Genomic DNA, 44,632 nt, shown 5'->3' with positions numbered 1-44,632 from the left:
CCCTTTAGATACTATGGTAAAAACCTAATGAATTTGTCGTTATCTTGATTTTATTTTACTTTTACCATCCTACAAAGAAGACTTTTTTCCAATTGTGGATTTGAAGTCTATCTAGCGCGGAGTGTAATGCTCCGCTTTTTTTATTTTATGGACTAATTACCTCCATTGATAATCTTTATCGTATTCTTGCTCTTTTTTCCAAAGGGTATAAGCAAGAATCAATAATTTACGCATTCCTGCCACAATCCCTTTACGTTTTATTGCTGGATTTCTTTCGCAAACTCTTTCATATAAATTTCTAATCGATTCATTAACTCTTGTCGCTGTCATAGAAGGCATATATAAAGTCTGTCGTATTCTCGAATTGCCGTGTTTTGATATTCGGGATTTCCCTTTGTATTTTCCGGATTCATGTAATGTAACATCAAGTCCTGCATAGCTTATTAACTGGCGAATGTTTTGGATTAATGCAAACCCATTAGTTTCAGCGATTAAAATTACAATGGTTTCAAAACCCAAACCAGGAGCTGTCTCTACTTTCTCAATTTTTTTCTTTAATTCCTTATCCTGGTCCACCGTGTTTTTGATTTCTTTTTTGATGGTTTGAATAGCTTTTTCATAAAATTCCATTTGTTCGATCTTTAACCCTATAATGCTTTCGAGCTTCTCATGCGACTTATACATGGCGTGTAATTGGCACTTCGATCGTTGAAGCTCTTTTTTAAAGGAGAGTAACTCCCTGCAAAGGTCTCTTAACTTTTTATACATGGGAGACATGGGGTGCCAACGATCTAATACTCTTTCTATTCCATATCCGGCTATATGTTTGGAATCCATGGAGTCTGTTTTTGTCTTTATATGAAGACTTTTTATATAGTTCTTTATTTTATTGGCCAATACAACAGATACTTCCTGATCCTTTTTATAAAGGAAATAGGCTAAGTCTTCATAATAAACACCGGTTGCTTCCATGACAAACCTTATGGGGCAACTATGGCCAGGTCCCTTTGTTTTTAAAACCCATTCCAAGAACTCTTCATGTCCTTTCCTGTTATTTTTAAAAGATCGCGTCCCTTTAATTTTCACAGAACCATCTTCTAATCGGATTTTTATACATCCATGAAAATCATCCATGGAGATATCGATTCCAGCACATATTTTTCTCATAGTTATTTAAATCAATAAAGGACTTCTTCTCTTTGTCTTTCCTCGTTTTTATACGGAATACAGGCAATATGGCCAATTTCCTAGATACTATTCAGACTATAAGAAGAAAAGAAACAGGTGCAAGATCTAAAGGGCGATATACTTATAAAAGTTATCTGGGCAGGGATGCTATTACCTGTTTCTTCCTTGTATTTAAGTTTTCAAATAACCATAAATCTCATATTTTTTAAAACCTATTCTATAAAAATATTTAAGAACAAACATACGAGGCCGGGGTAACGGAATTTCGGGCTGGTAGTGTCTGCCCCTCCGTCCTTGGCCCCGGCCCTCATTGGAGTTGGGGGCTTTGGGGTTATTTGGTTACTGAGTTATTAGGTTATTTAGGCAACACTCATAAACTCAGTAACCCAATTCCACTCCCTTTAGTCCCGGTGTCAAAATGATTTTCTGCTTAAAGGATCTTTAAAACGCCGCGATTTACTTCCTGGCGGAATCTTTAAGTTTTTTTAAAGGTAAAAAAGCAGAAAAGCCTTATTTTTAAGATGAAGAACTTATTTTACCGATTTTTCAACAAGCTAAAAAATACCCCTTATGCTAAAATTCTTAAAAACATTTTTTATACTTCTAAAAAAGTCATTTGTCCGGTGGAACAGGAATGATCCTTTTCCCAAAGGGGCGACCATAGCGTATTACACCCTTTTCTCACTGCCTTCATTATTGATCATTGTTATGACCATAGCCAGTTCGTTTTTTGAGCGGGAGGCGGTGCAGGGCAGGATCACCGCACAGATAGGTGACTTCATAGGGCGCGATTCCGCAAAGGCGGTGGAGAGCATGATCGTCAATGTTTCTTCTTCTGATGGTTCTGTACTGGCCATCCTCATCAGTATCGGCATGGTACTTTTTGCGGCTACCGGGGTATTTTTCCAGTTGAAAAAAACCATGAATACCATTTGGAGCGTGACTGCGAAAAGGACAAATTTCTGGAAAATGATCATAGACCGGCTGATCTCCTTTGGCATGGTACTGGTCATCGGTTTTTTGTTGCTTATTTCTTTGGTTATTTCTGCTTTGCTCAATGTATTAAAGGAACATATCGAACAAATTTCAAAAAGTCTTACCACAACCCTGGTAGATATGTTGAATTTCGGCATTTCCTTCCTGATCATCACCATTCTTTTTGCTGCCTTGTTCAAACTTCTGCCGGATATCAGGGTCCGGTGGAAAACGACATTCACCGGTGCGGTACTTACCACGGTTCTATTTTTAATCGGTGAATTCCTGATCGGTTTTTATTTCGGACAGAGCGAACCGGCTTCGGTATACGGAGCGGCAGGTTCTGTGGTGATTATCCTGCTCTGGGTGAATTATATCTGCCTTATCCTGTTCTTCGGGGCGGAATTCACCGTACAATATGCCGAATATAAAAACGAACATGTCGTACCCACCAAATTTGCCGAACCCGCCATTTACAGGGAAATTAAAAAATTGAGTTCCCGCCACCTGACCCCCGAAGAAGAAGAAAGAATACTGGAAAGATTGCGTTCTAACCTGGGAATTACGGAGGAGTGAAAGTCGGTGGCTTCGATACACCCCGGCGGAGCCGGGGCACTCAGCCATCTCTGTCCTGGCTATGAATGGGAGGGTTTTGAAAGCCTGGGCCATGAGACTAACCCGTACATTTACCTATATACTCCAAAGCTCACGCCCAGTGGGACACCAAAAAAACGCCCGCTTTACAAAGTATACGCTGAAGGCGCTAAGTCACAAATTACACTTTCCCCTTCGGGTGAAGTTTAGTTTGTTTTAGTCTAACCCTTAATTCGCATTAAAAATAATTAAAGCTAAATCTTGAAATTTTTAACCAAAACTTACCATCAACTTACCCGTTCCACTAAGTGTACGCCGAAGGCACTGCAAATATCTCCGGATTCGCAGCCCGTTACACGTCCATGCCGTAGTAGCTAAAAATTTTTGAATAATTGCTGGTTGAAAACACCTCATCAGCCAGATGGAAAAGTTTGTACCGGAAATATCAACGAACTAAGAATAACCCTTTAGCATAAGGTTGAAAAAATTAACTACCTTGCATTTACGACACAAAAGGAAAGATATATAGCTAAGTTGACTCGGTTTTTTGCCGATTTATTAACCGATGACGGCAAGTCCGGAGGTTAGGGAGTAGCAATAAAATTGCTCTTTAGTTACTGGTTATTAGTATATTAAGTTATTGAATTATACACATAGATGCTATTTGTATTAATCTCATAAACAAAGAGTTAAATATTTGTATGCTTATAAAATGAATAGACATTTCAAAAAAACCTGACTTTGTGGGCTTTGTGAAAAACTTTGAGCCCTTTGTGGTTTTCCCTGTCACGGGTCTTATTTTATCACAGAGATTTCACAAAGTAGGCAAAGACCTGCCTGCCGGCATAGGCAGGGTTGCACAAAGTATTGTAGAGAAATTCAATGTATAACTCAATTAAGTTATTCAGGCATCACGCATAAACTTAATAATTGAATAAAGTAAAAGTTTAATTCAGGTTCTCTATAATAGAAATTGCTAAAAATCGACTAGTATGCTGGCTTAAGCCAGTGTAAAAGATGCGGAAAAAAATAACCGGATTGATTCCTAAATACTTATACCTACTTATGGAAAAAAAATGTAATGAAAATATCGGCAGCAGCGATCGGCAAAATACCCAAACGCAACTGCGGCCAGAACGATTGCCAAACGAACAACAGCACGATAACGCAACGGAAACCATCTCCGGGCTGATCGCACAGAAAGCACAGGCGTACCCGGAGCGAACGGCGATTATCGATGGAAAACTCACGGTAAACTTCAGGCACCTGACGGACCGGGCGAACGCCATCGCCGGAGAACTGATGGCACGCAACGTCCCGGCAGGATCGCTCGTCGGTGTATGTATGCACCGCAACTGGGAACTGGTTGCGACTTTGCTGGGTGTATTACGGGCGGGCTGCGCCTATGTGCCGCTCGATCCCGCCTATCCACGGGAACGGGTACGCTACATGCTGGAACATTCCCGTGCGATGGCTGCTATTGTGGACGATGAGAACTGCGCGGAACTTTGTAAAGGCGTACAGGAGCTGATATGGCTTAATAAGGTGAAGCCACAAACAGCAGCCCAACCGGCCGGGCCGGCCGCGAACGATCTCGCTTATGTAATCTATACCTCCGGCTCCACAGGACTACCAAAAGGAGTCGCTGTCGAGCATCGGAATGTGGTTGCCATGACCCAGGCAATGAGTAATTTATTAGATGCCAAAGATCTGGAGGGCATGCTGGCCGCCACCTCCGTCTGTTTTGACCCCTCGGTCATGGAAATCCTGGGAACTTTAGCACTGGGAGGAACCGTGGTGCTTGCAAAAAACATGCTCGACTTGCCGGCCTTATCTTCGGCGAACCTGGTAAAAAGTTGTGTTGTAGTTCCATCTGCAATACAGGCGTTACTGTCTTCCGGATGGATACCTCACGGCATCCGCTCCATCGTTTTTGGCAGTGAAGCGCTTAAGCAACCACTGGTAGAAAAACTGTTTGCCCTGAACACAGGGGCCCGGGTGTTCAACGCATATGGCCCCACCGAAGATACCGTTTTCTCGACGGCGGTTGAGATCTTTAACGACACGCAAAACATTCCTATCGGGAAATCTGTGGAAAACTCCCGTTCTTATATACTAGACGATGATAGGAACCCGGTGCCCGATGGTATGGAGGGCGAACTGTTTCTGGCAGGAAACAAGCTTGCACGTGGGTACTTGTATGACGAAGCGCGTACCGCAGAGCGATTTATAACGATGAAACCTACCAGCGCTATCCCCGAGGTGCGGCTGTATAGAACAGGTGATCTTTGCCGAAGAAATGAAAACGGAGAAATCGAATTTTTAGGCCGCGTAGACCAACAGGTCAAGGTCAGGGGCTTCCGGATCGAATTAGAAGAGATTGAAGCGGCACTGGAATCCATGCCCGGGATTACCACTGCAGCGGCGGCTGCCGTAGATGGTGGTATAGGACAGAAAATGCTTGTAGCATATATAGTGAGTCCGCATGAAGCCGTAACAGCTGAGAACGCAAAGGCATATTTAGCACAAAGGATGCCAAAGTATATGGTTCCTCAAGTCGTGATACCCCTTAAGGAACTGCCTCTTTTACCCAACGGAAAGCTCGACCGCAATAAGCTAAAGTCCCTGAAAGGGCCCGGTCAGTCCGAACAGGAAAAACAGGCGACTGATGTAAACTCCGGGTCTGAGCTTCACACTAACGGACAGGCACAAAACCCGGCAGGTCACGGCACCGGCCGGCAGGTAGCCATACTGTCGGTAATTCAGAAAGAGGTTTTTGCTCTTCTGAATCTTAATGATTCCGAACAAATACTGCCGGACGATTCATTCGATAACCTGGGGCTTGACTCACTGTCCAGCCTGGAGCTGAGTGTGCGGCTTTCAAAAATATTTGGGCTAAGGCTTTCCGGAACCGTTGCTATGGAGTATTCCACTCCTGTAGCGCTGACCAATCATATTCTGGAACTGACAGACAGTGGCACAGGTAATACGCCAGGGGAAAATGCATGTAAAGTAGCATCGGATACGCTCGGGACTTTTCAGGAACGTATCCGTTCCAGCCACCCTACGTTTCAGGCTGCAAAAGCACCCTCCTGGTCCGCTAATGACAAGAGTAAACTTGTGCAGGAAGTGCTGCGTATGGTGAACAGCCTTGATAGAAATCCGTACAGTAAGGTACTCCGTACAGGGAGCGCTACCAAAGGTACCGTAACCGACGTGTACCATGATGAAGAACAGGAAGCCATTATATGGACGACCAACCTGTACCTCGGTTTGAACCGTGATAAAGAAGTGATCGAGGAAGCCTCTAAAGCCTTGCAACAATTCGGGAGCGGAATGGGAACCTCTGCAGCGGCTTCCGGGATGACGGACCTCCATGTAGAATTCGAAAAAGAGTTTGCCGAATTGGTAGGAAAGCCCGGTGCCTGCCTGTTCCCTACGGGTTATACTGCCAATGTTGGCGCTGTAGCGGGACTTCTGGGTAAAAATGATGTAGTCGTTATTGACCAGCTCTGCCACGCATCCATCGTTGACGGTGCCCGTCTGTGTGGTGCTACGATCAGAACATTTCAACACAACAGCTCCTCCGACCTGGAAGCAGTTCTGAAATCGGAAGTATCTCCTTACCGTACCGTACTGGTTGTTCTTGAAGGTGTTTACAGTATGGGGGAGGGTGCCGCACCGGTTGCGGAAATTGTGCGTACCGCAAAAGCATATGATGCGCTTGTGCTGGTGGACGAGGCCCATTCATTCGGTTTTTACGGGGACCGTGGCGCAGGTATTTGCGCTGCCCAGGGTATCACTGAAGAGGTAGATTTCATTATGACCACACTCAGTAAAGCACTCGGTAGCCTTGGAGGCGTGGTTGCTGCACGGGAGGAACATATAGATCTTTTGAAATCATCTTCGAGAGCCTATATTTTTCAGGCTTCCGTTAGCCCCGCAGATATGGCCGCAGCACTTACTGCTTTGCGCCGGTTACGTTCAGACGACAAACTGCGGGAGCGACTTTGGGATACGACCAGGTATATGCGACGGCGATTCATCGAAGCAGGTTATGACCTGGGTACGGGGGACGGTCCCATCATTACACCCCATTTTAGCGATAAGGATAAGCTATACGCCATAGTGCAGGGCATGTACAAGCGTGGCGTTCAAACATCAGCGGTGACCTACCCTATTGTGGAGAGCGGAAGAGGGCGTCTCCGGCTTATATGCTCATCTGCTCATACACGGGAAGATGTCGATAAGACGCTCGATGCGCTTATCGCAGCAGAACGTGAAGTAGATGAGGGTCAGCAGTTGGCAAGTTCCCGGACTGCTGACTCCGGAGAGCTGACTGCCATGCAGTCCGACGTGGAGAAGTGGAGGAATGACTTCGCCGCTTACCTGAAAGCTTCAATAGCCGAAAAAGCCGCTCACCAGGCTCCGAACCTTGTTGTGGCTATCCGTATTCCTGAGCATGAAAAGCCGGTAACCATAGTAATCCATGAACGAGATATTACACCAGGCACCGAAGAGATACCCGATCTTCCAATGTGTTCCCTGCTTCTTAAAAATAACCGGGCGGTCGCTGCCTTGCAGACATCAAACGTCCAGGAACTGCTTCATTGTATTAGCGAGGGCACTTGCGTGTTAAACGGTCAGGTAGAGCCATTTATCTGGCTCATCGCCCGAATGGTTGAAAAACAACAAGCCGTTGCGGAGAAACGTGATTAAACGGATTAAGTAAACTACCTCGATGCAAGCATACAAGGCATTAAAATAATTCCCGCGCTACAAAGTGTACGCTGAAGGCTCCGCAAAGTCCGGAACATTTGCAGCGCTGGTATTTTTTGCTTTTTATGGAGCGCTGTGGTGTTACAGGATTTCATATACAAAATGAGGAATACTATATAAAATGAAGCGTGTACTAAAAACCATATAACCAACTATAAATATGACAACTACACTTTATTCACGCCTTTTGATAACAAAAAAGAGGAATTGTGTATATTTATGTTTTAGCAGCAACTTTAACAACACCGCTCAACCGACAAAACTACTTGACTTTTACAATTACTTTCCCTTTGGCACGACCACTTGAAACGTAGGACATTGCTTCGTTCATTTGTTCAAACGAAAACACTTTATCAACTACAGGACGAATGACACCTGTTTCAATAAGCTTTCCGATTTCAGACAACTGCTTTCCGTTGGCTTGCATATAAAGAAACGAATAATCAACACCGAGTTTTTTTGCTTGACTTCTTACTTTCCTACTCAGAAAGAAAATCGCTGTTTTCATAAACCACGACAACCCTACTTCTTTTGCGAAAGCAGGATCGGGCGGACTTGAAATAGAAACGACTTTTCCGCCTGACTTCAATATTTTCATGGATTTCTCAAGCGTTTTTTCGTCCTGATTGTTAAGCACCAAGTCGTAATCTTTTAGTATCGTTTCAAAATCTTGTGTTTTGTAATCAATCACAATATCGGCACCAAGACTTTTCACCAAATCAAAATTACCGGCACTTGCCGTTGTGGCAACAGTCGCACCCAAATGTTTTGCCAACTGAATAGCAATCGTTCCGACACCGCCTGAACCTGCCTGTATAAATACTTTTTGATCTTTTTTGAGTTTTGCTTTTTCAACGAAAGCTTGCCAAACCGTTAAAGCAACCAATGGAATGGAAGCCGCCTGTTCCATTGAAATGTTTTTTGGTTTCAAGGCTGCATCGTTTTCATTGATAGTGATGTATTCCGCAAACGCACCGATTTTGAAATCGGCAGGACGGGCAAAAATTTCATCTCCAACTTTGAAACGACTAACTTTTGAACCCACTTTTGTAATGATTCCTGCGACATCGTGTCCTAAAATCAACGGAAATTTATATGGAAGTAACAACTTATATTCACCACTTTTCAGTTTGACATCTAACGGATTGATACTTGCTGAATGGACTTGAACCAACAGCTCATTTTCCTTAACAACTGGTTCGGCAACTTCAACCAATTGAAGTTTATCCGCTTTGCTGTATCTGTTTATTATAAATGCTTTCATTTCTTATTTTTTAAATTTATTTATATTTTTTATGATGGAATTTTCAAAGGTTTTAAATGAAAAATATTGTATAGCAGGGAATAACGAAGACCCCTTGCCTACGGGATTATTAAATTTGGGACTTTCATTTTCAACCAATTTCAATAGCGTTTCAACAACGGCAGTTGGTTCTTCGGATTTTGAAAATAAATCTTTTGTATAATCTTCAAGTGTTGTTCGATATTCATCATAATCACTTATTTTATTTTCTGCAACTTTCGAGTTAGTGACTATATTGGTTTTAGACCACATTGGTTCTACCATACTTACTTTTATATTAAATTCATTCAGTTCAAAACGAAGGGCTTTGAAATAACCTTCTAAAGCGTGCTTGGATGCAGCATAATACGCCCCGCCCGGAAGACTGATTAAACCCATAATTGAACCTACTGTAACTATCTTACCAAAACGCTGGTTTCTAAAATAAGGTAACAACTCATTGGTTAGCATAACAGTTCCCCAAAAGTTGGTTTCAAATTGTTGTTTGCCTTGAGTTATGGTAGTTTCTTCGGCAAGTCCAGACAAATAAAATCCTGCATTATTTATCAAAACATCTAATTGTTTTATTTCGGTGAAAAGTTGTTTTCCAAAAGATTTGATTGATTTATCATCAGTAATATCCAATGCTAACATTTTGAACGGCAATGAAGACTGATTTTTATCAGGGTTGCGGCTTGTGCCAATTACATTGTAACCCCTTTTATGTAGCTCTTTTGCGAGTAACAAACCAAAGCCCGAAGATGCTCCTGTTACTAAAATATTCTTTTTCATTTTTACTTACTTCGTTTTTTATTTGTAAATTCGCTTGCAAATTACAAGTGCAAATATACAAACAACTTTCGTAATGCAAGTTGTTTTCTAATTTATTTTATGAAAACAAGTAAAAAAAGGTCAGACTGCCCATTAAGTTGCTCACTTGACGTATTTGGCGACAAGTGGTCATTACTCATTATCAGAGACTTAATATTCGGAAATAAGTGTACCTACAACGACTTTTTAAAATCAGCAGAAGGTATTGCAACCAATATTTTAGCAACAAGACTAAAAGACCTTGAAGAAAATGGCATCATTGAAAAATCTGCACACCCAGACAGCAAGGCAAAAAAATTGTACCGATTGACACCAAAAGGAATAGATTTATTGCCTATACTTATGGAAGTGTACATTTGGTCGGAAAAATATTTCACTATTCCAGCTGACATTAAAGCAACAATCAAAGAAGCCAAGAAGGACAAAGACAAATTTGTAAAACAAGTAACGAAAGAACTGAAATCAAAATGACGAGAAAAAAAGCAGCAGCTACAAGAAATTGGCGGTTCGGTGGTTAAATGAAGCTTTGTGCTTCGTATCAAGCTCGGTGGTGGCAGGCAATTTTGTGCTTCGAAATCGCCAACTTCTTGTAGCCAAAAACCGTTGTGCATTATTATCACCCAACAAAGCTCAATCCATCTAATGAAAGCCTTTGTATTCGAAAAATATGGTTTACCCGATGTACTTCAACTTAAAGAGGTGGTTAATCCGATTCCTAAAGGCAATGAAGTTTTAGTAAGGGTTCACTCCGCATCCATAAATGACTGGGATTGGGGATTGGTCAGGGGTAAACCATTCGTTATCCGAATATTGTACGGCTTAAAAAAACCTAAAATCAAAATTCCCGGAGTCGATATATCAGGAAAGATTGAAGCTGTGGGAGAAAATGTAAAAAAGTTAAATCCTGGCGATGAAGTTTATGCAGACTTATCGGAGTCCGGGTTTGGCGGATTTGCCGAATATGTTTGTGTTCCTGAACATAGCTTATCGAAAAAACCTTCAAATCTATCTTTTAACGAAGCAGCGGCTCTACCACACGCTGCATTGTTATCCTTGCAAGGACTTATGGATATGGGGAAAATCAAATCCGGACAGAAAATCTTAATTAATGGTGCTGGCGGTGGAGTGGGAACTCTTGGAATTCAAATCGCCAAATTATACGATACAAAAGTGAGCGGTGTTGATAGTAAGGAGAAATTGACGACAATGCGCTCATTGGGGTATGACACGGTTATAGATTATAAAAAAGAGGACTTCACAAAAAACGGCGATAAGTATGACCTCATACTTGATACTAAAACCAACAGGTCAACAATCAAATATGCCAGATCCCTGCAAAAAAATGGCATTTACATCACGGTAGGGGGTACTATGTACCGACTTTTTCAAATATTTTTATTAGGCTCTCTTATTTCCATTTTTAGTAATAAGAAGTTAAAAGTTCTCAATCTTAAACCAAATAAGAATTTAGCCTATATCACTCAGCTTGCTGAAAACGGTAAAATTAAGCCATTAATTGATGGACCCTATGGCTTTGAAGAAATACCCAAACTTATTCAACATTTTGGAGAGGGCAAGCATCGGGGAAAAATTGTCGTTGAAATAATAAAATAACGAACGCCCTACATTTTATAGTCTGAACGTTATGTGTAACTTAAAACATCAAAAACGCATATACAGAAACTTTACGGAATAGAATATTATTAACAAATACAACTATGGCAAAAAGTAAATTACTGCAAATGCATAATGTCGGAATCGTTGTAGAATCCCTTGACAACGCCATTTCGTTTTTCACAGCACTAGGTTTGCAACTCGAAGGACGAGCCACTGTCGAAGGAGAATGGTCCGGTCGGGTTACCGGACTGGATTCCCAACAAGTAGAAATCGCTATGATGGCTACGCCCGATGGACATAATCGGCTTGAACTTACAAGATTTTTAAATCCAGCAACAATTTCAGATCACAGAAACGCACCTGTTAACTCCCTCGGTTATTTACGAATAATGTTCACCGTTGAAGATATTGATGAAATGGTATCTAAACTAACCAAACAAGGTGCCCAACTCGTTGGAGATGTGGTTGAGTATGAGAATACGTACCGACTCTGTTACATTCGTGGGGTCGAAGGGCTTCTCATTGGACTGGCAGAAGAAATTGGTAATGAATGAATAAAAAGCAATACATAACAGCGGTCAGGCAGACAAAAGGCAGACCTGGGAATAACCCCGGACACGGCTAAGGTTTGTTCCCTTTTTGCTGATTTTTATTGTCGAAAACCCTGCACTACCCAGTGTTTTAAGGCGAATGCCTCTGGATTAACGATCTCTATAAGGATAATTGTAAGGGAAATCCCATTTTATTCCCTGCATAAATGGTATGAGTTCCATTTCTACCGTATCTTTGGCGAGTACGCCGTACATAGGGTTTAAACCACTTTCTTATGAAAAATTCACTTCTGACAGCCCTTTTAATAGGAGTCATAGGCATTTGTTATACACAACCAATCCGGACCGATAGTATAGACTATAAAATGGTTTACGGAATGGGGTTAAAGGCCGATGTGGCTCCTATAATAGCCTGCTTTGATACTCTCCACCCGGTTGCAGAAGAGGATATTGCCTTTAAAAACCGGTTTTTATCCCGTTTTAAATATAAAACCGAAAGGGTTGCGTTTTCCGAAGATACGGATAACAACATTGTATTACTCTACAGGATTTTTGAAACTTACTGGAGGGAAAGCATGCTACGGCCAGAGATAAGCCGTGATAGTATTTTTAAAACCGACCTCACCGATTTTTTTAAATCGCTAAACCAAGAACAACCTTTTGTTAAAGAACCCGTGACCAGGGATAACCTTGAGGATACTTTTAAAAAATTTATTGATTCTAAAGGACTCCATGCTACGGGCTTTGGAAAAACCGGCAAATTCTACGACCTGTTGTTATGGAATACGGAAGTTCCGGAAGAATATCCCGTTGAACTTATGGATACCTCCATGACCGTTACAGTTCACTTCATGGACGACTTTGTTTCCCTGGGCTGGCTGGAATATGTAAGAATGGGCAATTATTATCCCGGTGGCTGGGCAACAGAAGAAGGCTTGTATTGTGTAACCAAGGGATACGATCTGACCTCGGAGAAATTTTTGGTCCACTTTCTGAAACACGAAGCTCAGCACTTTGCAGACAGGGCAAGGTTTAAAAATTTACAAGCACATCAACTGGAATACAGGGCAAAACTCCTTGAACTGTATTTCGGTAACGAAACATTGTATGAAACACTGGAAAAGTTTGTCCGGACCGCCAAGAACGATCCTTCCAATGCGCATCCTTATGCCAATTATAATATAATCCGCAACCTATCTAAAAAGATATTTGAGGAAGACCTTGTCAAAGACCTTTCCAGGTGGAAAGGAATTTCCGCACAGGATATCCGGAAAGCTGCCTGGTTCCTGTATACGGAAGATACTGATCGGTTAAAAAGCTAATCTCACCCTGGTTCGGACACAGGAGAAGCGTGGGGGCTGTTATAACAAGCATGTGTAACCCGCCCTGCTTTGCAAAGTGTGTGCTGAAAGTGCTACGAATGTCTGCCACTCCGCAGCCTGGGAAATAGAAAATCATATCTTTATCAGACAAACGATCCCAGAAGTTTTTATGTAGTTAATTATAATTATCTATATTCATGAACCGACAATCAAAACCGATTTATTATGAAAACAAAAATCAAATTCCTCTTGCTCATCTTACCTTTTATAGCTTTAATAAGCTGCGGAACGAATGAAGTTAAACATGCTACCAACCCGGAAATCGGAACCTATAAAGTAGCCATTCTATATCCGGATGGAGAGAACAAAACATTCGACATGGATTATTACGAAAAGAAGCACATGCCTATGATGGCCCGACTTTTAGGTGATAATTTAAAGTTTTATGAAATTGACAAGGGCATAGCGGGCAGGACAGATGGTGATAAAGTCAGTTTTGTCACTATGGGTTATTTTTACATCCACGATGTGGATGAATACCATAAAGTGATTGCCCAAAATATGGATACCATTCGCAGCGATATCCCGAAATACACAAATATTCAGCCGATAATACAAATAAGTGAAATCAAACAATGGAAGGCCGGTCATATAAAATAAGGCCCCTCCCGAAAAGTATAAGTTTGAAAATCCTGCTCTACGAGGTATCGCATGCGCTGCGAATGTCTCCGAATTTGCAGTCTATGTTTCTATGTTAGATCAAAAACAGACCAATACGTAACGCCCCTCGCTGAGGGGTTTGCAACATGGTATTTCGCAGCCTTAAAGCCGTGACGGCTGGTAGTACTATTGCGATAATCGGGTTATGTGCACCGCTATCGGAAGAAAACACGTAAAGCATGGGCACATCTCGGAGAGGCATTCAAGGATTCTTTATGGGATAGAAGTGCCCCATTGATCCCTGTTTGAGCCTGGCGGAAATACTATCAAAGATTCAAATAATAACGGGTACTCTTTCGCGCTCCGGTTCTTGTAAAAGCCCCGATACGAACCATCTTCTGCAAGTCACGGGTCGCTGTTGAGGCTGTTGTGCCGGTTATCTTTATATAGTTATCTGCACTCAGCCCACCCTGGAAACCTTCAATGCCTTCCCGAAAAATTCTGTTAACCACCTTACGTTGGCGATCATTAAGTTCCTTGTCGAACTTTTGAAAGTATTTGGTTTTGCCTATCAGGAAATCTATCATTTTTTGCGTATACTCCTGGGCCCGGAGTACCATTTCGCAAAAATATTCAAGCCATTCCGTAATTTCCAATGCACTACTGCTCTGATGTAAGGCGTTATAATACATTTTTTTATTGCTCTCGATAGTATGGGAAATAGCAATTAGCGTTGGTCTCTCCAGGTATTGCGATAAAACCTTCTCGGATAGTGCACGACCAATCCTTCCGTTTCCATCTTCAAAGGGGTGTATGCTTTCAAAATATAAATGAGCAATGCCCGCTTTTTTCAAGGGTTCCGGTTCTTCTTTTGCTTTGGTCTCATTAAACCAGGCAATAAACCGGCTCATTTCCTTTTCCACCATACTTGAAGGAGGTGCTTCAAAATGTACCAAAGGACGGTTCATCGGTCCGGACACTATTTGCATCGGGTCTTCATGAGTTCTGTAACTCCCTATATCCAACAGGTCACGACGACCATTCATCAACATTTTATGCCATGTAAATAATTGCTCATGTGTTAAAGGAGTTTTATAGTTTTTATATAGGTCTATCATCATTTCCGACACCCCCTGTTCGGCTGGTGAAATTTTATGCCTGTCATTCTGCAGGCCGAAATGATTTCGAATAGAAGATTGTAACGAATCCCTGTCCAGCAGTTCTCCTTCTATTTGAGAGGTTTTATAAGCCTCGTCACTTAATAATATGACTTTTAATTCATCCTGGTTTTCATCGCTTATATGCTTTAAGCTCCCGGACAATACTCCGGCTTTATGTAAAAACTCCTTTTCATAAACATGCAATGCTTCCGATGAATACTCGAATGCGGGCCAATTTTTAAACTGCCAATTCCATGCCATGGGCTATAAAGATAAATTTATAGCTCAATATAATACAAATAAATGAGCTATAAAAATAAATTTATAGCCCACATGATACTATCGTGCCCTCCGGCTGACCTTCGTTTGAGCCTGGCAGAAACGAAGGTCTATCGTAAAAAACGTTTGTAACGCGCTACAAAAGAGGTCTTACAAAAACGCAGGGGTAATAAACAAGTTTCGAAAAAGCAAGAAAACAAACGTTCGTCTGTTATCACTTTCCGCAAAAAACCGTATTTTTAAAAACCAATTGGAAATCAAAGTGTCTTATCTCGTTATTTCTTACAAACAGTTAACTCCACCACCTGATGAAAGAACGTTATTCCATATTCCGGAAATTCTCTACCCTGGAACAAGCCAGGGAGTTGGAATCCCAACTCAACGGAAACGGTATCGATACGGTGCTGGCCGACAATGTGCCCCCGGTAGACATAACATTCTCCGGGAACACCCTGCAAATGAAAAGAATATCACACCTGCGCCTCGGCACTCCTGTATGGATATACGCCATATCCAGGGCTTTGGAACGCGCTTCCTTCTATGGGATCCGGGCATTGCTCGTATTATATATGCTGAGTGAAACCATAAACATGCCGCAACAGCAGGCCCTGACCATATACGGATGGCTGGCATTTTGTATCCTTATTTCACAGGTACTGGGGGCTGTCTTCGGGGATTTGGTTCTCGGTAATAAAAACACGCTTATTGCAGGTGGGGCCATCCATGCCCTGGGTGCTTTTTGTTTATGTATTCCGTCTGTTTTAGGTTTATATACAGGTATTGCTCTTATAGTACTGGGTAGTGGTTTTTATACGCCTAACCTCTTAGCTCATCTCGGGAAACAATACCAGGCAAAATCAAAACTGCTGGATGCTGCATTTACCATCTTATATGCCGGCATAAACATCGGTGCTGCTTTGGGAGTGTTTTGGATAAGCTACCTGGGGAATATAAACTATAGTTATGGCTTTGCTGCTGCCGGCATCTTAATGCTTTGTTCGGTTGCCCTTCCATTGCTCATCCCGGAAACACCACCTGGAAATACCGAAGATAACAACATGGAAACATCTACGGGTAAAAGCGTGTTATATGTGCTTGTGGCTTTTCTCCTTATCGCATTGTTCTGGGGTGTGTACGAAATAGCTAATACCCGTCTCTTTGACATACAATATGAAATTGGCCGGACGGCAACCTCGCCTTTTTCACAGTACTTCCTGTCCTCCCTTAATTCTGCTTTTCTCGTATTCCTCAGTATTGTTGCCGCCATTACCTGGTCTTTCTTTTATGCAAATCGTTTTCTCAAACTGACTGCCGGATTCCTCGTAGTTGCCCTGTCTTTTATACCACTTTTTTTTATCCCGGCAGTTGCTACGGAACAACATATTGTATTACTGGTTGCTACCGTATTTTTGTGGGGCGTAGCGGAAATACTCATTTCCCCGGTTATTTACTCGGTTTTGACCCGGTATACCAATCCCCGTTACCTAGCCATGGTAATGAGTGCATCGTTTATATTGTCAAGGATATTTATCTTCCTGGTCTCGATCTTTGCAGAATATCTGCGTGAAGTCCCTTGGTTGGTCGTGGTAACAGGAGGTAGTATTACGATCGGGGCTACGGTGGTAGCCGCATCGCTGTTTTTGGTGGGCAGGAGAACGTGAATACGACACAGGTTTTCCGGTTAAGGCATATTTTTTTTATCAATAGTCCATCCTTTTGATCGGGAAAGTCCGCTTGGGCTACCGGTAAATAGTTTGCCCGCTTTACGATCGTCCTTTAGTTGCCATTTGTACCAGTGGGTCGCCACCCTGGCAAATTCGCCACCGTGCGGATCGCTATACGTGCCGCCATGCCCCACATCCAGGTTTCCTATAAAAACAGGAACATGGTTAATTTGCCTGAAATCGTCCATTCCGTTTTCATAAGCGATATCCGATTTACCCCCTAAAAGATAAAGTGTTGGGGTGTGTATTTTTTGGAGTTGCTCTTTATGCACCGAGGGCATCCCCGGCATACCATCCCCCCGATTTTTTAATACCCCGCTATTAAATACGCCTATTGCAGTAATTCTGGGATCAGCTGCGACCTCCAGGGTTTGCAAACCACCGCAGGACATACCGCTTACGGCAATTTTTGTTATGTCTATTTTATTATAATAAGGACTTTTACTGTCATTGTTTTGTGCAATGGCCCAGTCCATAGCGTTGAGCAGTTGTTCTGATTTTGACTTGTCTTTTACCTGTTCTCCATTTTCTTTGGGCATAGTGCCAATGGCAACAACCAGGAATCCGTGAGAAGCAATCTCATTCAGGAAATTAACATGCTCCCAGGGCGAATTATAGCAGGCTCCATTGCCCCAGGCTATAATGGGGAGTTTGTTGTCTTTGCCAAAAACACCGATATCATCGGGCCTGAAAATGGTGTGAGTGGGCAATGAAGGTTCTGTCATCATTATGGCAGAATATTCCCCGGTGCCCCCGTCTTCAATAATCCTGGATTCTTTTCCCCCTTCAAAAACCAGGTGCTCGGAGAAGAAAGGCAGTACCTTTGTTCTTATACGCTCGGCGATACGATTCAGATGATCGCCTTCATAGCTTTCATATTCGTGCGATATCTGATAGGTTTCCAGTAATTCATGCAACTTTTTCGTAGATGCACTGATGCCCTGGTCCTGCAACCCGGCATCCATACCAATAGCCTCCAGTTTTCGTAAATTGGGGATGTATTGCTCAATGGTGTAAAGTGTTCGGTTAGCAGTTATTTTATTGGCGATGTCCTCACGGACCTCACCATCGGCAAAAGGCAGGTCGAGATAAAATGGTGGGTTACCGGGATTGGGGGCAAAAGCGGCAGAAGTGGCCAGGGTAGCTATTTCAAAGAAGGAAGCGTCTTTCAACTGATCTAACGTCGTGAAGGATTCCATTTTATCCGCAAACTCTTTATTCGTGTTCACTTCCCCTTCCATGCAGCATGGGCTCAACAGGTAAACGGATGAAAAAACATCCGGATATCTCATCCCGAGGCGAATAGTTCCGTATCCGCCCATCGAATGCCCTGCCAATCCACGGCTTTTTACATCCGCCAATGTCCGGTAGTGGGTGTCAATATACTCCACCAGCTCTTTCGTTACAAAGGTTTCCCAGTCACCAACGGTCGCGGAATTAGCATACATACTCCCCTTAAAGCGGTTATAGGCATTCGGCATCACTACGATCATCTCTTTGGCAAGCCCTTCCGCGAGCGATTGGTCGATCACTTCCTTCAGGTTGATCCAGTGATCTTCCCACCCGAACCATTGCGCATAGTTGTCGGTAAATCCATGGAGCATATATAGTACCGGAAAGCGACCGTCGGGAGTTGACTGATAGGACGGGGGCAAATAAATAGCTATATCACGCTCGGCAGGATCACCGATGAGATTGCCTTCAATGGCGGTGCTATATATTTTGAAACGTTCTTTGGTTCCTTTTTGGGCCCGGGCAAACGGAACACCCAGGAAGACAATGATCAGGAGTAGAAGAGATTTTTTCATAGCAATAAATATACAAACTGGGAATGAGATTTATGCATTAGCTTGCCGAATAAATACTTTCGTCCGCCTCACGTATGGTTATTGTTATGGACAAAAGGTTTTAGGAAATCAGTGCTGTACACCCCGGGGCTTCGATACATTCCGGGCTATTGCCCGGAACACTCAGCCACCTCGCTTTGTGCTCAAACTTCTCAACCTCGAACTGTAACACGGTTACCGCTTACGGATTACCAATTAGCGCTCCTCTCCTATATAATGCGTTTGCTCTGTATTACCAGGCATAACGCTTGCATATTTGATCTGTTTTCTGTATACTTACGAAAGTAAAATACTACCCCAATGAATAAAAAAGATATTACTACCGCATTTCGGAGCGTAGATACAGCTTCCGATATAGACTTTATCCTTCAATTCCTGGACACCGTAAACCAAAACCCCACTGTAAAAGAAGGGAAGCGCCTTGTCGAAGAACAGATGCAGATTCGCCCGGGAGACCAAATACTGGACGTAGGGTGCGGAACCGGTGATGATACCAGGCGCATGGCAGAACTCACGGGTAAAGCCGGAAAAGTTACCGGTGTGGACATCAGTGAAAATATGGTAGCCATGGCCCGTACCCGTCATGGCGGTACAGGTCTTCCTGTAGAATATGTTACGGCTTCTGCCGATAAAATGCCGTTTAAAGATGCATCTTTTAACAGTTGCCGTATGGAAAGGGTGCTGATACATGTAGAAAACCCAGGAAAGGTTATCGACGAAATCATTCGGGTTACCAAACCAGGCGGGCGGGTGACGATCCTCGATATGGAAACGGATGCTATTGCCATATACCACCCCGACAGGGAACTCAACCGGAAGGTGCTGCGTTATATAAGTGATAATATCCGTAACGGCTGGATAGGGTCTCATTTGGGCTTTATGCTGAAATCCAGGCAACTCGAGGATATTAAGGTAATACCCCATCTTTTTACCACGGATTATAAGTTTCTGAAACTCTTCTTTAGCCCGCTCCTGGCCACATCAATAGAGAAAGGGGCATTAAAACAACAAGAGGTCGATCGCTGGTGGAGCGCCCTGGAAGAAGCCGACAAACAAGGATTTTTCTTACCCACCTTCCAGGTATTTATCGCATCCGGACGCAAAGCGTAGGGACAAATATGTTGTATACCACATTTCCTCCGCTCCATCCGGTCTCCATAAAAGGAACATAAGCCGGGATAAAATGGAATTTCTATCGATACATGGATCAAAATCAATTTTGACAGGTATAATAATTTTAAATCAAAACCATGAAAAAGATACTTACGCTGACCTTAATTGTACTTCTTATTTGGAGTTGTTCCGGTAACGATGAGGATTCAAATTCCATAGTAGGAAACTGGAAGCTCACAGAGGCTGAATTTTATAGCCCTGAAGGAGGTGGTTCTTCCGAAAGTTCCATAGATTATTCCAACGAAAACATTCTGTACAATTTCCGGTTCAACGGAACTTTAGTTGTTTCCGGTGGTGAAAATGCCGGTTATGCCAACGGAGAATATGAATATACTTTCGAAAAAGACTATCTCGGCGGATTGCCGGAAGGTACTAAAGTCTGGTTGGTAAAAATCAACTCCACCAAATGGGCTTATAATGTATCGGATGGCGTTATGACCATAAGTACTTCTTATGTGGACGGGCCTACTCTAAAATTTGAACGGAAATAGAAAATTTCTCACCCGGTTCCGGTTTGAATATAGTGGAAATGAGGTTCTGTCATAAAAAGCGTTGCGGTCAAAAATAAAAAATAACGGTATCTTTAAAAACATGAAAAGAGCCTTATTCATTTTATTGTTATCTATAGCCGGGAGTTTTCCAGCATCTGCACAAAGCATAAAAGAACTCTCTGAAACAGATAGACTATTCGTAACCGCAAAGGTCTGGGGATTTTTAAAATATTACCATCCCAATGTGGCCGGAGGGGCGTTGGATTGGGACCAGCAATTGTTCGGCCTCCTGCCCCGGGTAAGAAAAGCGATGACCAAAGATGAGCTTTCCGAAGTAATGTTCCGTTGGATAAACGAACTCGGGGAAATCCGGGAATGTAAACGTTGCAAAGCAACCGAGGAAGACGTGTTCGACAAGAATTTTGACCTGTCCTGGATACGGGACCCCCGGTATTTTAACGAGGAGGTATCTGGCAAGCTGGAATTTATACGAAATAACAGGTTTCAGGGAGATCATCATTACGTCGCCATCGGGCAAAGAAACACTATTGAAATACAAAATGAACCGGAATACAAGGATTTTGATTATACAGAGGAACAATACAAGCTACTGGTATTGTTTCGATACTGGAATATTATAGAATACTTTTACCCGTATAAATACCTCACCGATCAGCATTGGGATGATGTGCTGCTGGAAATGATCCCCAAATTCCGGAACGTGTCAAACCAAGCATCATACCGCCTGGCCGTTCAGGAACTCTTGGCCAGGATGGATGACACCCACGCCCGGGTAATGTTTGATGGTGTAACCCGCAATTATTTACCTGTGAAAATTAAAGAAATCGAGGGGAAAGCAGTGGTTTCCGGTTTTTTTAACGATTCGATCGGTAAAGCCAGCGGATTTAAACCGGGGGATATTATTTTACGGGTAAATGGTATGGACGTAGAAAAGAAAATGCCCGAAGCATTGCCATATACTTCCGGTTCCAATACAAACGTTAAACGAAGAAATGCCTACTACCGTATTTTAAAAGGAAAAGACAGTATTGCGGATATAACCATCTTGCGAAAGAGGGATACCATACGCTTACGGGCCAAAAGATATGCCTATAAAGATTTTTATAAGAACCTTAATCTTCCGGATACTGCAAAATGGAAAGAGATTAACAGCTCCATCGGTTATATGAATATGGCCCATGTAAACGGGGATGAAGCATCCGAGATCATGGAGAGATTTATGGATAAGAAAGCTATAATCATTGATCTGAGGAATTATCCCCAATTTATCTACCATGTCGTATCGAGATATCTGAACGAAAGAAAAAAGGATTTCGCCAGGATATACATTCCGCAGATCTCCTGTCCGGGCAAATTTAAATTCGTTAAAAATGAACGTGCCGGGATAAAAAACAGAAATTATTTCAAGGGCAAGGTGTTACTTTTGGTAGATGATGAATCCCTTAGCCGGTCTGAATTTACGGTGATGGCATTTCAAACGGCTAATAACGTCATTACTGTGGGGAGCCAAACAGCGGGAGCGGACGGAAATGTGACTACTATTAAATTAGCCGATGGCACCAAAACATATACTACAGGTGCAGGAGTGCTGTACCCGGACGGAACGCCCACCCAACGCACAGGAATTAAAATTGATGTGGAAGTAACACCTACTATAAAAGGCCTGCAAAAAGGACGTGATGAGGTTTTGGAGAGAGCAGTCGAACTGGTTGAGGAATAAAGAAAAAGGATTAAATCCAACACGACATAACTATGCTTCGGGCATATCCCCCACTCCAACCGGTTCCGGTTTGAGCATAACGGAAAAGAGAGACTATCGTAAAAAAGCATCTGTTATATTCCATAGAAGGAATCTTCCAAAGAAGCAGGTATAGTTAACGAGCTTCAAAAACACAAGAAGATAAATACCCCCAAATGTTCACCTCCATCGCCTTCCATAAAAAAACCGTATTTTTAAAAAGCAATACAACCCGTTTTCAAAAAGCAATATGAAATCAAAGCTCCTTATCCTGCTGTGTTCCTGTTTTTTCCTGGTACATTGCACAAAAAATAAACCCGGTATTACCGCCCCGGTAAAAGAAGTATCGGAAACTCTATACGGTATGGAGATCACGGACCCTTACCGCTATATGGAAAACCCGGAGGATAGTACGGTGATACAGTGGTATAAAGCCCAGGAAACCCACACACGGGATATCCTCGGAACTATCCCGGGAAATACGGCTCTGCGGGAAAAGATCAACGACGCCGCAACGCCAGGTTCATTTACCGTATCTGATTTGAAGGTAACAGATAACGACCACTATTTTTACCTGAAAAAAACACCGGCAACCAAAGTAGCTCGGCTGTATTACCGCAAAGGGTTTGACGGCAGCGAAACCGAATTATTTGACCCTTCGGAATACAAGTCCGAAACGGGAGGCACCTATCTGATAAATTATATCAAACCGAATTGGGACGGTTCCAGGATCGTTATCAGCCTAACCCGGAACGACGAAGAGTTTGCCGACCTGTTGGCTTTGGAGGTTCGATCGGGGAGAAAGATATGTGAAGTACATGGCCATAATTCTCCCACCAATTTCGGAGGGGTACAGTGGCTTCCCGACAGTTCAGGTTTTATATATACCTATGTTCCCGTCACCGATACCAAATCTGACAATTACCTGTTAAATACCGGGGCGGTAGTCTACAGACCCGGGCAGGACCCCGCAGACCTGCAATACATTCTTTCGGCAAAACACCATCCGGCCCTGAATATTGACGCCGCAGACTTTCCCATGGTTTATTATACTAACCCGAAGAACAAGTATGCTTTGGGAATTATAGGCGGGGGCGGAAAATACCGGGATCTGTATTATACCGAAGTTGCCCGTTTCTCCGGGAAGGATAAAGTGACGTGGACTCCTTTGTTTCATGAAAAAGATAAGACACGAAAGTATCTCCTGGAAGGCAACGAGTTGTATTTTTTATCCTTTAAAAATACCCCGCATGGCAAAATCTGTAAAACTACCTTGGACGATACGAATGCCGGGGATACAGAAACCCTGGTCAAAGCTGATACCACGGCTATTATAACGGATTATGCCGTAACCAAAAACGGGCTGTTCTACGTAAAAACCAAAAACGGTGTAGAAGCTCGCCTATACCGGGCAAAAGAAGGTTCGGACGAAGAAATTGTCCTCCCGAAACCCTCGGGCAGTATTGACCTGGAATCCAAAGGAGCGGCATACGATGAACTGTGGATAGAAGTCGAAGGCTGGACCAACAACAAGACACGCTACCGTTACAACAATACCGACGGTACATTTACAACGGAAAACCTCGCCCCGGTGGTGACTTACCCCGAGCTGGAAGATGTAGTGGTCGAGGAAATCGAAATTCCTTCACATGACGGGGTAATGGTACCCTTATCCATAATCTATAAAAAAGACCTGGTAAAAAACGGTAAAAACAAAATGCTCATTAACGGGTATGGTGCGTTCCGGTGGTCCAATTCACCCTATTTATATCCGTATTTGTTGCATTGGGTAAGCGAAGGAGGGGTATACGCCGTAGCCCATATCCGGGGCGGTGGTGAAAAAGGCGATGCCTGGCATAAAGCTGGCTTTAAAGCCACAAAACCCAACACCTGGAAAGACTTTATCGCCTGCACGGCATACCTGATCGACGAAGGCTATACCTCCCGCGAACAAACAGCGGCCTGGGGGGCCAGCGGCGGCGGGATCAACATAGCCCGGGCCATTACGGAGCGTCCTGACTTATACGCAGCTGCAGTGATAAGAGTAGGCGTCATCAACACCCTGCGTTCGGAATTTGCCCCCAACGGTCCCAATATTGCCAGGGAACTGGGAACGGTTAAGGATTCTGCAGAGTTTAAGGCCCTCCTGGAAATGGATGCCTGTCACCACGTAAAGCATGGTGTAAAATATCCGGCCGTATTGCTGACCGCCGGCATGAACGACGCTCGTGTCCCCGCATGGCACTCGGGCAAATTTGCCGCACACCTGCTAGCCGCAACTGCCTCGGACAGACCAATATTGCTTTCAATAGATTTTGAAGGAGGGCATGGTTTTGATGCCAGTAAAGACAAAAAAAATGCAGAACTGGCCGATATACTTTCCTTTTTATTCTGGCAAACAGGGAATGAGGATTATAAGAAAGAATGACCCAGTCGCTACCGATGGTTACCTGAATAAAAAACATCAAAAATATAAACACATTTATACATTCCCAAAGACAATCTATTTTCAAAAGCAATATGAAATCAAAACTCCTTATCCTGCTGTGTTCCTGTTTTTTCCTGGTACATTGCACAAAAAACAAACCCATTATTACCGCCCCGGTAAAAGAAGTATCGGAAACCCTATACGGTATGGAGATCACAGACCCCTACCGCTATATGGAAAACCCGGAGGATAGTACGGTGATACAGTGGTATAAAGCCCAGGACAAACACACTGCGGCAATGGTACACAAGATTCCGGGAAGAGCCCGTTTACTGGATACCATAACCAAAATTTCAGGTGCCATGCCTTATGCTGTATCCCGGTTAAGCATAACCGACCAGGACAACTATTATTACCTGAAGAAGAACTCCGGAGAAAATACGGCCCGGCTCTATACACGTCACGGCTTTGATGGCAGGGAGAAGTTATTGTTTGACCCTGCAACACAGGCCCCGGGAAAGGAAAAACTCATTAATTATATCCGGCCCAGCTGGGATGAATCCAGGATCGTTATCGGCCTTACCGAAGAGGATAAGGAGTTTTCCTCGCTGGTCATCCTGGATATATCCACCAAAACCCTGCTGCCCGACCGGCTGGGGAATTGCTGGCCTTATGCCCTGGGCGGCGTAGCATGGTTGCCGGACAATTCGGGCTTCCTCTACACTTATGTCCCGGATATTGATTCGAAATCGGAAAACTATTTGTTTAACTCCCGGGTAGTAGTCCATAAAATCGGTAATGCTCCCGAAACTTTGCAAGAGGTATTTTCGATGCGTCACAACCCCGGGATCGGCTTTAAGAAGGAAGATTTTCCTCTGGTATCTATATCCAATCCGGAAAACCGGTTTGCTTTGGGGGCTGTGGCAGGAGTGTCCCGGTACAGGGACACCTACTATACTACGGTAGACGGGCTTTCCAATAGAAAAGCAACATGGAAGCCTTTGTTTAAAAAGAGCGATATGATCCCGCGGTATTATTTGCAGGGAGATAATCTTTATTTCCTGTCAGCAAAAAACAGCTCCAATTTTAAAATTTGCAGAACCTCCCTAACCAATCCCGATTTTAAAACACCGGAAGTCCTGGTAGAAGAAGACACCACGGCAGTGATCACGGATTTCACGTTAACGCGGGAAGGGCTGTTTTATGTAAAAACCGCCAACGGGGTCAATGCCAGGCTTTACAAGCTGCAAGAGGGAAAAATCACGAATATTCCCCTGCCCAAACCTTCCGGTTATATCAATGTCAGCTCCAAAGGCCCAAAGCACAACGATCTGTGGGTAGAGATCGAGGGGTGGGCCAACAACAGGGAACGCTATCGCTATGTAAACAATAGGTTTACTACAGAAAACCTCTCCCCGGTAATAACCTACCCGGAGTTGGAAGATGTAGTCGTTAGGGAAATCGAAATTCCTTCGCACGACGGAGTTATGGTGCCCTTATCTGTTATTTATAAAAAAGGCATGGAGAAAAACGGTAAAAACCGGGTATTATTAAATGGTTACGGGGCGTATAAATGGTCTAACTCCCCTTATTTATATCCGTATTTACTACACTGGATCAGGGCCGGGGGCATCTATGCCGTAGCCCATGTTCGGGGTGGCGGTGAGAAGGGCGACACATGGCATAAGGCGGGTTTTAAAACCACAAAACCCAACAGCTGGAAAGACTTTATCGCCTGTACGGAATACCTCATCAATGAAGAATATACCACGAATGAACGCATGACTGCCTGGAGTGCCAGTGCCGGGGGAATTACCATAGGCCGGGCCATTACCGCACGCCCCGACCTGTATGCCGCGGCATTTATCCGGGTGGGTGTGTTAAACACGCTACGCGCGGAATTTGCCCCCAACGGACTGAACAACACTAAAGAGTTCGGTACAGTAAAAGACTCGATAGAGTTTATGGCCCTCCTGGAGATGGACGCTTTTCACCACATAAAAAAGGACGTAAAATACCCGGCGGTATATCTGACCGCCGGCCTGAACGACGCCCGTGTAGCCGCCTGGCAACCCGGAAAATTCGCCGCCCGCCTGCAAGCCGCTACAACTTCGGACAAACCGGTACTTCTCGATGTGGATTTTAAAGGCGGACACGGGTTTGAAGCCAATGAGACCCGAAAAAACGAAGAATTGGCCGATATTATGGCTTTTATGTTGTGGCAAACAGGACATGAGGATTATCAGAAATAATGATAGTTCCCATTCCTCCCGGTCCTCGTTTGAACACAGTGGAACCAGAACCTGTCGTAAAAACCCTTTTTAACGCTTTTGATTTCCGGTTTCAGACATTTTGAATTACATTTAACCGTAGCAAAATACGGGACCATGAAAAAATTATACTTAATCCTATTTTCCTTACTGATGTTAACCCATATAAGCAATGCACAAAACCTCAATCCCGTTTCCTATAAAGACGGGGATCAGCGATTAAACGGACTGGTAACCTCCAACACCGGTAGAGACTTACCCGGCGTTTTAATTCTCCCGGCCTGGAAAGGTATTGACGACGAAGCCAGAACAGCAGCCCAGGAACTGGAAGCAGAAGGCTATATTGCTTTTATAGCCGACATTTACGGCGAAGGGAATATCCCTGCGGACAATACCTCGGCATCGAAGGCATCCGGCTATTACAAGACCAATTACAAAGCCTACCAGCACCGCATATCCCTGGCCCTGGACCAGTTGAAAAAAGCCGGGGCCGATGCCGGGAAGATCGCGGTGATCGGCTATTGCTTCGGCGGAACCGGAGCCCTGGAAGTGATGAGAGCCGGACTTCCCGTAGAAGGCGTCGTGAGCATTCACGGGGGATTGGGCAAGGATGAAAGCCGGCCCAACGGGAAGATCAAAACCAGGGTGCTTATCGAAAATCCGGCAGAAGACAAAGGGGTAACCCCCGAAATATACGATGCCCTGGTCCGGGAATTAAAAGACGGCAAAGCCGACTGGCAGATCATTACCTATGCCAACAGCGGCCATACCTTTACCAACCCGCAATCTCCCGAATACAACGAGGTCATGGCCAAAAGAGCATGGAACCATACCCTGATGTTCCTGGAGGAAATCCTGAAGTAATCACTGATACGGGAATACACTTGCAACCATCCGGCACTTGTATCGCCTGTTTCCGGTGTTTCCTACTTACAGACCCATAACGGAAAATGCAGATCTTCGTTGAACAACTCTTCGGTAACACTTCCTACCAAAAGAGAAGAAAAGGTATTTCCTCCTTTATCCGATACAAAAAACAGGTCGGTCTTTTGCTTTTTGCCGTATTGGATAAGTGTTTCCGAAATACTGGAACTCCTTCCCGGAACGATTTCCAGCGGAATATCTTCTGCACCGGGAACCTTTTTCATAAACTTGCGCCCCTTTTCGGCCGTGTGTTTTTCCACTACAGGCATCAGGGTTTCCTTGGGTAAATAAGGCGCGAATTGAAGCGGTACATTATAAATATGTACAGCCTTTACTGCTGCCGATACCGCTTTTCCCACCACCTGTGCCATGGAAAAACTGCGCCTGGAGGCACTGGAAAAATCTGTTCCTACCCGGATGTATTCGATTTTGGTCCTGGTTTCCCGGGGAATGCTCAGGATGTGACAACGGAGCATTCTCAGAAGTTTTCCGCTAACGACCCCGGTACCCTTCACCCGGTTCTTACTGCCCACCAGGGTGAGGTGAATAGCATATTTGTTTACAATATAAGCAATTAAAGACTCGGTGTAGGAGTCATTGGATATAAGCACTTCCCATGCTGCTTTTCCTTTAAAGCTTGTCGCCACCTTTTCATTCAGCTCCTCTCCTATGCTTTCCTCAATATTGATATCGCCCAGCTCGTCTTCAAAAAGTTCGTTGATCTCATACTTTTTGATGTTGTGCACAAAATAAACCTTGTCCGCTTGTAATACATCAGACAGAAAAGATGCATAAGCGATCAGGGTTTCATCGATCTCCGAAAGGTCGAGGGCTATGAGTATATTTTTAATCTCGGTAATCATAATATTCCGGTATTTAGTTTTTGGTATTATCTTTTGTTTGTCTTCGTTTCAGTATATCCGATACGATATCCTTATAATTATCCAGGTCTTTCTGCTCATTTCGGCGCTGCAGCTTGCGATGGTCCTCACTGAGCCCTTTGTAGAGCGAATAGCACATGACCAGCAGGATTATAGCAAACGGCAGCCCGGAAACAATGACAGCGGTCTGCAATGCCTTGAGTCCGCCTCCTACCAGCAATACGGCAGCAACAGCCCCTTCCATGACCGCCCAGAATATCCGTTGTCCTACCGGCGAATCTATCTTTCCCCCGGAAGTAATACTGTCTACCACCAGCGATCCGGAATCGGACGAGGTGACAAAAAAGCCTGCAATCAGGATAATTGTTATAATATTCAGTACCATAGGCAACGGAAAGTCTTCCAGAAAGACAAACATCGCAATGGCTTCATCAACTTTTACCTCGTTAATCACCGCCATATTCCCGGCAAGGGCATCATGTATGGCCGTACTTCCGAAAGCATTGATCCAGAAAAAGGTAACCAGCGCGGGAAGGATCAGTACCCCCAGAATAAATTCGCGTACCGTACGCCCTTTGGATATACGGGCAATAAAAATACCGACAAACGGGGCCCAGGCAATCCACCAGCCCCAGTAAAATATGGTCCACGTATTCTGCCAGTGCATGCCGGTATAACTCTCCGTCCAGGTAGCAATATCGAGGAAATTGTACAAATAGCTTCCGGTATTTTGTACAAACGATTGAAAGATATAAATGGTAGGCCCCAGAATCACAACGAGTAGCAATAGCACTACCGCAATACGCATATTCCACTCGCTGAGGAACTTTACCCCTTTATCGACCCCGGATACCACAGAAATGGCAGCAATCAGGGTAACGCCCGCAATAAGCAGCATTTGTGTTGGAATACCTGCCGAAATATCAAAAACATGGTTCAGTCCTCCCGCAATCTGCCGCACCCCCAATCCGAGAGAAGTCGCCAGCCCGAATACCGTGGCCAGGACCGCAATAATATCGATAATATCACCGATAATCCCATAGACTTTATCCCCCAGAAAAGGATAAAATACAGAACGGATAGTAAGCGGAAGTCCCCGGGAATATGTAAAATAGGCCAGGGACAGACCTACCAGGGCGTAAACTCCCCAGGCGTGAAGCCCCCAGTGCAGAAAGGTGAAATTCATAGCTTCCTGCGCAGCTCCGATACTGCTTCCCGTACCTTTCGGAGGCGAAACAAAATGAGAAATGGGCTCCGAAACACTCCAGAAGAGCAATCCTATTCCCATCCCCGCACTGAACAGCATGGCAAACCATGACATGGTCTTAAATTCAGGTTTGGCATTTTGCCCGCCGATACGCAGGTTTCCGTAATTGCTGAACGCCAGGTAAATCATAAAAAAGAGAAAGATATTGATGGAAAGAACGAAAAACCATCCACCCATCTCCGCCACAAATTGCTGAATCTCCTGAAAATATTCTTTAGCCTTCTCTTTATATATCAATGTCAGGGCAATACTGATAATTATAATAATAGCCGATGAAAAAAATACCGGGCCGTTGACTTCCATGCCCAGTATCGATTTTTTCTCATCGCTTCGAACCACTTTTTTAGTCATAATTATTGTGTTTTCCGGTTTTAGAAATAGTATCCTATGTTAATGTTAAATCGTGCTTCCCATCGGGCATCCGGGTTTCCCCCGGCAAAGTCATCGATAAAGTTCCCGCCAAGCCAGGAGTGATTTTTACCCGCTGCAAAATCTATATATGTATATAGATTCCCGGCTGCTACACCTACGCCTGTGACATTCATATAACTATCGGAAAAATCCTTTCCGAGCTTTCGGATGCAGCCGAAATCATTGTAAAACTGTAACGACGATACGGGTCCCCACGACACGGGAACCGTATAAGCCACCGCCAGCGAAACCAGGTCGGCCCTGGCAGCAACCAGGTAAGGTGCCCCGTAGGCTGCCATGGCAATAATATCCGGACGCTCCGTATCGGGGTTCTCCGGCGCGTTGGTGTAGTGCAGAAGTTGCCATTTCAGGTTAAACGCCCGGTAATCGAGTTCGTAAAACAGGCCATAACCGTAATGATGCCCCGTTTTTTGAGTATCCAGATTATAAAGCCCGCCATATTGTGTATACCCTCCGAACTGGTGCCTGAATTCCCTGTGCTTCAGCTTGTAATACACTTTCAGGTTCAGCTGGTTTACCTCCTTATTACGGTAATCCGGATCCCCGTCCCCATCCACATCCATAGAAGCGACATCATAGGAGTACCGGCTGTGCGAAACATCCGTAGCTCCTCCGAATGCTATGCTCTCCGAATTCTTGAAAAAAGCAACCTGGTATTGCCAGCCCTCTTCCTGCTGATGAATAAATTTCACCCCGATATCATGATCGTCTTCCAGTCCTATATAATACCCGATATTGAAAAACCAGTTGTGAGAGTTGTATTGCTGAATACCAAAGGGCACCTGGGTGAGTCCGGCCTGTATGCTGTTCTTTTCATCAAAATCATAGGCCAGCCAGCCCTGTTTCAGGACACCGCCTCCAAAGGCATCGGAATAAAGCCGGTATTCCGCATTCAGCGAAATCCCCCGGTAAGAAGCCTCCGCATTAATACGAAACATATCGTACATAAGATCGCCTCCCTGCTTTTTCTGTTCTTCTTTCCAGGAGGAATAGATATAGTTAAAACGCAATGCCCCTCCGAACTTCACCACGGGCTTGTCCTGTGAACTCCCGCAAACAGGAATGAAACATAAAAAAGGAAGTAATTTTTTTAAGTATATAATCATCTTTTTGTTCGTTTCCGTTTCGCCGGACGGCGAAAACATCGTGCTGCAAATCATCTGTGCAAAAGTTGTTTTTCACAACATTTTACCGGTCTGCTTTTGCTGTAGGCAAAAACCTGAAACAGGTAAACAATGACACAGAGAACAAATTAAGAGGGGTAAACATGTTAACAATGTATGAAAAAACATACTAAATATAGTTTCTAATATACAATTTTTTCCCGAACCCTCCCCGGGAAATCCTTTAAATAAACAGTTTGAGTTATATATAGAGAGATTCTGCATTGTTGATGTCGGAAAACAGAATTGTGTCTTATCATCCTTTCCACGGTCTTATGAAATGTCCACTCCCGAATTTGTTATCCGTTTTCCCCTATGGTTTCCGCGGGAGCAAAACGGAGACAAAGGTCCTTTGTAAAAACCATTTGTACCCCATAAAAAACTCCCCCGGAAATTTTATTCACAGGAGTGTTTCGAACATCCTCATGGTTATGGATTGAAGTAGTGAATTGCGTATATTTGGATATTGGTCATCAACACAAAAAAAAGTACGGAACTAACAGAAAAAAGATGACAGAATTTTGGGAATCCAGTTTCAGGGATAAAGAAACCATGTGGGGATTTGAACCTGCCGATGCCGCAATTTCAGCAGTTGACCTGTTTCGGAATAAGGGCTTAAAAGCAATATTGATCCCGGGATTCGGATACGGTAGAAATGCAAAAATATTTACGGACCACGGATTTGATGTTACCGGGATTGAAATTTCGGAAACGGCGATCCACCTGGCAAAAAAACACTATGGGAATACTATAAAAGTATATCACGGCGGTGTTGGCGATATGCCATTTGACCAAAAAACATATGACGGTATTTTCTGTTATGCTTTAATCCATTTGCTAAACGAAAAAGAACGGGCTAAGCTGATAAAGGATTGTTACAACCAGCTGAGACCTGGCGGATACATGGTATTTGTAGCCATATCCAAAAACACCCCCACCTACGGAGAAGGAACAGCATTGAGTAAAGACCGGTTTGAAACCAGGCACGGGGTTAAACTCTTCTATTATGACCGGGAATCGGTAGATGAGGAGTTTGGCGGTTACGGCCTTCTCGAAGCTAAAGAGATAAAGGAACCGGCAAAAAATACGGAAAACAAATCCTCACAAAAATTCTGGGAAATAATCTGTGAAAAACAAAAGTAAGCATTCCTCACCATGAAAGAAAAACGGGTACGCGAAATCCGCCAGGCATTAAAAAATAGTTCGGACAGTAAAACACGGGAATCTTCAAGCCGTTTTTTTAAACAAGGAGAAGAAGCGCTGGTTTACGGTGTAAAAACGGCAGAAGTCCGCAAAATAGCAAAGGAGTTCTACAAACAGCTAAAAACACATTCCAAACAGGATATTTTCGATATTTGCGAAGAACTGTGGAAATCGGAATATCTTGAAGAAGCTATTATTGCCTGTATATTTTCAGAATCACAACATAAGAAATACGAACCGTCTGACTTTAAGATTTTCGAACATTGGGTAGAAGGTTATGTAAATAACTGGGCGGCTTGCGACACGCTGTGCAACCATACGATAGGTATGTTTGTCATGAGGTATCCGCAATATACCGACGAATTAAAGAAATGGGCAAAATCATCCGGACGATGGGTGAAAAGAGCATCTGCCGTAACCTTGATCATACCTGCCCGAAAGGGAATGTTTATCCGGGAAATTTTTGAGATTGCCGATATACTTCTTTCGGACAAAGACGATCTGGTACAAAAAGGCTATGGCTGGATGCTGAAAGCAGCAAGTGAAGCTCACCAAAAGGAGGTTTTTGATTATGTCATGTCCAGAAAAACTGTAATGCCCCGTACAGCATTGCGTTACGCGATTGAAAAAATGCCGAAGGAATTAAAAGTCGAAGCTATGAAAAAGTAAACCCCATATGTAAGAGATTCTCTCTGATAATCCCACTGTCCCCGGTTTGAACACAACAGAAAGAAGTCCCTATAGGGAACAAGTATTTGTAATAGGAACTATTGTCTTTTTATGCACAATTCCCTTCTTTTGTATGCGTAGCATGATGTATATTTGACAAACATACAGTTTTGTCGGATCGTCTTTAATCCGGTTTATCAAAAATGTATGTTTTAGAGAAGGAGCTAACAAAATTCATTAAAAATTCACACGCAGCATGTTTCGAAAATCACTATTTACCGGGTTGCTGTTGGTGTCCGTAATGGCACTACAGGCACAGGAACTGTACCATCCGCGCGATGTAAAAAAAGCCTATGAAAACCAGACCCGAAGCAAAGACGGGAAACCCGGCCCCGGCTATTGGCAGAACAAAGGGGTCTATACTATAGATCTGACCGTAAGTCCGCCGGACCGGAAAATTACGGGCAAAGAGTCCATAGTATACACCAACCACAGCCCCGACACCTTAAAAACCCTCAACTTCAAACTATTCCTCAACCAGCATAAACCGGGAGCAGTCCGGTTGGGACAGGCTTCGGAAGATTACCTTACTTCCGGAATGCATATCGATGCCTATACCGAAAACGGCGTGGCGCGGGAATGGAAAGACAAAAACGACGGTACCAACAAAATGATAGAACTGGCCACTCCCCTGGCTCCGAATGCCAGTATTACCCTGGACATTGACTGGCATTTCGAGGTATCCGTACAAAGCGGGAGAGAAGGAGCCATTGACGAAACTACTTTCTTCCTTGCCTATTTCTTCCCCAGGGTAGCCGTCTATGACGATTACCGCGGATGGGATACCGCGATCTTTAACGGATCGCAGGAGTTCTACAACGATTTTAACGATTATACCTTTTCGGTAACCGTACCTGCCAACTATATCGTATGGGCTACGGGAGACCTGCAAAACCCGGATGAGGTATTGCAGCCCCATTACGCCGGGCTCCTGGAGCAATCCATGACATCGGAGGAGGTGTTGCATATCGCAACCAAAGAAGACCTGGAAGGCCATAAGGTAACCAAGCAAAACCCTACCAATACCTGGAAGTGGAAAGCAGACGATATTACGGATATTGCCATTGCCATCAGTGACCATTACCTGTGGGATGCCGGCAGTGTTGTGGTAGACAAGGCTACCGGGCGCCGGGCCAGTGTACAGGCAGCCTATGACGAACCTTCGGAAGATTTTAAGGAGATGGTCAACTACGGCAAGCACGCCATGGACTGGTTCTCCAACAATTACCCCGGTGTCCCCTACCCCTATTCCAAATCCACCGTCGTTCGCGGTTTTGCCGATATGGAATACCCGATGATGGTCAACGACAGTTCGTTCCCCGAAGCGGAATTCGCGCGTTTTGTGCTAGAACACGAAATAGCGCATACTTATTTTCCGTTCTATATGGGAATCAACGAAACCCGTTTCGGTTTTATGGACGAAGGCTGGGCCACCGCCCTGGAATTCCTCATCGGAACCTATGACCTGGGCAAAGAAAAAGCTGTAGAAAACTTTAAAAAATTCCGTGTGTCAAGCTGGGCCAACAATGCCGATATGGAATATGACCTGCCCGTCATTACACCGCTCAACGCATTGAATGGCGTATCCATAAGGGCCAATGCCTATGGTAAAGCAGCCATCGGGTACCTGGCCATGAAGGAATACCTGGGCGATGCCCTGTTCAGCAAAGCCCTGAAAGGCTACATGGACAGGTGGAACGGTAAACACCCCATACCCTGGGATTTTTTCTATTCATTCAACGATATTGCAGGCAAAGACCTCAACTGGTTCTGGGATCGCTGGTACTTCAGCAATAATTATATAGACATCGCCATAACCGATGCCTCTTACAAAAAAAATACCCTGGCCATTACCCTGGAAAACGTAGGCGGCATGCCGGCACCCGTAACCATTATACTGACGGACAAAGACGGAAAAATGCAGGAATTTCACCAGACCCCGGCCATCTGGGAATCCAATCCCGACCGTGCAGTGGTTACGCTTAAAAACGTGAAGAATATTACAGGTATCCGCCTGGAGGGCGGTATTTTTATGGATGCGGATACTTCTAACGACAGCTATATAGTCCATTAGTTTATGGCATGGGAATGAGACACCCCGAGGTGACTGAGTGCCCCGGCGCTGCCGGGGTGTACCGAAGCCACCGGGCCGGCATAGAAATGCTTCACGACAACCTTTAAAGACAGGAATAATGCACAGCGAAACCGACAAAATAGAACTGGAATACCTGAAAATCGAAGACTATGCCGAGATTAAAGAAGCTATGGTTTCGGCCTACCATTCCATGCCGGACGATTACTGGACAAAACCCCAGATAAGAACCCTGCTGCACAAATTTCCGCAAGGCCAGGTGGTGATCAAAGTCAATGGCCAGATCGCAGGTTGTGCATTAGCTATCATTGTACATTATACCAATTTTGAAGGCAGCCATACTTTTGATGAAGTAACCGGTAACAGCACCTTCGATACGCATTCCCATGACGGGGATATGCTTTATGGTATAGACGTATTCATCATACCGGAATTCCGGGGACTGCGGTTGGGCCGAAGGCTGTACGATTACCGTAAGGAACTGTGCGAGAAACTAAACCTCAAAGGCATTGTCTTTGGCGGGAGGATCCCGAATTACCACAAATACGCAGATACTTTAAGCCCCAAAGAGTACATCGAAAAAGTACGGAGAAAAGAAATCGACGACCCGGTACTGAACTTCCAGATGTCCAACGATTTTCACCCCGCCCGCATCCTCAAAGGCTACCTGGATGGCGACAAGGCTTCCCAGGAATTTGCCGTTTTGCTGGAATGGGACAATATTTACTACGAAAAACCGACCCGGAAAGCCGCGACCCAGAAAAGTGTGGTCCGCCTGGGATTGGTACAGTGGCAGATGCGTCCCTATAAAAATGTGGAGTCCCTGCTGCAGCAGTCCGAGTATTTTATAGATACCCTATCCGGATACCGGGCCGATTTTGCCCTTTTCCCGGAGTTTTTCAATGCGCCGCTAATGGCCCGGTTCAACCACCTTTCGGAGCCGGAAGCCATTCGCGAACTGGCCAAATATACCGACAAGGTAATAGAGGAATTCTCCAAACTGTCCATATCGTATAACATCAATATTGTTGCCGGGAGCATGCCCGAAATTAAAGATGAAAACCTGTATAATGTAGGTTACCTGTGCAAAAGGGATGGCACCATAGAACGCTATGAGAAAATACACGTTACCCCGGACGAAGCAAAAGTATGGGGCATGCAGGGCGGAAAAGGACTTAAGGTCTTTGATACCGACTGCGGAAAAATAGGTATTCTTATATGTTATGACGCCGAATTCCCCGAACTCAGCCGGCTGCTTGCCGATGAGGGAATGGACATACTCTTTGTGCCTTTTTTAACCGACACCCAGAACGGGTATTCCAGGGTACGGCATTGCGCACAGGCCAGGGCTATTGAAAACGAATGTTACGTGGCCATTGCCGGTAGTGTAGGCAACCTGCCCAATGTACACAATATGGACATGCAGTTTGCACAATCCATGGTATTTACCCCTTGTGATTTTGCCTTTCCCACCAATGGTATAAAGGCAGAAGCCACGCCAAACACCGAAATGATATTACTGGCCGATGTAGACCTGGGCCTGCTACGCGAACTGCACGAGTTCGGAAGCGTAAAAAACCTGAAAGACCGGAGAACGGATATTTTTGAGTTGCGGAAGAAAAGTTAAAAAAAGAATGCGTTTATAGCTTAAATTTACAAATACGGAAACTGCCCGGAAGCACTGCATATTTAGCATCGAAAAACTCCAGTGTCCGGGACGTTTCCCCTTATGTCTAATCTGCAACCTGCAATTATGTATAAACTATCTGCCAACTATAGTAAATTCGTTCAGACATTCGATACTAAAGATGAAGTCATCAAAGAAATTGAAAAAATAATAACAGACGAGAATTCGAAAATCGGGGACCTACAGTCTTTTACTTCCAAAGCAATAACAAATAATAACTATGCTAAAAATCAATCTCTTGACTATTTGATTTCTTATGCAGATTTCATTCTCGAAGATAATTTTATATCCGGGGAAGAGTTAAATGATTTTGAAATTTTGAAAAGAATATTCAGAATAAAAGAAGGTGATTTTATCCGGTTAAAAGGCTTTCAGGTAAAAGAGATCTTGAAAAAGCAGTTTATCCGAATGTATTCGGACGATTATATAGATAAAAAAGAAGCTATCGAAAAGGTCAATCTGCAAATAATGTTCGATTTGAGTTTCGATGAATTTGAAACATTAAAAGAAGACGAAATTATTTCATCGTTACGGGGAGGTGCTAACCCTAAGGATTTGAATATTTCTAAGCTTCCTCAAAATTTCCGATTGTAAAAACGTCGTTTTACTCCACTTATACGCATTTTCGCCGTACTCCGGCGAGACTTCCCGAAGAGAATATCATACCAAACCTGGTATTTTTCTCGTTTTACGGTTTTCCATAGTATTTTTTGATAAAAATTCGGTAATTTAATCACCGGCAAAAATACCTGCCGCAAGTAGAAAAAGGTACCTAAAACGCGCAACCTTATTTCTACATAATATCGAAATTAACCGTTACTTTAACCTTAACCAACCAAAACCGATGAAAAAAGTATGTACTGTTTTAGTTGTTCTTTGTTTATCTCACCTATCCTGGTCACAGAGCGAAGGAGAAATTCAACCACAAAATCTCGAAGTCACCGATTCTGTCGGATTGGCTTCGGAAACTTCGGAAACCGAAGCGGACGAACTCAACGATACACTTAAAAAATTAAAGGAGCTCATCGATGAAAGTAATTCCGCATCTACAGAAATAGGAACCTTCCGGATTCAACCCTACGCCATTGTTTTTCCCTGGAACTCCCCGGTTAGCCAACCGCAACAGGTAGCCCTCCTCAGAAGAAGTATAGATTCCGTGAATAAGGTATTGGAATCCGAAGGAAAAGCAGCCTCCCGGGTCAATTTCACCCTGGCAGAGGCTATAAAAGATCATAAATCGCAGGAAGAAATCCTGCCGAAAGGCACGTCGGTTACTTTAGATGTAGCATATATAGACAGTGTTAAAGTTGCTGTAAATGAAGGGGTCATCGAGCACTTAAAAGTATATACCTCAGATGGGAATTCCTTTTACAACACCAAATCCCCCATTCCTATCCTGACCATTGAAAGACGATTTAATGACCGGCTTTTCAATCCGCAGAATGGCAATTTCATTTTACTCAAAGATGCTTTGTACTTTGAAGCGGACAGGCGTTTTAATTATTTCCCGGACACACAGGAACTGACTATTAAAAACACCAGGACTCCTTCCGGAATAAAAACCGGGTCCAAAAAACTGTATGCGGAGAACAGTCTGAATGCCCTGGTGAATCTCCAGGTATATTCGGATCTGTTGGGGGTTTTCGGTGACGAACCCAATGGCCTTATCCAGTTTGAAGCAAATACAAAACTTTATCTCCACAGGGCCAATTACAGGAACACCTATACATTTATGCCCTTTGATGCTATAGAGCCTTTCTTTCACTTTAACCGGATAGAAAGTAAATTCGATACCATAGTACTTTCGTCCGCCGGGGAAATCAATCGCCTGGAACTTTTCCGGCGATATACCTATGCGGTGGGCCTGGACATAAATCTGTTCCGCGGAGACTGGCGTCCTTCCAATTCCTTTGAACTCAAAGCGGGCTATATGTACAGTTCCAGCAACCTCGTCATAGACGACGAAAAATTGAATGCCGCGCTTCACACACCATATCTCGAAGCTGTCCTGAAAAGCAGGAAGCTGGACAACTTCGGAATAGATTTGAGAATACGGCACGCATGGCAGAAATTAAACCCCAATGCATATATCGAAAACGATGAGTGGAACGATCTCTTATCTTTCCGTGCCGGAGTATCTTACTTTCCGGACAAAAAAAAGACAGACAAAATTTTTCTGCGTTTTATTAACTATCTGAACCTCTCCGACCGGAAACAGGATTTCGCCTTATTGCAACTGGGCTTCAGCAAGGCTATTTCGTTTAACTAAGAACTATCCAGGAGGTAAAACATGAAAACGGTTACCTGACATTTCCACTGTTGGCATGTCAGGTAATTTAAAAGAATTTTACCCCCCCGATTCGCAAATAACACCCGAAGTTCGCACAAAGAAATAAACTTTTCATTTCAGCCTGTTTAACTCTGTTATTTCTTTGTGCCTGCTTTGTGTGCTTTGTGGTTTTGACAGAAGTTCGGGATATCTTCTTTCTACATACATAGTTACGCTACATCGTAATACTCCTGTTTTTATTTAACGACAATGTTCTCCTCAATTATTTGCCACTGCTCCCCCCCTCCGGCACAGGGCAAACGCATCTTCACCTTTGGTGTTCGGGTATTCGGGTATACGGGTATAGGAGATGGATGTGGATAACCCGTACACTCGACCACAGGCATACTCGTAGGACGAAATTAATTTTTGTCTAAACAACAAATCACTATAAATCACCAACGCCCCTCGCCTCCTCGTCTCCTTGTCTCCTTGTCCCCTTGTCATTTTGTCTCCCCGTCTTTCACCCCCCTCTTCTGTCTTCCCTTATATGGTGTGTTTGCCCTGCCGTCCGGCACCACCTACTGGTCCCTTGCCGGATTTTTGGTTATATTTGAAGATTAACGATAATCAAATCACGCCCGAACCACCTATGAAATGAGCCATAACAATTTGAGTGGATACTCCCCGATCCCGATAATTATCGGGACTATCGGGACGAAATCTTCAATGGCGAATTACATCTGACCAATTAAAAACAAATAAAAATGAACAGATGAAAGATGCTATAAAAAAGAATATAAGTTCCGGTATCGTTTCTAACTTGTTGCTACTGGTACTGATCGTATTTATCTGCCATACGCTGCAAAACATCATAGTCCCTATTTTGTTTTCCATTATCATTACGGTATTGCTCTACCCGCTTTGCCGGAGGCTGGAGAAATTCAGAATGAGCCGTTTGGGGGCCTCACTGACCTCACTGTTGCTGGCTATCCTGGTAATGCTCGGTTTGGGATATCTCCTGGTTTCCCAAACCATTAACATAGGAAATAACGCCGCGGACATTGCCAGTAAAATACAAGGGGTGGCTTATAAACTACTGGATTGGACCTCTGACCAGTTTCACATGTCTTCCTATGAACTGGGTTCCGAGATCAAGGACAAACTTTCCGACAGTATGTCCAACATGGGAAGCTATCTTACCAAAGCCCTGGGCTCTTTGGGCAATTCCCTCTCCTCTGCTATTTTGGTACCCATTATGATCTTCTTTTTCCTGTATTACCGTGACTTTTTCCGGGAATTCTTCTTCAGAGTATTTTCGTCCACTCCCAAAGAGATCATAGAGAAAGGACTGGGAAGGATTTACGAGGTTCTGAAGAGTTACCTGGTAGGATTAGTAACGGTTATGGGTATTGTGGCAGTATTGAATACTATAGGACTGTATATACTGGGAATAGAATATGCCTGGTTTTTCGGTATCCTGGCCGCCTTGCTGACCATATTTCCTTATATCGGTATTCTTGTCGGCTCGTTGATCCCCGCTCTCTTTGCCCTGGCTACCAAAGACAGCTTCTGGTATGCTGCCGGGGTTATTATATGGTTCCAGGTGGTACAGATGCTGGAAGGAAATTTTATTACCCCCAATATTGTGGGCGGAAAGGTGAGCCTCAATCCCCTGGTTTCCTTACTGTCGTTCTTCCTTGGCGGAATGTTATTCGGCCTTGCCGGAATGATCCTGGCGCTACCGTTACTCGCCATGCTAAAAGTTATTTTTGATATCATCCCGCAGACACAAGCCTATGGATTTTTGCTTAGCGAACCGGAAAAATCATACCTGCGAACGAAGAAGCAAACCAAGAAAGCCCGGGAAAAGGAAGAGGAAAAAAATGCTTCCGAAGAATAGAAAGTCATTTCAGATTTCAAATATTCCGATTGCTATCCGGGGTGGGGCCTGAGTTACGGACTCCATAGTATCCAAACCAAGGTGTCACCTGTGCCCTTTCGCAAACTACTTCTCCCGGAATAGAATACCCCGATAACTCTCCCTTGCTTTAACACCTTATGTTAATAATAGGCCAAAACCCCTGTTTTGTTAGTAAAATTCTTTCAAATTTTGTACCTTAGGTAACGAGGTTATAAAAAATAATTTATAATTAAAAAATCAGAGTTATGTCAAATAAAACAGGTGAAACAATCTTAGCATTATTAACCGGTGCAGCTATAGGAGCCGGTATCGGAATCTTATACGCTCCGGACAAAGGGTTAAACACGAGAGACAAGATAAAGAAACAGGCGAAAAAAACGCAAAAAGAACTCGAAAAGCAATTGCATAAAACACAAGCCCAGCTTATGGGTAAAGCGCATAAGGCACGGGAGAAGTTTGAAAGTAAACTCGACGATACCCTTTCCGATGCGAGTTATAAAGCAGATGACATTTTAGTTGCCCTTGAAGAAAAACTGGAGGACCTGAGAGCTAAAAATGCCAAACTTCAAAAAGACAATGCCAAATAAAAGTTGCCGGAGCAACTAAATAATGTACTTTTATGTCATTACACAGTATTTCGGAAAACGCCGAGGGCTTGAGTAAAAACACCCAGGAGTTTGTAGAAAAGATTTATGCTTACTATAAACTCAGCGTTTTTAAAAAACTTACAAAAGGCATTACTTCGATGATCATTTTTATGCTCGTCGGAGCAATGCTTTTCGGAGCAATGCTATTAATTACATTTGCCCTTGCGCTCTTTATAGGAACCTGGCTGGATAATCTGGCCCTGGGTTTCCTGATAGTAGGGGGTGTATACATACTAACAGCTCTGATTGTCTATTACGGATTCCGGAAGACCATAGAAAGGAAAGTCCTCATCCGTGCGTCACTGGACTTCTTTGACGATGATGATTAAGAAACTGTTTAAACTTTAAACTGATGAAAGTATACACCTCTTTTGAGGAAGTCAATAAGGACCTGAAAGTCCTGAGGCTTCAGAAAAACATATCTAAAGAAGAGATCAGGCTTAGCTATCACGGGCTGAAAGATGACCTGGGTTTCTTAAATGTAGTTGGCAAGACAACCGGATTTATACTGAAACGGGCGCTGGCGCTCAAAATAGTGAAGAAAATATTCGGTTGATATGAACGACGAGTTCACCATAAAAATCCCCCCGGGTAAGAGATTTATGGAGTAAGTTCCGAGGGGACAGAAAGAGTTACCGGATTCCGCGAAATCGTATCCGGTAGCTCTTTTATTTTTACAAGGTGCAATCGTTTGTCATCAAAACCACTATAAGACAGGCCAATTATAAACATTTCAGGAGGCTGTTCTTCCCTTCTTTTTTAGTACATGACAACAATTGTTTTCACTGGGTTTCTCGGAAAATCAGTTCATCCCCGACTAAAAGGGAGCGTCCCGATATTTCGGGACAGTCGAAATGGTTGGGGGTAACAATCCCGAAGGCTTTCGGGAGAGGAATTATCGAAATTAAATTTTTGTCATGCACTAAACTTCTTTTTATAATTTTCGCTTTTTTTAAAAATCCATTCCGATATAAAACAAAACCCGATAATACCGGCAGATATGATTATTCCCGTCAGATTAGTCTGGTATTGCTGATGCACCAAAACAATCAAGGCAATAATGCACAATAGAAAACCAACCAGTGCTATCTGTTTATTTCCGTTAATCTGTTTCGAGAGTTTAAACCCGGTGAAGTTTACAATACCGAAGATCAGCAGGAACCCCACACTACCTGCCGTGGAAATGCTCTCCAGGTCCAGTACATTGACCAGGATCAAGGTGGCAATAGCCGTAATCAGCAATCCTATGGGTTTATTCCATAATTGTGCAAGGAAATGATGTGGTAATTCGTCTTCTTCGGCAATTTCGAAATTAACCCTGCTTCCCCCATACAACGATGCGTTAATAGCGGAAAAAGTGGAAATCAGGGCCGCAATGGTAATAATGGTAAATCCCGTTTTCCCCAATATGGGCATAGCTGCTTCCGCCAACACATAATCCTGTGCATCCGCAATCTTCTGAAAAGGAAGAGATCCTACAGTGACCAATGCGATTGTAATATACAAAACAATGACAAAAATAATAGAGTAGTAATAAGCCCTGGCAATGTTTTTCGACGGATTGATAATATCCGGCGCTGCATTGGCTATCAGTTCAAAGCCCTCGTAGGCCACAAAAATCACCATTCCGCCGGCAAAGAGTTTTACCGGGGTCTCCCAATGATCTATAGCCAGTTGACTTATATTCGGATTGCCGATAAGGCCGTAAACACCTATTCCGATAAAACCTATGAGAATAATGAGCTTGATGATTACGGCGTATGATTCTATCTTACTCACTACCGAAATACTATAATAATTAATAGCGGTAGCCACAATGATAATAGCACTTACATAGATATGAAAATCTACGGTCTTATCACCGGTTATTTCCAGTAAATTGGGTGCATAAGAACCAAAGGCCGAAGCATACAGCGACAGCATCACAATATAACTTACCCACAGCAAATTACTCATTGCTCCGCTAAAAACGGAAACACCAAACCCCTTGTTGATAAACTTTACCGTACCTCCCCTATCGGGAAAGGACATGGATAATTTCACATAACTATAGGATGTGATCAAGGCCAGAATCCCTGCAAATAAAAAGGCTACGGGGGTTCCTCCTTTTGCCAGCGAAACCGCCAGTCCCAGGACTGCAAAAATACCCCCGCCGACCATCCCGCCTATTCCTATGGAAATGGCGTCCTTAAGTCCTATTTTTTTCATGCTATATATACGTTTAAACTATAGCGAACAAGTTAACCATAAATAATGAACCGGGCAGGTTTACGTCAAAAACACCAGAGTATAAACATATGGTCAGCTACCTCGTAGACGGGCTTGGGGGGGCTCCGCAACACAAGACATGAATCCCGTTTTAGTAAGTCAACTTAGCCATATTCCGCTACAAATTTGGTCGCATAATCAAAGGAAACTTACTGAAAAAACCGTATTTTTAAGGACGGGTAAAAATACAAACCCGGAACCCGGTGGCTGAGTGTT

The 44,632-nt window shown here is 43.7% G+C and carries 33 protein-coding genes; 24 read left to right on the top strand and 9 right to left on the bottom strand.

The features are described from left to right. Positions 1-156 precede the first annotated feature (156 nt). Positions 157-1,167, bottom strand: a complete 1,011-nt coding sequence (locus tag ACVBDU_RS04025; RefSeq protein ID WP_447178497.1) for an IS110 family RNA-guided transposase — start codon at positions 1,165-1,167, stop codon at positions 157-159. A 591-nt stretch (positions 1,168-1,758) separates the two neighbouring features. Here ACVBDU_RS04025 and ACVBDU_RS04020 point away from each other — a divergent pair. After that, positions 1,759-2,739 (top strand): YihY/virulence factor BrkB family protein, encoded by a 981-nt coding sequence (locus tag ACVBDU_RS04020; protein ID WP_447178496.1) that lies wholly within the window; start codon positions 1,759-1,761, stop codon positions 2,737-2,739. A 1,083-nt stretch (positions 2,740-3,822) separates the two neighbouring features. Continuing rightward, a complete protein-coding gene (locus tag ACVBDU_RS04015) occupies positions 3,823-7,476 on the top strand; it encodes an amino acid adenylation domain-containing protein (protein WP_447178495.1) in 3,654 nt (1,217 codons plus the stop codon). A 322-nt stretch (positions 7,477-7,798) separates the two neighbouring features. On the opposite strand, the gene ACVBDU_RS04010 is transcribed toward ACVBDU_RS04015, so the two are convergent. Together ACVBDU_RS04010 and ACVBDU_RS04005 are read right to left on the bottom strand one after the other, a co-directional pair. Then, positions 7,799-8,800: an NADP-dependent oxidoreductase gene (locus tag ACVBDU_RS04010; protein ID WP_447178494.1), complete on the bottom strand. Its 1,002-nt coding sequence runs from the start codon at positions 8,798-8,800 to the stop codon at positions 7,799-7,801. A 3-nt stretch (positions 8,801-8,803) separates the two neighbouring features. Then, positions 8,804-9,610, bottom strand: coding sequence for an SDR family NAD(P)-dependent oxidoreductase (locus tag ACVBDU_RS04005; protein WP_447178493.1), 807 nt, complete (start codon positions 9,608-9,610; stop codon positions 8,804-8,806). Between the two features lie 99 nt (positions 9,611-9,709). Here ACVBDU_RS04005 and ACVBDU_RS04000 point away from each other — a divergent pair, with 99 nt between their 5' ends. The 5 genes from ACVBDU_RS04000 (at position 9,710) to ACVBDU_RS03980 (ending at position 13,799) form a co-directional block, all read left to right on the top strand. Beyond that, positions 9,710-10,120, top strand: a complete 411-nt coding sequence (locus ACVBDU_RS04000; RefSeq protein WP_447178492.1) for a winged helix-turn-helix transcriptional regulator — start codon at positions 9,710-9,712, stop codon at positions 10,118-10,120. A gap of 57 nt (positions 10,121-10,177) precedes the next feature. Then, positions 10,178-11,263: an NAD(P)-dependent alcohol dehydrogenase gene (locus ACVBDU_RS03995; RefSeq protein ID WP_447178491.1), complete on the top strand. Its 1,086-nt coding sequence runs from the start codon at positions 10,178-10,180 to the stop codon at positions 11,261-11,263. A 104-nt stretch (positions 11,264-11,367) separates the two neighbouring features. Further along, positions 11,368-11,820, top strand: a complete 453-nt coding sequence (locus ACVBDU_RS03990; protein WP_447178490.1) for a VOC family protein — start codon at positions 11,368-11,370, stop codon at positions 11,818-11,820. Positions 11,821-12,092: 272 nt separating this feature from the next. Next, entirely contained in the window at positions 12,093-13,139 is a 1,047-nt protein-coding gene (locus ACVBDU_RS03985; RefSeq protein ID WP_447178489.1) for a hypothetical protein, read from the top strand. A 225-nt stretch (positions 13,140-13,364) separates the two neighbouring features. Beyond that, positions 13,365-13,799, top strand: coding sequence for an EthD family reductase (locus ACVBDU_RS03980; RefSeq protein ID WP_447178488.1), 435 nt, complete (start codon positions 13,365-13,367; stop codon positions 13,797-13,799). 326 nt (positions 13,800-14,125) lie between these two features. On the opposite strand, the gene ACVBDU_RS03975 is transcribed toward ACVBDU_RS03980, so the two are convergent. Continuing rightward, positions 14,126-15,220 (bottom strand): Fic family protein, encoded by a 1,095-nt coding sequence (locus ACVBDU_RS03975; RefSeq protein ID WP_447178487.1) that lies wholly within the window; start codon positions 15,218-15,220, stop codon positions 14,126-14,128. Positions 15,221-15,546: 326 nt separating this feature from the next. Here ACVBDU_RS03975 and ACVBDU_RS03970 point away from each other — a divergent pair, with 326 nt between their 5' ends. Next, positions 15,547-16,899, top strand: a complete 1,353-nt coding sequence (locus ACVBDU_RS03970; RefSeq protein WP_447178486.1) for an MFS transporter — start codon at positions 15,547-15,549, stop codon at positions 16,897-16,899. A 20-nt stretch (positions 16,900-16,919) separates the two neighbouring features. Here ACVBDU_RS03970 and ACVBDU_RS03965 read toward each other — a convergent pair whose 3' ends face one another. Beyond that, on the bottom strand, positions 16,920-18,770 hold the full coding sequence (locus ACVBDU_RS03965; RefSeq protein ID WP_447178485.1) for an alpha/beta hydrolase-fold protein: 1,851 nt from the start codon (positions 18,768-18,770) through the stop codon (positions 16,920-16,922). A 339-nt stretch (positions 18,771-19,109) separates the two neighbouring features. Between ACVBDU_RS03965 and ACVBDU_RS03960 the strand changes: the two genes are divergently transcribed. The 6 genes from ACVBDU_RS03960 (at position 19,110) to ACVBDU_RS03935 (ending at position 27,794) form a co-directional block, all read left to right on the top strand. Further along, positions 19,110-19,919, top strand: coding sequence for a methyltransferase domain-containing protein (locus tag ACVBDU_RS03960; RefSeq protein WP_447178484.1), 810 nt, complete (start codon positions 19,110-19,112; stop codon positions 19,917-19,919). Positions 19,920-20,059: 140 nt separating this feature from the next. After that, on the top strand, positions 20,060-20,473 hold the full coding sequence (locus ACVBDU_RS03955; RefSeq protein ID WP_447178483.1) for a hypothetical protein: 414 nt from the start codon (positions 20,060-20,062) through the stop codon (positions 20,471-20,473). Between the two features lie 100 nt (positions 20,474-20,573). After that, entirely contained in the window at positions 20,574-22,214 is a 1,641-nt protein-coding gene (locus ACVBDU_RS03950) for a S41 family peptidase (protein WP_447178482.1), read from the top strand. 268 nt (positions 22,215-22,482) lie between these two features. After that, a complete protein-coding gene (locus ACVBDU_RS03945; protein WP_447178481.1) occupies positions 22,483-24,660 on the top strand; it encodes a prolyl oligopeptidase family serine peptidase in 2,178 nt (725 codons plus the stop codon). Positions 24,661-24,752: 92 nt separating this feature from the next. Beyond that, entirely contained in the window at positions 24,753-26,912 is a 2,160-nt protein-coding gene (locus ACVBDU_RS03940; protein ID WP_447178480.1) for a prolyl oligopeptidase family serine peptidase, read from the top strand. A gap of 135 nt (positions 26,913-27,047) precedes the next feature. Then, positions 27,048-27,794, top strand: a complete 747-nt coding sequence (locus ACVBDU_RS03935; protein WP_447178479.1) for a dienelactone hydrolase family protein — start codon at positions 27,048-27,050, stop codon at positions 27,792-27,794. Between the two features lie 62 nt (positions 27,795-27,856). Here the strand turns inward: ACVBDU_RS03935 and ACVBDU_RS03930 are convergent, their stop codons facing one another. The 3 genes from ACVBDU_RS03930 to ACVBDU_RS03920 are packed head-to-tail and all read right to left on the bottom strand — an operon-like array spanning position 27,857 to position 31,540. Beyond that, positions 27,857-28,717 (bottom strand): universal stress protein, encoded by an 861-nt coding sequence (locus ACVBDU_RS03930; protein ID WP_447178478.1) that lies wholly within the window; start codon positions 28,715-28,717, stop codon positions 27,857-27,859. Between the two features lie 13 nt (positions 28,718-28,730). Beyond that, a complete protein-coding gene (locus tag ACVBDU_RS03925) occupies positions 28,731-30,353 on the bottom strand; it encodes a BCCT family transporter (RefSeq protein ID WP_447178477.1) in 1,623 nt (540 codons plus the stop codon). A gap of 20 nt (positions 30,354-30,373) precedes the next feature. Continuing rightward, positions 30,374-31,540, bottom strand: a complete 1,167-nt coding sequence (locus tag ACVBDU_RS03920) for a hypothetical protein (protein WP_447178476.1) — start codon at positions 31,538-31,540, stop codon at positions 30,374-30,376. Positions 31,541-32,107: 567 nt separating this feature from the next. On the opposite strand from ACVBDU_RS03920, the gene ACVBDU_RS03915 reads away from it, so the two are divergent. The 10 genes from ACVBDU_RS03915 to ACVBDU_RS03870 all read left to right on the top strand — a co-directional run bounded on the left by ACVBDU_RS03915 (position 32,108) and on the right by ACVBDU_RS03870 (position 42,704). Then, positions 32,108-32,740 carry a class I SAM-dependent methyltransferase gene (locus tag ACVBDU_RS03915; protein ID WP_447178475.1) on the top strand — a complete coding sequence of 211 codons (633 nt, stop codon included), beginning with the start codon at positions 32,108-32,110 and terminating at the stop codon, positions 32,738-32,740. A 12-nt stretch (positions 32,741-32,752) separates the two neighbouring features. Next, a complete protein-coding gene (locus tag ACVBDU_RS03910) occupies positions 32,753-33,469 on the top strand; it encodes a DNA alkylation repair protein (RefSeq protein ID WP_447178474.1) in 717 nt (238 codons plus the stop codon). A gap of 256 nt (positions 33,470-33,725) precedes the next feature. Further along, the gene (locus ACVBDU_RS03905; protein WP_447178473.1) at positions 33,726-35,603 is read left to right on the top strand and encodes a M1 family metallopeptidase; all 1,878 of its coding nucleotides are present in this window, start codon (positions 33,726-33,728) and stop codon (positions 35,601-35,603) included. A gap of 118 nt (positions 35,604-35,721) precedes the next feature. Continuing rightward, positions 35,722-37,248 carry a carbon-nitrogen hydrolase family protein gene (locus ACVBDU_RS03900; protein ID WP_447178472.1) on the top strand — a complete coding sequence of 509 codons (1,527 nt, stop codon included), beginning with the start codon at positions 35,722-35,724 and terminating at the stop codon, positions 37,246-37,248. 126 nt (positions 37,249-37,374) lie between these two features. Next, positions 37,375-37,902, top strand: a complete 528-nt coding sequence (locus tag ACVBDU_RS03895) for a hypothetical protein (RefSeq protein WP_447178471.1) — start codon at positions 37,375-37,377, stop codon at positions 37,900-37,902. Positions 37,903-38,152: 250 nt separating this feature from the next. Continuing rightward, positions 38,153-39,577, top strand: coding sequence for a hypothetical protein (locus ACVBDU_RS03890; protein WP_447178470.1), 1,425 nt, complete (start codon positions 38,153-38,155; stop codon positions 39,575-39,577). A 775-nt stretch (positions 39,578-40,352) separates the two neighbouring features. Further along, entirely contained in the window at positions 40,353-41,480 is a 1,128-nt protein-coding gene (locus ACVBDU_RS03885) for an AI-2E family transporter (RefSeq protein ID WP_447178469.1), read from the top strand. A gap of 266 nt (positions 41,481-41,746) precedes the next feature. Then, positions 41,747-42,088 carry a YtxH domain-containing protein gene (locus ACVBDU_RS03880; RefSeq protein ID WP_447178468.1) on the top strand — a complete coding sequence of 114 codons (342 nt, stop codon included), beginning with the start codon at positions 41,747-41,749 and terminating at the stop codon, positions 42,086-42,088. A gap of 32 nt (positions 42,089-42,120) precedes the next feature. Further along, the gene (locus ACVBDU_RS03875) at positions 42,121-42,477 is read left to right on the top strand and encodes a phage holin family protein (RefSeq protein ID WP_447178467.1); all 357 of its coding nucleotides are present in this window, start codon (positions 42,121-42,123) and stop codon (positions 42,475-42,477) included. 23 nt (positions 42,478-42,500) lie between these two features. Continuing rightward, positions 42,501-42,704: a DUF6327 family protein gene (locus ACVBDU_RS03870; RefSeq protein WP_447178466.1), complete on the top strand. Its 204-nt coding sequence runs from the start codon at positions 42,501-42,503 to the stop codon at positions 42,702-42,704. A gap of 359 nt (positions 42,705-43,063) precedes the next feature. Here ACVBDU_RS03870 and ACVBDU_RS03865 read toward each other — a convergent pair whose 3' ends face one another. After that, the gene (locus tag ACVBDU_RS03865) at positions 43,064-44,356 is read right to left on the bottom strand and encodes an APC family permease (RefSeq protein WP_447178465.1); all 1,293 of its coding nucleotides are present in this window, start codon (positions 44,354-44,356) and stop codon (positions 43,064-43,066) included. Positions 44,357-44,632 lie beyond the last annotated feature (276 nt).

This window comes from Sinomicrobium endophyticum, from assembly GCF_052983315.1.
This window is presented reverse-complemented; position numbering and strand designations above follow the sequence as displayed.

Coding starts and splice junctions, on each gene's coding strand:
- ACVBDU_RS03865 (WP_447178465.1), bottom strand. CDS start 44,356: ATGAAAAAAATAGGACTTAAGGACGCCATTTCCATAGGAATAGGCGGG.
- ACVBDU_RS04020 (WP_447178496.1), top strand. CDS start 1,759: ATGCTAAAATTCTTAAAAACATTTTTTATACTTCTAAAAAAGTCATTT.
- ACVBDU_RS03960 (WP_447178484.1), top strand. CDS start 19,110: ATGAATAAAAAAGATATTACTACCGCATTTCGGAGCGTAGATACAGCT.
- ACVBDU_RS03885 (WP_447178469.1), top strand. CDS start 40,353: ATGAAAGATGCTATAAAAAAGAATATAAGTTCCGGTATCGTTTCTAAC.
- ACVBDU_RS03930 (WP_447178478.1), bottom strand. CDS start 28,717: ATGATTACCGAGATTAAAAATATACTCATAGCCCTCGACCTTTCGGAG.
- ACVBDU_RS03980 (WP_447178488.1), top strand. CDS start 13,365: ATGAAAACAAAAATCAAATTCCTCTTGCTCATCTTACCTTTTATAGCT.
- ACVBDU_RS03990 (WP_447178490.1), top strand. CDS start 11,368: ATGGCAAAAAGTAAATTACTGCAAATGCATAATGTCGGAATCGTTGTA.
- ACVBDU_RS03985 (WP_447178489.1), top strand. CDS start 12,093: ATGAAAAATTCACTTCTGACAGCCCTTTTAATAGGAGTCATAGGCATT.
- ACVBDU_RS04000 (WP_447178492.1), top strand. CDS start 9,710: ATGAAAACAAGTAAAAAAAGGTCAGACTGCCCATTAAGTTGCTCACTT.
- ACVBDU_RS03870 (WP_447178466.1), top strand. CDS start 42,501: ATGAAAGTATACACCTCTTTTGAGGAAGTCAATAAGGACCTGAAAGTC.
- ACVBDU_RS04010 (WP_447178494.1), bottom strand. CDS start 8,800: ATGAAAGCATTTATAATAAACAGATACAGCAAAGCGGATAAACTTCAA.
- ACVBDU_RS03965 (WP_447178485.1), bottom strand. CDS start 18,770: ATGAAAAAATCTCTTCTACTCCTGATCATTGTCTTCCTGGGTGTTCCG.
- ACVBDU_RS03915 (WP_447178475.1), top strand. CDS start 32,108: ATGACAGAATTTTGGGAATCCAGTTTCAGGGATAAAGAAACCATGTGG.
- ACVBDU_RS03895 (WP_447178471.1), top strand. CDS start 37,375: ATGTATAAACTATCTGCCAACTATAGTAAATTCGTTCAGACATTCGAT.
- ACVBDU_RS03920 (WP_447178476.1), bottom strand. CDS start 31,540: ATGATTATATACTTAAAAAAATTACTTCCTTTTTTATGTTTCATTCCT.
- ACVBDU_RS03890 (WP_447178470.1), top strand. CDS start 38,153: ATGAAAAAAGTATGTACTGTTTTAGTTGTTCTTTGTTTATCTCACCTA.
- ACVBDU_RS04025 (WP_447178497.1), bottom strand. CDS start 1,167: ATGAGAAAAATATGTGCTGGAATCGATATCTCCATGGATGATTTTCAT.
- ACVBDU_RS03950 (WP_447178482.1), top strand. CDS start 20,574: ATGAAAAGAGCCTTATTCATTTTATTGTTATCTATAGCCGGGAGTTTT.
- ACVBDU_RS03945 (WP_447178481.1), top strand. CDS start 22,483: ATGAAATCAAAGCTCCTTATCCTGCTGTGTTCCTGTTTTTTCCTGGTA.
- ACVBDU_RS04015 (WP_447178495.1), top strand. CDS start 3,823: ATGGAAAAAAAATGTAATGAAAATATCGGCAGCAGCGATCGGCAAAAT.
- ACVBDU_RS03900 (WP_447178472.1), top strand. CDS start 35,722: ATGCACAGCGAAACCGACAAAATAGAACTGGAATACCTGAAAATCGAA.
- ACVBDU_RS03955 (WP_447178483.1), top strand. CDS start 20,060: ATGAAAAAGATACTTACGCTGACCTTAATTGTACTTCTTATTTGGAGT.
- ACVBDU_RS03905 (WP_447178473.1), top strand. CDS start 33,726: ATGTTTCGAAAATCACTATTTACCGGGTTGCTGTTGGTGTCCGTAATG.
- ACVBDU_RS03925 (WP_447178477.1), bottom strand. CDS start 30,353: ATGACTAAAAAAGTGGTTCGAAGCGATGAGAAAAAATCGATACTGGGC.
- ACVBDU_RS03880 (WP_447178468.1), top strand. CDS start 41,747: ATGTCAAATAAAACAGGTGAAACAATCTTAGCATTATTAACCGGTGCA.
- ACVBDU_RS03940 (WP_447178480.1), top strand. CDS start 24,753: ATGAAATCAAAACTCCTTATCCTGCTGTGTTCCTGTTTTTTCCTGGTA.
- ACVBDU_RS03910 (WP_447178474.1), top strand. CDS start 32,753: ATGAAAGAAAAACGGGTACGCGAAATCCGCCAGGCATTAAAAAATAGT.
- ACVBDU_RS04005 (WP_447178493.1), bottom strand. CDS start 9,610: ATGAAAAAGAATATTTTAGTAACAGGAGCATCTTCGGGCTTTGGTTTG.
- ACVBDU_RS03935 (WP_447178479.1), top strand. CDS start 27,048: ATGAAAAAATTATACTTAATCCTATTTTCCTTACTGATGTTAACCCAT.
- ACVBDU_RS03975 (WP_447178487.1), bottom strand. CDS start 15,220: ATGGCATGGAATTGGCAGTTTAAAAATTGGCCCGCATTCGAGTATTCA.
- ACVBDU_RS03875 (WP_447178467.1), top strand. CDS start 42,121: ATGTCATTACACAGTATTTCGGAAAACGCCGAGGGCTTGAGTAAAAAC.
- ACVBDU_RS03970 (WP_447178486.1), top strand. CDS start 15,547: ATGAAAGAACGTTATTCCATATTCCGGAAATTCTCTACCCTGGAACAA.